The 57,671-nt window shown below is 35.5% G+C and carries 62 protein-coding genes (2 of these 62 cut by a window edge); 18 read left to right on the top strand and 44 right to left on the bottom strand.

Annotated elements, in window-relative coordinates; translation table 11 throughout:
* Both FFM65_RS10680 and FFM65_RS10675 read right to left on the bottom strand, forming a co-directional pair.
* Positions 1–106 carry the 5' portion of a DUF2922 domain-containing protein gene (locus FFM65_RS10680; RefSeq protein ID WP_119318728.1) on the bottom strand. 107 nt of this gene lie to the left of the window's left edge, so 106 of the gene's 213 nt are visible here — the first part of the coding sequence; its start codon is at positions 104–106; the stop codon falls past the left edge of the window.
* Positions 107–137: 31 nt separating this feature from the next.
* A complete protein-coding gene (locus tag FFM65_RS10675) occupies positions 138–344 on the bottom strand; it encodes a hypothetical protein (protein WP_010020987.1) in 207 nt (68 codons plus the stop codon).
* A gap of 159 nt (positions 345–503) precedes the next feature.
* On the opposite strand from FFM65_RS10675, the gene FFM65_RS10670 reads away from it, so the two are divergent.
* The 5 genes from FFM65_RS10670 (at position 504) to FFM65_RS12205 (ending at position 3,744) form a co-directional block, all read left to right on the top strand.
* Positions 504–1,391, top strand: a complete 888-nt coding sequence (locus FFM65_RS10670; RefSeq protein ID WP_119318727.1) for a hypothetical protein — start codon at positions 504–506, stop codon at positions 1,389–1,391.
* 185 nt (positions 1,392–1,576) lie between these two features.
* A complete protein-coding gene (locus FFM65_RS10665) occupies positions 1,577–2,029 on the top strand; it encodes a hypothetical protein (RefSeq protein WP_059074367.1) in 453 nt (150 codons plus the stop codon).
* A 112-nt stretch (positions 2,030–2,141) separates the two neighbouring features.
* Positions 2,142–2,951, top strand: a complete 810-nt coding sequence (locus FFM65_RS10660; protein WP_119318726.1) for an SLAP domain-containing protein — start codon at positions 2,142–2,144, stop codon at positions 2,949–2,951.
* 251 nt (positions 2,952–3,202) lie between these two features.
* On the top strand, positions 3,203–3,574 hold the full coding sequence (locus FFM65_RS10655; protein ID WP_119318725.1) for a hypothetical protein: 372 nt from the start codon (positions 3,203–3,205) through the stop codon (positions 3,572–3,574).
* Positions 3,574–3,744 carry a hypothetical protein gene (locus FFM65_RS12205; RefSeq protein ID WP_162897992.1) on the top strand — a complete coding sequence of 57 codons (171 nt, stop codon included), beginning with the start codon at positions 3,574–3,576 and terminating at the stop codon, positions 3,742–3,744. The genes FFM65_RS10655 and FFM65_RS12205 overlap by 1 nt, the downstream gene beginning before the upstream one ends.
* 125 nt (positions 3,745–3,869) lie before the next feature.
* Here the strand turns inward: FFM65_RS12205 and FFM65_RS10650 are convergent, their stop codons facing one another.
* The 3 genes from FFM65_RS10650 to FFM65_RS10640 all read right to left on the bottom strand — a co-directional run bounded on the left by FFM65_RS10650 (position 3,870) and on the right by FFM65_RS10640 (position 7,368).
* Positions 3,870–4,118 carry a P8 family protein gene (locus FFM65_RS10650; protein WP_119318724.1) on the bottom strand — a complete coding sequence of 83 codons (249 nt, stop codon included), beginning with the start codon at positions 4,116–4,118 and terminating at the stop codon, positions 3,870–3,872.
* A gap of 413 nt (positions 4,119–4,531) precedes the next feature.
* Complete coding sequence (locus FFM65_RS10645) at positions 4,532–5,983, bottom strand: APC family permease (protein WP_119318723.1); 1,452 nt, start codon at positions 5,981–5,983, stop codon at positions 4,532–4,534.
* Positions 5,984–6,003: 20 nt separating this feature from the next.
* Complete coding sequence (locus FFM65_RS10640; protein ID WP_119318722.1) at positions 6,004–7,368, bottom strand: aspartate aminotransferase family protein; 1,365 nt, start codon at positions 7,366–7,368, stop codon at positions 6,004–6,006.
* A gap of 226 nt (positions 7,369–7,594) precedes the next feature.
* On the opposite strand from FFM65_RS10640, the gene FFM65_RS10635 reads away from it, so the two are divergent.
* Positions 7,595–7,801 (top strand): hypothetical protein, encoded by a 207-nt coding sequence (locus FFM65_RS10635; protein ID WP_137610119.1) that lies wholly within the window; start codon positions 7,595–7,597, stop codon positions 7,799–7,801.
* 48 nt (positions 7,802–7,849) lie between these two features.
* On the opposite strand, the gene FFM65_RS10630 is transcribed toward FFM65_RS10635, so the two are convergent.
* The 3 genes from FFM65_RS10630 to FFM65_RS10620 all read right to left on the bottom strand — a co-directional run bounded on the left by FFM65_RS10630 (position 7,850) and on the right by FFM65_RS10620 (position 10,301).
* Positions 7,850–8,479, bottom strand: a complete 630-nt coding sequence (locus FFM65_RS10630; RefSeq protein WP_119318721.1) for an RloB family protein — start codon at positions 8,477–8,479, stop codon at positions 7,850–7,852.
* Positions 8,448–9,806, bottom strand: a complete 1,359-nt coding sequence (locus FFM65_RS10625) for an AAA family ATPase (RefSeq protein WP_245954263.1) — start codon at positions 9,804–9,806, stop codon at positions 8,448–8,450. Before FFM65_RS10625 ends, FFM65_RS10630 begins: the two co-directional genes overlap by 32 nt.
* Before the next feature lie 150 nt (positions 9,807–9,956).
* Positions 9,957–10,301: a type II toxin-antitoxin system PemK/MazF family toxin gene (locus FFM65_RS10620; RefSeq protein ID WP_119318720.1), complete on the bottom strand. Its 345-nt coding sequence runs from the start codon at positions 10,299–10,301 to the stop codon at positions 9,957–9,959.
* A 466-nt stretch (positions 10,302–10,767) separates the two neighbouring features.
* On the opposite strand from FFM65_RS10620, the gene FFM65_RS10610 reads away from it, so the two are divergent.
* Positions 10,768–11,007: a hypothetical protein gene (locus FFM65_RS10610; RefSeq protein ID WP_119318719.1), complete on the top strand. Its 240-nt coding sequence runs from the start codon at positions 10,768–10,770 to the stop codon at positions 11,005–11,007.
* A complete protein-coding gene (locus tag FFM65_RS10605) occupies positions 10,973–12,265 on the top strand; it encodes a hypothetical protein (RefSeq protein WP_119318718.1) in 1,293 nt (430 codons plus the stop codon). Before FFM65_RS10610 ends, FFM65_RS10605 begins: the two co-directional genes overlap by 35 nt.
* Before the next feature lie 55 nt (positions 12,266–12,320).
* Here the strand turns inward: FFM65_RS10605 and FFM65_RS10600 are convergent, their stop codons facing one another.
* The 3 genes from FFM65_RS10600 to FFM65_RS10590 form a co-directional block, all read right to left on the bottom strand.
* Positions 12,321–12,638 (bottom strand): type II toxin-antitoxin system RelE/ParE family toxin, encoded by a 318-nt coding sequence (locus tag FFM65_RS10600; protein WP_119318717.1) that lies wholly within the window; start codon positions 12,636–12,638, stop codon positions 12,321–12,323.
* The gene (locus FFM65_RS10595) at positions 12,631–12,873 is read right to left on the bottom strand and encodes a type II toxin-antitoxin system prevent-host-death family antitoxin (RefSeq protein WP_119318716.1); all 243 of its coding nucleotides are present in this window, start codon (positions 12,871–12,873) and stop codon (positions 12,631–12,633) included. The genes FFM65_RS10600 and FFM65_RS10595 overlap by 8 nt, the downstream gene beginning before the upstream one ends.
* Positions 12,874–13,107: 234 nt before the next feature.
* Complete coding sequence (locus tag FFM65_RS10590) at positions 13,108–14,832, bottom strand: pyruvate oxidase (protein ID WP_119318715.1); 1,725 nt, start codon at positions 14,830–14,832, stop codon at positions 13,108–13,110.
* Positions 14,833–15,028: 196 nt separating this feature from the next.
* On the opposite strand from FFM65_RS10590, the gene FFM65_RS10585 reads away from it, so the two are divergent.
* Positions 15,029–15,550: a DUF308 domain-containing protein gene (locus FFM65_RS10585; RefSeq protein ID WP_119318714.1), complete on the top strand. Its 522-nt coding sequence runs from the start codon at positions 15,029–15,031 to the stop codon at positions 15,548–15,550.
* Here the strand turns inward: FFM65_RS10585 and FFM65_RS10580 are convergent.
* On the bottom strand, positions 15,547–15,915 hold the full coding sequence (locus FFM65_RS10580) for a PaaI family thioesterase (RefSeq protein ID WP_119318713.1): 369 nt from the start codon (positions 15,913–15,915) through the stop codon (positions 15,547–15,549). The genes FFM65_RS10585 and FFM65_RS10580 overlap by 4 nt on opposite strands.
* 108 nt (positions 15,916–16,023) lie before the next feature.
* Here FFM65_RS10580 and FFM65_RS10575 point away from each other — a divergent pair, with 108 nt between their 5' ends.
* Positions 16,024–17,481, top strand: a complete 1,458-nt coding sequence (locus tag FFM65_RS10575) for an AMP-binding protein (protein ID WP_119318712.1) — start codon at positions 16,024–16,026, stop codon at positions 17,479–17,481.
* Positions 17,482–17,812: 331 nt separating this feature from the next.
* On the opposite strand, the gene FFM65_RS10570 is transcribed toward FFM65_RS10575, so the two are convergent.
* Positions 17,813–19,159, bottom strand: a complete 1,347-nt coding sequence (locus tag FFM65_RS10570) for a M20/M25/M40 family metallo-hydrolase (protein WP_119318710.1) — start codon at positions 19,157–19,159, stop codon at positions 17,813–17,815.
* Between the two features lie 130 nt (positions 19,160–19,289).
* On the opposite strand from FFM65_RS10570, the gene FFM65_RS10565 reads away from it, so the two are divergent.
* Both FFM65_RS10565 and FFM65_RS10560 read left to right on the top strand, forming a co-directional pair.
* Entirely contained in the window at positions 19,290–19,709 is a 420-nt protein-coding gene (locus FFM65_RS10565; protein WP_119318709.1) for a MarR family winged helix-turn-helix transcriptional regulator, read from the top strand.
* Positions 19,710–19,715: 6 nt separating this feature from the next.
* A complete protein-coding gene (locus tag FFM65_RS10560) occupies positions 19,716–21,101 on the top strand; it encodes a DHA2 family efflux MFS transporter permease subunit (RefSeq protein WP_119318708.1) in 1,386 nt (461 codons plus the stop codon).
* Here FFM65_RS10560 and FFM65_RS10555 read toward each other — a convergent pair.
* The 3 genes from FFM65_RS10555 to FFM65_RS10545 form a co-directional block, all read right to left on the bottom strand.
* On the bottom strand, positions 21,073–21,825 hold the full coding sequence (locus FFM65_RS10555; RefSeq protein ID WP_119318707.1) for an alpha/beta fold hydrolase: 753 nt from the start codon (positions 21,823–21,825) through the stop codon (positions 21,073–21,075). The genes FFM65_RS10560 and FFM65_RS10555 overlap by 29 nt on opposite strands.
* Positions 21,826–21,902: 77 nt before the next feature.
* Positions 21,903–22,178, bottom strand: coding sequence for a hypothetical protein (locus FFM65_RS10550; protein WP_119318706.1), 276 nt, complete (start codon positions 22,176–22,178; stop codon positions 21,903–21,905).
* A 1,100-nt stretch (positions 22,179–23,278) separates the two neighbouring features.
* Positions 23,279–23,560: a hypothetical protein gene (locus FFM65_RS10545; protein ID WP_010021031.1), complete on the bottom strand. Its 282-nt coding sequence runs from the start codon at positions 23,558–23,560 to the stop codon at positions 23,279–23,281.
* Between the two features lie 96 nt (positions 23,561–23,656).
* On the opposite strand from FFM65_RS10545, the gene proB reads away from it, so the two are divergent.
* From proB to FFM65_RS10530, 3 genes are all read left to right on the top strand, one after another.
* Positions 23,657–24,469: a glutamate 5-kinase gene (gene proB, locus FFM65_RS10540; RefSeq protein ID WP_119318705.1), complete on the top strand. Its 813-nt coding sequence runs from the start codon at positions 23,657–23,659 to the stop codon at positions 24,467–24,469.
* A 12-nt stretch (positions 24,470–24,481) separates the two neighbouring features.
* Positions 24,482–24,907: a MarR family winged helix-turn-helix transcriptional regulator gene (locus tag FFM65_RS10535; protein ID WP_119318704.1), complete on the top strand. Its 426-nt coding sequence runs from the start codon at positions 24,482–24,484 to the stop codon at positions 24,905–24,907.
* 172 nt (positions 24,908–25,079) lie between these two features.
* Positions 25,080–26,327, top strand: coding sequence for a glutamate-5-semialdehyde dehydrogenase (locus FFM65_RS10530; protein WP_119318703.1), 1,248 nt, complete (start codon positions 25,080–25,082; stop codon positions 26,325–26,327).
* Positions 26,328–26,386: 59 nt separating this feature from the next.
* Here FFM65_RS10530 and FFM65_RS10525 read toward each other — a convergent pair whose 3' ends face one another.
* Both FFM65_RS10525 and FFM65_RS10520 read right to left on the bottom strand, forming a co-directional pair.
* A complete protein-coding gene (locus FFM65_RS10525) occupies positions 26,387–26,713 on the bottom strand; it encodes a hypothetical protein (protein ID WP_137610118.1) in 327 nt (108 codons plus the stop codon).
* A 167-nt stretch (positions 26,714–26,880) separates the two neighbouring features.
* Entirely contained in the window at positions 26,881–27,825 is a 945-nt protein-coding gene (locus FFM65_RS10520) for a D-2-hydroxyacid dehydrogenase (RefSeq protein WP_119318701.1), read from the bottom strand.
* Positions 27,826–28,155: 330 nt separating this feature from the next.
* Between FFM65_RS10520 and FFM65_RS10515 the strand changes: the two genes are divergently transcribed.
* Positions 28,156–28,875, top strand: a complete 720-nt coding sequence (locus FFM65_RS10515) for an MIP/aquaporin family protein (protein ID WP_059074343.1) — start codon at positions 28,156–28,158, stop codon at positions 28,873–28,875.
* A gap of 51 nt (positions 28,876–28,926) precedes the next feature.
* Here FFM65_RS10515 and FFM65_RS10510 read toward each other — a convergent pair whose 3' ends face one another.
* Both FFM65_RS10510 and FFM65_RS10505 read right to left on the bottom strand, forming a co-directional pair.
* Positions 28,927–30,150, bottom strand: coding sequence for an ABC transporter permease (locus FFM65_RS10510; RefSeq protein WP_119318700.1), 1,224 nt, complete (start codon positions 30,148–30,150; stop codon positions 28,927–28,929).
* On the bottom strand, positions 30,143–31,039 hold the full coding sequence (locus tag FFM65_RS10505) for an ABC transporter ATP-binding protein (RefSeq protein WP_119318699.1): 897 nt from the start codon (positions 31,037–31,039) through the stop codon (positions 30,143–30,145). Before FFM65_RS10505 ends, FFM65_RS10510 begins: the two co-directional genes overlap by 8 nt.
* A 122-nt stretch (positions 31,040–31,161) precedes the next feature.
* On the opposite strand from FFM65_RS10505, the gene FFM65_RS10500 reads away from it, so the two are divergent.
* Positions 31,162–32,073 carry a DMT family transporter gene (locus tag FFM65_RS10500; RefSeq protein WP_119318698.1) on the top strand — a complete coding sequence of 304 codons (912 nt, stop codon included), beginning with the start codon at positions 31,162–31,164 and terminating at the stop codon, positions 32,071–32,073.
* Positions 32,074–32,122: 49 nt separating this feature from the next.
* Here the strand turns inward: FFM65_RS10500 and FFM65_RS10495 are convergent, their stop codons facing one another.
* The 24 genes from FFM65_RS10495 to FFM65_RS10380 form a co-directional block, all read right to left on the bottom strand.
* On the bottom strand, positions 32,123–33,475 hold the full coding sequence (locus tag FFM65_RS10495; RefSeq protein ID WP_119318697.1) for an ABC transporter substrate-binding protein: 1,353 nt from the start codon (positions 33,473–33,475) through the stop codon (positions 32,123–32,125).
* The gene (locus FFM65_RS10490) at positions 33,475–34,305 is read right to left on the bottom strand and encodes a carbohydrate ABC transporter permease (protein WP_119318696.1); all 831 of its coding nucleotides are present in this window, start codon (positions 34,303–34,305) and stop codon (positions 33,475–33,477) included. Before FFM65_RS10490 ends, FFM65_RS10495 begins: the two co-directional genes overlap by 1 nt.
* A complete protein-coding gene (locus FFM65_RS10485) occupies positions 34,305–35,246 on the bottom strand; it encodes a carbohydrate ABC transporter permease (protein ID WP_119318695.1) in 942 nt (313 codons plus the stop codon). The genes FFM65_RS10490 and FFM65_RS10485 overlap by 1 nt, the downstream gene beginning before the upstream one ends.
* Complete coding sequence (locus FFM65_RS10480; RefSeq protein ID WP_119318694.1) at positions 35,239–36,324, bottom strand: ABC transporter ATP-binding protein; 1,086 nt, start codon at positions 36,322–36,324, stop codon at positions 35,239–35,241. The genes FFM65_RS10485 and FFM65_RS10480 overlap by 8 nt, the downstream gene beginning before the upstream one ends.
* 117 nt (positions 36,325–36,441) lie before the next feature.
* Positions 36,442–37,092, bottom strand: coding sequence for a carboxymuconolactone decarboxylase family protein (locus tag FFM65_RS10475; RefSeq protein WP_119318693.1), 651 nt, complete (start codon positions 37,090–37,092; stop codon positions 36,442–36,444).
* A gap of 72 nt (positions 37,093–37,164) precedes the next feature.
* Positions 37,165–37,575 carry a cupin domain-containing protein gene (locus tag FFM65_RS10470; RefSeq protein ID WP_059074334.1) on the bottom strand — a complete coding sequence of 137 codons (411 nt, stop codon included), beginning with the start codon at positions 37,573–37,575 and terminating at the stop codon, positions 37,165–37,167.
* A gap of 2 nt (positions 37,576–37,577) precedes the next feature.
* Positions 37,578–37,901: a carboxymuconolactone decarboxylase family protein gene (locus tag FFM65_RS10465; RefSeq protein WP_119318692.1), complete on the bottom strand. Its 324-nt coding sequence runs from the start codon at positions 37,899–37,901 to the stop codon at positions 37,578–37,580.
* Between the two features lie 274 nt (positions 37,902–38,175).
* The gene (locus FFM65_RS10460) at positions 38,176–38,622 is read right to left on the bottom strand and encodes a MerR family transcriptional regulator (protein ID WP_119318691.1); all 447 of its coding nucleotides are present in this window, start codon (positions 38,620–38,622) and stop codon (positions 38,176–38,178) included.
* A 45-nt stretch (positions 38,623–38,667) separates the two neighbouring features.
* Positions 38,668–39,372: an SDR family oxidoreductase gene (locus FFM65_RS10455; protein ID WP_119318690.1), complete on the bottom strand. Its 705-nt coding sequence runs from the start codon at positions 39,370–39,372 to the stop codon at positions 38,668–38,670.
* Between the two features lie 14 nt (positions 39,373–39,386).
* Entirely contained in the window at positions 39,387–41,912 is a 2,526-nt protein-coding gene (locus tag FFM65_RS10450) for an ABC transporter permease (protein WP_119318689.1), read from the bottom strand.
* An 11-nt stretch (positions 41,913–41,923) separates the two neighbouring features.
* Positions 41,924–42,625, bottom strand: coding sequence for an ABC transporter ATP-binding protein (locus FFM65_RS10445; protein WP_119318688.1), 702 nt, complete (start codon positions 42,623–42,625; stop codon positions 41,924–41,926).
* A gap of 125 nt (positions 42,626–42,750) precedes the next feature.
* Positions 42,751–44,688: a M13 family metallopeptidase gene (locus FFM65_RS10440; protein WP_119318733.1), complete on the bottom strand. Its 1,938-nt coding sequence runs from the start codon at positions 44,686–44,688 to the stop codon at positions 42,751–42,753.
* 437 nt (positions 44,689–45,125) lie between these two features.
* Positions 45,126–45,590 (bottom strand): universal stress protein, encoded by a 465-nt coding sequence (locus FFM65_RS10435; protein ID WP_119318687.1) that lies wholly within the window; start codon positions 45,588–45,590, stop codon positions 45,126–45,128.
* 15 nt (positions 45,591–45,605) lie between these two features.
* Positions 45,606–46,826: a carboxylate--amine ligase gene (locus tag FFM65_RS10430; protein ID WP_119318732.1), complete on the bottom strand. Its 1,221-nt coding sequence runs from the start codon at positions 46,824–46,826 to the stop codon at positions 45,606–45,608.
* A gap of 416 nt (positions 46,827–47,242) precedes the next feature.
* Positions 47,243–48,406, bottom strand: a complete 1,164-nt coding sequence (locus tag FFM65_RS10425; protein ID WP_255311503.1) for a BspA family leucine-rich repeat surface protein — start codon at positions 48,404–48,406, stop codon at positions 47,243–47,245.
* A 641-nt stretch (positions 48,407–49,047) separates the two neighbouring features.
* Positions 49,048–50,967: an asparagine synthase (glutamine-hydrolyzing) gene (asnB, locus tag FFM65_RS10420; RefSeq protein WP_119318685.1), complete on the bottom strand. Its 1,920-nt coding sequence runs from the start codon at positions 50,965–50,967 to the stop codon at positions 49,048–49,050.
* 14 nt (positions 50,968–50,981) lie between these two features.
* The gene (locus FFM65_RS10415) at positions 50,982–52,151 is read right to left on the bottom strand and encodes a metallophosphoesterase family protein (RefSeq protein ID WP_119318684.1); all 1,170 of its coding nucleotides are present in this window, start codon (positions 52,149–52,151) and stop codon (positions 50,982–50,984) included.
* 116 nt (positions 52,152–52,267) lie between these two features.
* Positions 52,268–52,792: a GNAT family N-acetyltransferase gene (locus FFM65_RS10410; RefSeq protein ID WP_119318683.1), complete on the bottom strand. Its 525-nt coding sequence runs from the start codon at positions 52,790–52,792 to the stop codon at positions 52,268–52,270.
* A 61-nt stretch (positions 52,793–52,853) separates the two neighbouring features.
* Positions 52,854–53,531, bottom strand: a complete 678-nt coding sequence (locus FFM65_RS10405) for a hypothetical protein (protein WP_119318682.1) — start codon at positions 53,529–53,531, stop codon at positions 52,854–52,856.
* Positions 53,528–54,343 carry an ATP-binding cassette domain-containing protein gene (locus FFM65_RS10400; RefSeq protein WP_162897990.1) on the bottom strand — a complete coding sequence of 272 codons (816 nt, stop codon included), beginning with the start codon at positions 54,341–54,343 and terminating at the stop codon, positions 53,528–53,530. The genes FFM65_RS10405 and FFM65_RS10400 overlap by 4 nt, the downstream gene beginning before the upstream one ends.
* On the bottom strand, positions 54,343–54,831 hold the full coding sequence (locus FFM65_RS10395; protein ID WP_119318680.1) for a hypothetical protein: 489 nt from the start codon (positions 54,829–54,831) through the stop codon (positions 54,343–54,345). The genes FFM65_RS10400 and FFM65_RS10395 overlap by 1 nt, the downstream gene beginning before the upstream one ends.
* A gap of 39 nt (positions 54,832–54,870) precedes the next feature.
* Positions 54,871–55,416, bottom strand: coding sequence for a DNA-3-methyladenine glycosylase I (locus FFM65_RS10390; RefSeq protein ID WP_119318679.1), 546 nt, complete (start codon positions 55,414–55,416; stop codon positions 54,871–54,873).
* Positions 55,417–55,471: 55 nt separating this feature from the next.
* Positions 55,472–55,942, bottom strand: a complete 471-nt coding sequence (locus FFM65_RS10385) for a universal stress protein (RefSeq protein WP_059074597.1) — start codon at positions 55,940–55,942, stop codon at positions 55,472–55,474.
* Positions 55,943–56,021: 79 nt separating this feature from the next.
* Positions 56,022–57,134 carry a glycerate kinase gene (locus FFM65_RS10380; RefSeq protein WP_119318678.1) on the bottom strand — a complete coding sequence of 371 codons (1,113 nt, stop codon included), beginning with the start codon at positions 57,132–57,134 and terminating at the stop codon, positions 56,022–56,024.
* 63 nt (positions 57,135–57,197) lie between these two features.
* Between FFM65_RS10380 and FFM65_RS10375 the strand changes: the two genes are divergently transcribed.
* Positions 57,198–57,671 carry the 5' portion of a tyrosine-protein phosphatase gene (locus FFM65_RS10375; protein WP_119318677.1) on the top strand. The gene runs 330 nt beyond the window's last position, so the window shows 474 of its 804 coding nt (coding positions 1–474); its start codon is at positions 57,198–57,200; its stop codon lies beyond the right edge, outside the window.

Genomic DNA, 57,671 nt, shown 5'->3' with positions numbered 1-57,671 from the left:
TTGCTTGGCGGACAGTGTTTTCATCAAGTCCAGCTTTGACATAATTTAATACCAAATTACGTTTCTTACCGTCAGATGTTTTGAATCTTAATTGTAGTTTCTTCATATTAGTTTCTTCCCTTCTTATTTAGATGCGTTTAGTCGGCGCTTAGTTCGTCATGCTTGATTACTTCTGATCCTAGATAGGCGTCCCCGTTTGACAATAGTTGCAAACCTTCGGCAAACATCTTGATTTGTTCTCTAGTGGGTTCTTCGATGATGTTGTTATAAGTGAAAAACTTGATTCCATTAGGATAGTCTTTGTTTGCCATGATGATTTTGATTGATGTTCTTTTCCAGCTCATTTTGAGTACCTTCTTCTTATTATTATTTGTAAGAACTTTTTGCCGGCTTAAGTAACTTACACATATAGTAACGATTGGAAGTATCCAAAACGGAAATTAATTTTGCATTTTTTTGGAACATGGTATAATTTGCCCAGTTACTTATATGGAGGAATTAAAATGAAAAAAGCATTATTACTACTTACGACTGGATTTGCACTAGTCCTAGCTGGTTGTGGTAATTCTTCATCATCGTCATCAAACAGTACTAATAACAATGACAGTAAATACAAGACGGAAATGACTAAGGGGAATTCTGCAGTTGACAATGGCAAGTATGCTAAGGCATCTGATCACTTTGAGGCTGCGACTAAATTAAAGAAGACTGACAAAGCTAAAGCTTCTGAAAAACAAGCTAATAATCTAGTTAAAGCTAAGAGCTTGATGAACCAACGCAAGTTTTCTGATGCTAAGAAGGTTTTGAACAAGGTCATCGACCAAGACAGTGGCAACAAGAAGATGACTTCTTATGCTAAGAAACTCAAGAAACAAGTTATTAAGATTCAAAAGAACCGTAATAACTACAAATTAGATATCAAGAATGCTAAGGCTATGATCAAGGCTGGTAACGGCGACCAAGCTAAATCATTACTAGAACAAGTTACTAAGGCTAAAGGTATCAAGGGTAAGTATTATTCAGACCTTTATACTCAAGCTAAGACTTTGTTAGACTCAGTTCCTGAAACAACAACTAAGACTGACGACACTACAACTGATACTAATAATAGTAGTGATGATTCAACTGCTAATACAGATACAACTACTTCATCATCTGATGACGACCAAAGCAACAATCCTGCTGCTAAGGGTGACTTCGATGTTGAAAAGCGTGAAGTTGGTGGTAAGGAAATCACTGATCAAGATATCGCTAATGCTAGACAACAATTGACTGACCAAGGTGTTAAGACTGTTGGTGCTTGGAGTGACAATGATATCATCCGTGCTATCAAGAATGCCCATGCTGATGGACGTACTACTATTCAACCTTCAGATGCTAAGGTTAGATAATTAGATATTTAAAAACCATGACTTCTATTTTGAGGTCATGGTTTTTTGGTGTCATTTAAAAATGGAAGTATACTTCCATTTTTACTGTTTTTTCCTGTATTCAAAATATGATTTACGAATTTTTTTAAGTCATTTTAGAAATCCACGTTATAATACTTAGGTTAGATTTTTTTAAGGAGGGACTAATGACAACAAAACTACAGAAATACAAGCATCGTGCGGTTTTGATTGGTTGTGTGATTATTTTGGCACTAGCCTTTCTCATCCCTCAAATGTATCGTAACGCCCACTCTGCTCCTTATTGTTACTCTTCAGGAACGCAGATCACTTTGCAAAATAAAGATACGCATAAATTAAATGATTATCAAAAACAACAATTTACGAAAATGGTCAAATTAGCGATTGATAAAAAGGACGGCCCGTTTGACTGGTCCACTTACCAAACAGTTTCTCTAGAAGTCTATAAGATGAAGAAACCGTCTGTTTATGGAATTATTTATAAGATCAAACCACGTTTCCATCAAGAAAACACCATCACTAATTCTGTCATCATCAAACTCTCCGACCGTGATTTAAAGACTTATCACAAATTTTCGATTCTCGGATATTCTTCTGATTTCTCAAATTATCTAAATTAATTTCTAAAGAATTAGTAACGTTTATCTTAACTGTTTTTAAAATAGGTTGTAAAAAATCGAATTGCATTATAGTTTTACTATGAACCGCAAAATAAATGTAGGAGGTTAAACGATGAAAAAGAACACAGCTTTAATTGGTTCGGCGTTAGCTTTGTTAATCGCTCCAAGTGTCCTGTCTAATTTGTCACCTCAAACCGTAAAGGCATCAGTCCCTGATCAAGTTGATCTTGTGGGAACTGTCAACGGTAGCGGTGTTTTAGTTGATGACCAAGGACAAGCTATTACTAGTACTTTCTTGCCTAACAATAGTTCCTGGAAATTGGGCAGCACTAAATATTTGAATGGCGTACTTTATTATCAAGTTGCCACTAATGAATGGATTGCTGCAAGTAGTCTAAACGTTTCTCAAACTCAAGCTCAAGCACCAACGCAGACAGCTGCCCCATTTACTACTAGTGGACAAATTGCGACTGCTAAATGGAACAGTGCTGTTATTAACAGTCAAGGCGTAAAAACTGGTGTAACTTTGCCAGCTGGTAGCACTTGGAATACTGGTACGACTATTATGATCAATGGAATTTCTTACGTCCAAATTGCGACTGACGAATACGTTGCTGTCAGTGATGTTTCGATTAGTTCTGCTACTCAAAATCAAAATACTGATAATCAACAAGTCATCGGAACTGTTGTTAATGGTCCGGCCGATGTTTATGATACTTCGATGGATTCTTTCTCTAGTCGTCAATTGCAAGATGGCTCTTCTTGGAAAGTCAACCAGATGGTACAAAACAAGTACGGTCATACTTTCTATCAAGTTTCTAACAACGAATGGACACAAAGTACTAATATGCAATTAAACGATGCTGGCCAACAAAAAGACGTAACTAGCGAACCAGAATTTGCAACATCAGTTACACAATAATCAGGATTTGTTATATTTATATTTTTATATTTCACAATTTCTTCACATTTAGTGTTTATTATAGTAATTGGTAAACAAGAATACTTACATTTACTATAATGAGAAATTTAATAAACAAACTAATATAACCACCCTCCCTGATATTTATGAAGTCTCCTATATATAGGAGACTTTTTTGTTTTGTCCACATAATTTTCCTTTGGACTTCCGGAAATAACATCTTATAATTAATTTGATAAGGGGTGTGGGATATGACTGTGGAAAAAGAATTACATCAAATAACTAAAAAAATCGATGATTTCAATGACGAAACGAAACTCAATTTGAAATTACACGTTGAACACGAAGCTAGCATGCATCGCAAGGTTTTATTAAATGGTTTATTTTACGGCGCTATTCATGAAGGAATTCAAGCAATTGTTGATGAAAGAATGAATGAATTCACGAAGAACACCGATCTCAAGCCACAAGAATTATACGTTTATTTGAAGGAGCAGATCACTGCACATCCCACTTTGTCCAAACGTCAATTGCACTATTTAGCATATGATCATCTAGAGCATATTACCGACAATCGATTTCTTAAAAAAATCTACAAAACGATGAAAAAGAGGATGAGATAATGGGGAAAATCAATAATAATCGCTTAACGAGAATTTTTACTAAATTTACTTCCAAACAAATAACTAATTTTGTTTCCAGCAAGGAATTTAAGAAGCGTGTGATGGATTTCATCTTCAATGCTGTTGATGATGTGGTGACGATTGTTTACGATGAAGCGCACAAAAAATAAGGAAGATTTTTAATAGAATCTCCCTTATTTTATATTCATGTTATATATCGAATTTCTCTAAAAAAATGCACAAAAAAATCCTCTAGATTTCTTATCTCAGAATCTAGAGGAAAATTAAAGACTTATTATTTTTTAAGGTTTTTCTCGACCCAGTCACGGACGTCAGCATCCTTCATATCAAGGAATGGTTTCTCCGCTTCTTCGGTCTTAACAGTGTCGTGATTGTTGTTCTCCATGAAATAATCCCAGATTGCGTCACGAACAACTGTCTTATCATCGCTCCAGTCGAAAGCCTCACTCATCTTTAGGTTCAATACTTCTGGTTCTTTTGCAATGGCTGCATCAGCCATCTTTGATGGATCTACTTCTGCCATATTTCAACAACCTCCTTAGTTACAAGTTCATTATAGTGCTAATTCGAAAAAGTGACACACTAATTGCCCATATTTTTTTACTATTTATTTAATTGGCATAATTTTTATACTAATAAGAGTTGATACAACTTACTTTTATAAATAAATTGTACCTTTTATACAAAATGTACAACAAATTCAATTGATTTTTGAGTTTTCATATGTCCATATCCATGCTACAATAGTTCTTGTATAAAATTATTCCGGGAGTTCTTACTCCTTAGTCGACAGTTTTCTCCTTACAAGACCTAACTGACGACGCGCTTAAAACCGCCTTGTGGAAATTGGCGGTTTTTTGTTTGCGCTTATTTATCTAAAAATAAAGATACAATAAATTTCTGAATTCAGAAATTTATTGTATCTTTTATTTTGTCTTATTTATTTTTTTCAGCATCATGCTTCTTGCCTAGAGTTGAATGGTGCATCCCATAAGCAAAGTAGATAACTAATCCGATAGCGAACCAGATTCCAGCGTAGAGTTTAGCTTGAATATCTAGTCCCCAGAAAATTACTAGTGAACCAATAAATCCTAGAGCTGGTAGCACTGGATAAAATGGCACTTTGAAGTCTGGCATGGCGATGTCTTTTCCTTCACGTTTTCTCAATGGATAAATTCCCAATGATACGAACATGAACGCAATCAACGTTCCGGCTGAGATCAATTGAGCCAAGAAAGCGAATGGACAAAAGGCACCGATTAAGATACCAACGACTGATAGAACTAATAGTGCGTGATTAGGAAGGTTTTTGTCGTTTAACTTACCTAACCAACTTGGTAACATTCCATCACGTCCGAATGAGTAAACTAGTCTTGAACCAGCTAACATCATTCCAATCAAAGCGGTAAACATCCCGATAACAGCAACGGCTTGGATAACACTGGCAACGATTGGATGACCGGCATGTCTTAAGGCCCAACCAACAGGTTCAGCGTTATTAGCGTAATCAGAGTACTTGAACATTCCAACTAGAACTAAAGCAACAGCAACGAACAAAACAACGGCAATCAATAATGATCCTAAGATTCCTCGTGGCATTGTCTTACCAGGATTTTTAGCTTCGGCAGAGTTTGCGGCGATTGAATCAAATCCGATATATGATAGGAAGATCATCGAAACACCGGCGTAGATTCCTTGCCAACCACCAAAGGCAGTTCCGTCAGCGTTCAAGCGATATTTGGGTATGAATGGGAAATAATTTTCCACATGAATGGCAGTTAAACCAACGATGATAAATGTTAAAACAGCTAAGACTTTTAAGACAACTAAAACATTTTCAACTTTAGCGGCACCACCAGCACCACGAGAAATCAACCATGCGACTGCGGCAATAACGACGACGGCAACGATATCAACAATTCCACCGTTATTACCAAAGGTATTGGCAATCGCATTCGGGAAGTGGATTCCTAATGGTTCCAACAGCCCCCGGAAGTTGGCGGACAACCCCGAACCAACGAAGGCTAAAGCGATAAAGTATTCAGCCAACAGGGCCCAACCAGCGACCCAACCGAAGAACTCACCGAACATAACATTGATCCACGAATACGCAGATCCGGCAAACGGCATTGCGGCAGCCATCTCCGCATAAGCAAAGGCGACCAATCCGGCAACGATAGCAGCGGCGATAAATGAAAAGACCACTGATGGTCCGGTATGTTGTGCGGCAACGACCCCTGGCAAAGTAAAGATTGATGTTGAAACGATTGTCCCGACACCCAAAGCCAAGAAATCCTTAACTGTTAAAACTCGAACTAAATGTGAATCTTTATCCTCATAAATACTCGGATCTTCTTTTAAGGTTAAACGTTTAAAAAAATCACTCATAAAAAATACACTCCTCTTGATTACCAACCAATTTTTTCGTTACTTGGAATAATTACTTGATTATTTTCTGCGGCCGCAAATGCATCATCCAACACATTCAACGCCTTATCCAACTCGTCGTGAGTGATGACCAAAGGTGGTTGAAATCTCAAAATATTACCTTTCAGCGTAATCATAACAACTCCGTGTTGAAATGCATAATAAATAACTTTGTTGGCAAAATCAGGATCAGGAGTCTTTGTCTGACGGTCCTTAACTAATTCGATTCCTCCATCTAAACCATACATTCGTACATCGCCAATTTCTGGATAGTGCTTTTGCATTTCCAAAAATCTCTCTTCGGCGTATGCCCCTTCGACGTTGGATCTGTCCATCAACTGTTCTTCTTCCAAGACGTCCAAGGTTGCCATTGAAGCGGCACAACAGATTGGGTTTCCAGCGGTAGTAAAGACATGTGCTGGTGAATCAAGACTCTGCATGATTTCCTTTTTCCCAATCGTGGCACTCAAAGGCATCCCTGAAGCTAGTGACTTACCTACGGACATCAAGTCGGGTTCGATATCCTTAAATTGTTGGTAGCTCCACATTTTACCCGTGCGACCCATTCCTTGATTAATCTCATCGACGGCAAACAAAATTCCGTTTTGGTGACAAAAATCATAAACTAGCTGCATGAATTCTTCGGGGGCTTTTCTAATCCCACCATCGCCTTGAATTGGTTCAATCAAGACACAGGCTACTTCATCAGCTGGTAGGAAGCTTTCAAAAGGCTGCTTGAATTCATCGAAATATCTCAAAGCTACGTCATGTTCCGTCTCATTCTCATATCGTCGATACAAGTCTGGATACGGTACGTGTACTACTCCGGGAAGTAATGGACCCATCTTGCGAGCCATATTCAAACTAACTCCAGAAAGTGTCATCGAGCCATAAGTTGATCCATGATATGAATCCATGAAGGAAACAATATAAGGACGACCCGTGTAAGCTCTGGCAAATTTGATGATAGCGTCATTGGCTTCGGAACCAGAATTGGAAAAAGCCACTTGTTTCTCAGCTCCAGGAACTAATTTAGCTAGACGTTCAGCTAATTGTTGTCCAGGACGGTGATGAAAATAGGCAGGTGTGTAATGAATCAGTTTCTCGGCCTGCTCTTGAATTGCTTGCACGACTTTTTCATTCGTATGACCAACGTTAATGGCTGAAGCACTTGCCAACAAGTCGATATACTCATTTCCATCTGCATCGACTAAAGTTGCATCGTGTGCGGATTCGATGACGAGGTCATAATAATTGATTCGTGAAGATTTGGCGTAGTACTTATTCTCTTGCACAATCAATCGATGGTCCACCTCGTGATCATGATCTACTTTTTGCGTTGTCATAATGACACCCCCTATTAATTTTTATTGGTTGAAATATTGCTATTTTAATTGTTTTTTAATATACTTGCAAGATTTTTATTAAAGTTTTCTCTTACAGAATCAAGGAAAGATGTGCGATTACTGTGGTTATAGGGATTATGAAACATTATTATTTATTAAAAAATTTTTAATTTATAAGAAGTTGCTAATAATTAATTTAGGCACTACTATGATGGCGGAGGCAGTAATGATGATTACAGAGGATAATGAATTGTTAGATTACTTGTCAAAATTTTACGGAATATCAATCGACGAATTAACTCAAAAGTACACGATGTCGCAATTGGAAGATGCTTATAACGAAATCGAGCACAAGACCAAATATCAAAAACATTTAGATAATAAAAAAGAATTCCCAACCAAGTATGTGATTAAGGAATTCAGTCCGCTTTAGAAAGTCATCAAAAAATCCAACCAAGATTAATTTCTCGGTTGGATTTTTTTAGTCTTCTCTACCAAATATGGGTTTTATAAATTCCTGAACATTAGTATACGGTTGGCTATTGACCATATCATTATTACTTCTATATAGATTTTTTCCATTTGCAACAGCAATTTTTACTTTATCCTCCAAAAATGGGCCGTATTCACTACCCTTGAAATGATCATATGTATTTCTTCCCAAATTAAAGTGCTTACTATCAGCAAGTTTTCTGTTTAATTCTTTTTTGGTAAAAATTCTACTTACTGGTTCAAAATGCATGAGAATCCATATCTCAAAATTTATATTTGAAAAAATAATTTGTATATTTTTCTTCCTTGCCATCGACATACTCTGCTGGATATCATTCTTAGTTAGATCATCACAATCAAATACTACGTATACATCATCTAAATCTGGAATAGAATATCTCTGTGCTGTTGCCGCCGTAATTATTGAAATGCCCTTTTTCCCTTTTAATTGTTTTATATTCAGTTTATGGGCACCAACATTGGATTTTCCATATTTTCTCTGAAGCATTTTAAAATACTGTAATTCTGATGCTCCTTCACAAAATATTCCAATTATTTTCTGCTCAGGTAAATTCTTGCTAGTTCTTCTAAAAAGCCTTGCCTTTCTTGACTTCGCCATCTTGAATTTCTCCACAATCGGATTGTATCTGGGTCAAAGCCTCCAACATCTCATCAGAGTCAATAATCGGAGTTGCCCCAAATCTTCCTTGAATGTAGCGTTTCATATAACTAATTCCACTGCGAGTAGTATTTTTAGTATCTTTGAAATCAAAAATTGAAATTAAATTACTCTTTCCTTGAAAGTCTTTTTGAACTAAGTATATTTGATCAACTCTGACATCCGAATCTAGAAGTTGTAATTCATGAGTAGTAATAATGAATTGATTTTGATTAGCCTGGGAATTAAAAATTTTGACCATTGCTTGAGACAACTCCAAATGAAGTGAATCATCAAATTCATCAAACAAGATAGTTTTTCCATTATTATTTAACTCGGCATTCAAAAAAGCCAAAGCTATCATAAAGATTTTTTGAGTTCCACGGGATTCCTCTTCTAATCGAAATTTCTTTGTTCCAATTACATCACCATTATTATCATAAATTTTATGTTTAGTATAAATACGATTAACCTGTTTAGTTCTAGTTTTTGGTTTTTCAATCGCATCAAGAAAGTAAAAATATGACAGTGGCTCTTCAATAACTTCCAAACCATTTATATTAAAGTCGGCAAAATGAAGAAACTTCAAAAATTGATTATTTAATTTAGGAGTCTTCAATATTTCTGCCATTTGGCTAATATGATCACTCTCTGTAAAATCCCCAACAAAAACCAAATCTTCAGAAAACCACTTAAAAACATCGATTGCATATTTATCATTATTGAGCTGAGCATCAAAGATAAATAATCTATTCTCATTGGTTCTATTTTCAACGTCAGAAAAATTAGCTATTTTAACATCAAATTTTTGATTTTCTCGTGAAAAATATATTTTCCAATTATTTTTATTAAGAACCGCCAACGTTTCTCGTGTGATTTTAGTTTTATTAAACGCAAAGGAGTATTTGTATATATTTACTCCCCTTTTAAAAATTACTTCAAAAAAGACATCTTTCTTCTGCGATTTATCATCTAATTTAAAATTATTTGCGATTAATTTTTCGTTAACTGTTTGCGGTGGTTGTGTAACCATAGTTTGCATCAATTTGAGACCATCTAAAAGATTTGATTTCCCAGATCCATTCGGCCCAAAGATAAGTAAATTCTTTAGTAAGGAAATTTTTCCTATGGAAATAGTATTACTTTCTCTGAACTTACTAAGTCGCTCACCGGTTTCTAATGATAGAGTTGTCTCATCTTTAAAAGATTTAAAATTCTTCATTGTAAAGTCTATCAGCATAGTTAAAATCCCTTTCTGATTTTTTCTAATTGTATCATCAGATAGCATTTTTTTGCTACCACAATGTTTTTTAACTTAGATAATCGCCTTTTATGTTTATAAATTACGTATTATTGTAAATAAAAAATCCAGCCAAGATTAATTTCTTAGCTGGATTTTTTTATTCTACAGTACAGAAGCCATTCTCTTTAATATAATCTATAGAAATTCTTTAATAATTTCACTAAGTCTATTAATTTCTGTTCCTGACAGGGAAGCTAATCTCTCTCCTTCTATTCGGTTTTTTGGATCAACAGATCTAATATGTTGCAACAAAATAGTTCCGTTAACTAGGTCCTTCTTTATATCGACGAATAATGGTGATTCGACATACCTTTTTTGAAAATATTTTTTAGATGAACTAATTGGTACAACAATAACAGTATTAAAGACATGATTATAATTATTATTACTAATAATAAGATATGGTCGCTTCTTCTGTATTTCAGTACCTTTGCTAGGATTTAAATTAAAATAAAAGATATCTCCTTGAAGATATTTCATTAATCAAAATCCTCCATTTCAATATCTTCTCCCCAATCAATTTCAGGGGTTGAAATGCTACCATACTTTTTCCTTACTTTTTTTGCTACATTATAAATTGATAGCCAAAATGAAGAAAAAAAACAAATCACCACCTATTTTTTAAAAATACGTATTGATTTGTATATTATTATTTAGTTTACTCTAGTTTTCTATTGACTAATGGTAGAAAAAATATATTAAATAATGGCTTGGAACAAGCCTTAGTAAAATAGTTCTAGACCCTACCGACTGGTTGAAATACTAGTTGGCAAGTGTGGAATGTTCCTAGAAGCTTGGTACTTTAGTGCTAATGTAGTTCACACCATTAGCTACATCATTCACAATCTAATAGAAAATCTTATAAAATCTGAATCAGAAAAAATATTGTAAGTGATAACATAAAATTATTGATTAAATATAAATTTTATGCTCAGGGGGTTTCATTTTGAAAAATATAGCAAAAGTTATATCAAAGATAAATCATAAATTATTAGTCACCGCCGTTTGTGTATCAACCTTAGGAGCTCAATTTGCTCAAATCACTAATGTTAAAGCTGATACTTCAATAGACCCCGCTCCACAAGAGCAATCTTCAAACGAAAATACAGAAGTTGAAACTGAAACGCCTAAAACTTCTACTGAGGACAATCTTGATTCAGATAAAGGTGACTTCTGGCGATGCTGAAGATAATGAATCAGAAACTCAAAATCCTGTTGATTCTGATAAAGATGCAGATGCTACAACTGAATTAGACAAAGGTGAATCATCATCAAAAGAAGGTGCACCTATTATCAATGACTATCCAGATTCAGGTGTCTCCTCATACAATAATGTAAATAATACTAGATTCTCTGTATACACTACTGCTAAAGTTCAAGTAACTAACGAAAATGGTACTGATTCAACACCAACAAATGCAAATATCGATGCTGGAGCTGATATCATTGACAATCCTAACAATCAATATGAAATTATTTTTACTGTTGAAAATAATGAGGGAACTAATGGAGAAGATACTAAACCTTCTCTTCTATTACCTAGATACTACGAAAATGATTCTTCAACAACTCACATCGTATTAGATCCTGATAAATATGATGAAGCAGTATTATTGAAAAATGCCGGGTTACCAGAAGATACCGTTGTACAATATGGTACAGGATTATCAAGTGATCTTAGTTATGATATGAGAACTTTATCTAGTTGGGCTAAATTTGGGGGAGGCCTGGACCTTTCACAAGTAACCCATATTTATATTGATAATTCAGTTGCTGCTGGTGGAATCCCCATTCCCGACGGATTACATACACTTATCTTTCCTTTAAAGGTCCTAGAAAATGATCCAATAAATGACAGCGGAATAGCAATAGTTGGTACAGGTGATAAGAGTAATGTCTGGGGAACTAGAAAAGTAACTTTCCATATCGTCAATGCCCCAGAACCCGAAGAACCAGAAGTTGATCCTAATAAGGATGACAATAAAACCCCTGATAAGGACGATAACAATACTCATCCAACGACTGAAGTTGAATCCGATAATACTGATGACAACAACGATGAGGAAAAGGACACTGATCCCGAAACAACACCAGAAGATAATGAAGAAAAACCAGTTGTTTCCCCAAATGAACCTATTGTAAACGAAAATCCTTCAGAATCTAAAGATACGGACAATCAAAGTAACAGCCTAACTAAACAAAATGATTCGCCAATTTATCAAATCAATCCAGTGCAATCAAATAGAAGCACCCTTCAAGGATACACAATGAATAAAATCTCTGAGCAAAGTACAAGTTCTCTTCAAAATACAAAATCAGAATTACTACCTCAAGCTGGTAATGAAAATAATAGTAAAATCCAGCTGATGGGAATAGCAATCCTTACTATGGTTGCAGGAATCTTTGGAATTGATTTGAAAAAGAAATATCAAAATTCCTTATAATATCAAAAAATCCAACCAAGACTAATTTCTCGGTTGGATTTTTTGATTCTATATTTTAAATTAATTCCAAATTTGCCAAATAATCTGTTCTTCCATTTACTATTCTGAGAACATGTACTTCTTCGTTATTTTCATAAACACTATAAAACTGTAGGTAATCCTCACATACAAGAAATCTAAAATTATTTTCAAACCATGTATACTTTTCCAGCTTTATTCCCATATTTGGATTTTCTTCTAATAAATCAATTTGATGATCCATTCTCTCTAATAAACTATTAATGTATTTTTCACTATATCCATTAACTCTTAAATTCTGTTCTAACATCATATAGTCAAATTCATATCCCTTGGATATCTTAACCTTATACATTACGATTGTGATTCTTTCTGAATTCTTTTAATGAGATGCCATCAAAGGAATTGTCTTCACGAGTTAATTCTTTTACCAATCTCATTTCAGATTGCAGCTTATTCCATTCTTTTGAATCAATCAAAGTTCCTACCTCATTTCCATTTTTTGTGAAAATAATGGGATGTCCTGGTTTTAACTCATTAAATATTTTTGTATAGTTTCTCAAAGATGAAAGTGGTTTTACTTCAGACATGTCATTAACCTCCTCTTAATCAATTTTAATATATAATAGCATTTACGCTGCAAATTTACAGCAGAAATACCGTAATAAATATATTTCAATTAAGTTAATTGCTGGAATATTCCCATCATTAAAATGCGAGCCAAAAAAACGAATCAATACTTACGTTCAAAAACTACGTATTGATTCGTATATTATTATTCATATTTAATTTTTTCTTTTAGATTGAAGTATACCAACATTATCCTACAAGAATGAGCGCAAAATTTCTTTCATTGGTGGCAATTCTGGCAAACTCTTCTTATCAATCACGTGTCCCAAGCCAAATTTAGCATAACCATGAGCTTCATCCATCATGATCTTACCAGGAAGTGGGGCTTCGTCTGTTACGGCTACATCCAATAAAACTGGCTTGTCAGGACGACGATACTTCTTAATTGCGTCTGCAAATTCTTCATCAGTTGTGATTCTTTCACCAATTCCGCCACAAGCTTCTGCGACTTTGGCAAAATCAATTTCTGGCAAACTGATTCCGTAATTTTGTTGACCGGCAGATTGTTGTTCGTATTCGATGAAGGCTAACAATTTGTTATTCAAAACGATATACAACATTGGCAAATTATATCTGACTGCAGTAGCGAAGTCTTGCATGACCATGGCTGTGGCACCATCGCCGGCTACTGCATAAACGGGACGGTCTGGGAAGTCATTTTTAGCAGCAATTGCACCTGGTAAAGCACATCCCATCGTACCTAACCATGCTGAAATTGTGTACTTTTGACTAGACTTGGCAGTTAGGAATCGAGCCCCAAAAGCAGTTGAAGTTCCGACATCAATTGACCAAATCGTATCGCTAGGAGCATTCTTACTGAGGTTGTGGAACATCAATGATGGCAAGACACCAGTGTGCTTCTTCGTATAAACATCGTGCATCCAACTGTTCCATTGACCGATTTTGGCAACAGCTTCATCCAAAAATGGACGTTCTTTGACTGGTTCGCCTAATTCATTCAAACGACTAATAGCTTCTTTAGCATCAGCTTGAATAGCGATATTGACGTGACGACGTTTGCCCAATCTGTCCGCATTAGTATCGATTTGGATGGCATCGACCTTCTTATTCAAATAAGGTGCGTAAGGATAATCAGTTCCCAACATGATAACGAGATCAGCTTTTTGCATCATTTCAAAGGCTGGCTTAGTTCCTAACTTACCTAATTGTCCCAAGTTATAAGGATAGTCATCATCCACTAATCCCTTGGCCGGCATGGTTAAAATAATTGGGATCTTATATTTTTCGATAAATTCTTTCGTTTCTTTCTTAGCATCTTTAATTCCGACACCAGCTAAAACGATAGGATTGGAGTGAATCTTAATCATTTCGAGAGCTTTTTTGATTTGAGTATCGTCGACTTTGTAATTTTCCATTTGGAAATTATCGACATTAGGTGTGAAATTGTCTTTAATCATGTGATCAGGGATGTCATCAGGAATCGTTAATACAGCGACACCTTTTTTGGCGATAGCGGTTCTGATAGCTTCATCCATAATTCTTGGTAATGATTGTGGATCCATGATGATTTTGTTGTAGACAGCCACATCATCGAACAAAACGTGCGTATCGACTTCTTGAAAGAAATCAGTATTGAGTAATTTAGATTGAACTTGACCCAAAATTGCTAAAACTGGAGCGTGATCCATTTTGGCATCGTAAAGTCCATTTAGTAGGTGAATTGCCCCAGGGCCACCGATAGAAAGACAGACTCCGAGTTTTCCAGTTAATTTAGCATGAGCGGCAGCGGACAAGGCAGCGACCTCTTCATGCAAAACATGTGTGAATTTAATTTTATCTTGGGCTCGATATAAAGCATCAATGGTTGTATCAACAGAATCCCCGGGTAAACCATAGATGTTATCGACACCCCACTTTGCTAAAACATCAACCATTTTATCAGATGCACGAACACTCATTATAAGTTCCTCCTAATATCTATTAACTCTAAATTACCACATTGGTTTCACAATTAAAGTAAAATGCTCATTGCCGTCAGATTAGTCTGTTTATAAATTTATCAATAAGCTTGTGAAACATATTTCTATGAACAACTCTATTTTAAAACTTTTCTGGTATCATGTATTTAGAGAGTTTTTTAGGGGGAGTATAAAAATGGTTAGACAGTTCCAACTTTATCGTTGGTTACGGTTTATTTTTTTGTTGGTGGCGGGAATTTTGATCGTCATTGCACCAATTAAAAGTTTCAATATTATTATTTACATCGTTTCTAGCTACATTGCTATTTATGGAATTCTTTCTATTATTGATGGTTTGAGTATCCGCAAAACTACGGGTGAAAATAATATTGCTATCGGTTTGGGCGTTGGAGCGTTGTTTTTAGCTTTAGGCGTCTTATTGTTTGCCCGCTATTTCGTACCATTGGTACCGCCGGTTTTAGGAATTATTCTATTAGTCAACGGCATCAACCAATTTCGGGATTCGCATGAAATGACAAAAAGAGTTCAGATAACACCCTACTTGGACTATTTTTATTCAGCCCTATTGATGATTGCAGGAATCGTGTTTATTCTGAACCCTTCGAAAACTATTATTTTTATATATCAATTATTTGGCGTCAGCTTAATTGTCTTAGCCTTTTTTGAAATTATTAACTCCAGAATCTATCACAATTAGATCTGGATTTTTTTTAATGTTATTGTACTCAAACTGTTACTGATGGCACTCTGATCGTAATGAGTCGTAGCTTGCCAAGTTTGAACATTTTCGCCTACTCGAACAGAAATCGCTTCCACAACGAGTTTTCCCAGTTTAAGTGTGTTTAAATTATGTAAGGACACACTCAAGACAGCAGCAGAACTGCCATCTTCAACATTCAAGTTTGCTCCAATGCTAGCAGCAGTTTCAGACAGCATGGCATTGATCACACCCGTCTTATTATTTTCCATTTGTAAGTGTTCTTCGGTCAAATCCAGCTGTAAAACCACTTTGTGTCTACCTTGTTCGACTACCTCTATACCTAAATCATTTAGCAAACTCATTTTATACCTCAATTTTTTTCAGAAATTAGTTAATTTTTATTGTTTTTATGTTTTACAATCAAATCATATATAAGCGTATCAAATTTTTAAAGGAAAAGAGGTCATATTTTGGAAAATTGGTTAGTTAAACGTGCCAAACTTGATCCTGATAAAATTGCTTTAATTTTAGAACACGCAGATTTCACTTTTGGCGAACTTAATTCAACTGTCCAAGCTTTTGCCGGCAAATTATATACTAGCGGTATTCGGAAAAATGACCCCGTAGCTTTATTTTCCGATAATTGCTTTAATGGCTACGTTGCCATTTTAGCACTTCAACAACTAGGGGCACGAACAATATTCCTTGATACCGAATTACCGTTAGAAACATTGCAATATCAAGTCAATGATTGCCAACCCAAAACCATCTTGATCAGCGATTCAGCACACACTGACGAAATCGTAAAAGTTGACTGGGATAAAATTTTTATGTCAGAGGTTTTGAGCATGAATGGCAATTTGGATTATCAACCTGTTTCAGAATACCCCACTGAAGAAATTGCTTCGGTATTCTATACACCAAGTGCTGATAGAAATGACACTGGTGTAATGTTGACCTATGGCAATTATTTTTACTCCGCTATGGGAACCAGTCTGAACCTAGGCATCAATAAACAGGATATTTGGGTCTTGTCGTTACCAACCTTCAATATTCCGGGTTTCTCAATTATCATGCGATCGTTGATTTACGGCATTAGTGTTTATTTAATCGACGGTTTCGATATTGATTTGATCAACAAAATCTTAATCAATGAACGTGCCACGATTATTTCTCTGACACCACCACTATTACGAGAATTACTCAACGGACTACCTCGAGGTGAAAGATACAACGACCATTTTCGTTGCGTATTTTTGGGAACTGGTCTGATTGACAGTTGGACAGTCCTTCGTTGCAACATGTTGGATATTCCTGTCTTACAAACATATGGTATGACAGAAACGACTGCAAATATTTCAGCTCTAAATTTCAATGATGCAGAAATCAAATCTGGTTCTTGCGGTCAACCCTTCTTCACAACGCAAATTCGCATTACCAATATTAATCAAGATAATGTCGGTTGTATTGAAGTTAAATCTCCGACAGTGGCGTTAGGTTATTTAAACAAAGATGAACTGTTTCAGTCCCGTTTTACTAAAGATGGCTTTTTCAAGACCGGTGATGTTGGATATTTAGACGAGGACAACTTCTTGTATCTCAAAGGACGTCAAGCTGATCTTATCTACATTGCAGACAAAATCGTCTACCCTGAAGAGGTGGAAAATGTCTTTCGCAGCGTTAATGGCATTAAGGATATTTGTGTCGTTGGCACTAAGTCACGTGCCGGGAAAAATGTCCCTATCGCCTACCTAACTTTGCGTGACAATGCGTTTTTAACTAGTGCCAATCTCGCTGACTTTGGCAAACATAATCTGTTAAATTATCAAGTTCCGATGGAATATCGCCAAATTGACGAGTTTCCACGTGCTACAAATGGGAAAATACTTCGTAATCGGTTGGCTGATTTGGAGTATAAAGTTATATAGATGTTTATTTCCGTCCTCCATAGCAAAGAAAATTTGGCTGGAACAATGTGGGCACGACTTGGAGCCTTTGCTAAGACCAAAACCGGGCAAAGTCTTCAAGCTCGGCCTTTCACTAGGCAATAAATTGCCAAGAGAAATTTCACATTTGAGCCAATTTTCTTTGCTATTCCGGACTAGATGGTGATTTCTATCTTTATATAAGTAACTTCAGAAAATTAATAGAAGATATTATTAGAATTGCAGTATATTGCTGTAGTTTTAGTAGTATCTTCTTTTTTTAAATAATGCTACAAAGGAATAGAGTAGTTATTCAAAAAGCATGTGTCTAATTCTATCCCAATCCTAATAATTCATAACTAATCCTAATTCCATCATAAAAGGCTTTTTCAGTTAAATTCTCATTGAAATCGTGATTGTGCTCATCGTAATTGGCATATGGAATTGTAAAAACTGGGACGTGTAAATTATCTTTCCAAACGTAATTAGGAACGCCACCGGGCATCACTGGTTCGATATAAGCTTTGCCGGTTGCTTTGACGATCGCTTGTTGAATTTTTTCGATTTCTTTTGGATCAGCTTCTGTATGTTCTGGTGGGATGTTTCCTAAATATTTGAGTTGTATATCACCAGTTTTAATTTCTTTAACAAAAACTTCTTCCAAATCTTGCTTAATAGCAGCAATCGATTGTTTTCCAACTAGTCGACAATCGACCTTTAAACTAGCTTGATGCGGAATGATAGTTTTGACTCCTTTTTCCATGTAGCCTGATTTGACGCTGAAGAAATTGAAGGTGGGCTCAAACATTAATTTTTCATAGTAAGTTTCTTTGTCGAAGTTTAGGTGCTTAATCCCAGATTGTTGCAAGATCAACTCTTTATCGTATGGCAATTGTTGAATCCAATTTTTCTCTTGTTCAGTTGGTTTCTCCACACCTTCGTAAAAATGCGGTAATTTAACGATTCCAGTTTTAATATCGTAAATCTTATCCAAATATTTCAACAACTGCACGAATGGATTATCCATAATATTACCCAAGTTTCCCGAGTGATTATCGTGACTGCCAGTTGTCGTTGATAACTCGAAAGCGAACACGCCACGATTACCCAATCTCAATACGTGAGTGCCATCAGCATTGAACGCTCCATCCATGACAAAGACTTGATCGACTTGTTTCAATTTAGTCGTAGCAATTTTTTTGACTGTTGGTTCTAGGTTGATGCTGCCTTGTTCCTCCTCGCCTTCGATAAACAGCGTGATATTGAAAGGAAATTCGTGATGGATTTGTAAATAAGTGTACATCCCTAAAATTTGAGCCAACAACTGTCCTTTATTGTCACCAACTCCACGAGCATAAAAATGACCATCTCGTTTGCTTAAATCAAAAGGATCTGAATCCCAATAAATCGAATCTCCTGGTGTCATGACGTCATAGTGACCGTAAAACAAGACATCCTTATTTTCTTTACCAGAAATATTAGCCAAAATAACTGGATTGCCAGCTGTGGGAACGATTTCGACCTCTGCACCTAATAGTTTCGTTAACAAATTACGCAAAAACTGAACTGTTTCGTCAATTCCTTCTCCAGTTGCACTGATACTTTTCAAAGCAATCAATTTCTTCAATATTTTTTCAAAATTATCCTTGTGTTCAGCAATAAATCTATCTCTTACATCCATCGAATCACTCCTTTTTATTAGTGTAATGATATTCCAACAGTTATTTTTTGTTAAATCAAATTGCACATTTTGAAGAATTGCAGTAGCATATATTCGTTAGTCATCTAACGAATTACAGAAAGGAAAGCACATGTCAAAAAAATATACCAATATGTTGCTGAAGATTGCTACCAATCATATCACTAAGAATTTTGATAATTTTGCCAAAAACTACGATATGACTTGGATGCAAATGTCAGTTATTGATTATTTGAGTCGCAACGGTGATAAAGAAATCTTTCAACGTGACATCGAGACTGAATTCTTTATTCAACGTTCGACCACAACTGTTTTATTACAGCGGATGGAAAAAAAGGATTTGATTTATCGTCAACCTTCTAAAAAAGATGCTCGTCAAAGATCAGTTTTCCTAACTGACAAAGCCCATGCGCTCGAAAAAGACATCAATAACTATATGGAAAAGCAACAAGAAACTCTTGAGGCAAATTTCTCTGCAGCAGAAATAAAGCAATTCGAAAAAATACTACACTATTATGCCTTGGAGGTTTAATTATTTATGAGAGAAGAAAAAATACCTTTTAAAGTAATTTTGGCAGTCATTGCCACTGGTTTAATGTCATTTTGTGGAGTTATCGTAGAAACTTCAATGAATATCTCCTTTCCTACTTTGATGAAAGAATTTGACGTCACAACTTCAACTGTTCAATGGATGACGACCATTTATTTATTAGTCGTTGCCATTATTGTCCCTTTATCATCATTTCTGAAGAAAAATTTCAAAACTAAATCATTATTTCTATGCGCCAATTTATTATTCATTCTTGGTTTAGTAATCGATGCAATAGCACCAACATTTTCTATTCTGTTACTTGGACGTACGATTCAAGGTTTGGGTACAGGAATTGCCTTGCCCTTAATGTTCAATATCATTTTGGAAAATGTCCCTACTTCTAAAATCGGCTTAATGATGGGAATCGGTACCTTAATTACTGCCGTGGCTCCAGCTGTTGGTCCTACTTTTGGCGGTTTAGTAATCAGTGGTCTCGGTTGGCGCTATATTTTCGTAATCTTAGTACCTATCTTAATAATTTCTTTTTTCTTAGGTATCAAAAATATCAAACAAAAAAGTCAGATACAAAAAACTGCATTCGACTTACTAAGTTTAATCTATTTAATTTTTACTTTTGCTGGTTTAATTTACGGTTTTAGTAATATGAGCAATTTCAATCTTCTAATCGCCCTATCATTTATCATTGGTATTTTGGGATTGATTGGTTTCGTCACTCGTTCTAGAAAAATCGATCATCCTCTAATCAACATTTCTATTTTGAAAAACCTCAAATTTTCTGGTCACGTTTTGAGCTTTTTCTTATTCCAAGTCTTATCATTAGGCTTTGCTTTTATTTTGCCTAACTATATTCAATTGGTAAATAGTCAAAGTGCTACGATTGCCGGAATAGCTGTTTTACCTGCCGGAGTAGTCGGTGCCATTTTTGCCCCATTAGGCGGTAAAATTCTAGATAAATTTGGAGCTCGTTTACCAATTTTGTTTGGTGTTACTTTTGCCGATATTTCACTATTAGTATTTACCCTGTTGAGTCGTAATTTAAGCACTACTGTAATTGTTTGGGTTTATATCCTTTATATGTGCGGTATGGGAATGTCTTCCGGAAATATCATGACCGACGGTCTAAATCTTCTTCCCGACAAAAATCAAGCTGATGGTAATGCCATTTTCAATACTCTTCAACAATTTGCTGGAGCTACTGGTACATCGATTGTTTCTGCCATTATTGCATTAAGTCAAAGCAACCACTCTCTATCAACCAAAGTTTCGACTGCCATTGGAACACAACATGCTTTTATTATTTTATTCATTATTGGTTTAATTAACTTATTTATTTTATATAAAGCTATTCCAAGTAATACTCAAAAAAATTAGCAATTTTATCCATCAAACGTGGTTCAACTAGATGACCGGCTTTGTAGCCTGTAATGAAAGCTGTCTGTTGGCCATAACTTTCTGGATGGATCTTTTCAAAGAACTTTCGTGATTGTTGATAAGGAATCCTTTTATCGTCGGTCCCATGCCAAAATAGCAAAGGTCGATTATTGATCTTTTCCGGCTGAAGATTCAAATCATAGTATCTGATCCAACTTGTCAATAAATCAAAGTCCTTTGGTACATAGATGTTTCTTGCTTTAGCATCCTCACGAACTAGTTTGGCATAAGCTGATAAATTCGGTGTTCCCATAATGATAGACGCGGCACTGATTTCAGGATGAGCTGTCATTAAAGCCCCAGTTGTCATACCACCCATTGAATATCCACCAACGCCAATTTTTTGATCTTTGATCAACTTCTTATTGTTATAAAAATCACGAATCAACGAAAATTCCGCAATATTACCTTGAATACTGTTCCAAAAGGTCATTGATGGAATTGAAGAAATATCCGTATGTCTTTGCCCATGATTAAGAGCATCAGGTAAGACGACACGGATATTTTTTTTTGCTAATTTACGAGCTTGGGTCAAAACTAACTCCTTACTAGACCGCCAACCATGATAAAAAATAACTAATGGCAACGGCTTGTGAAAGTTTTCTTTTAGTTCGACTTCTAAAATAGGAACATCTTGTATTAAAAATTGATTTATTTTTACCACGCTACCACCTCATTTATAATATTATCATCATGAATATAAAAAAAATGCAGGAATAAATTAAATTCCTACATTATATATTAGATATATGGTAAATTTCTATTTTTTATTTTAAATAATAACTCTTCAACGTCACGATTGTTGCGGTGACCTGTATTGATGTCATATTCGATTAACTCTCGGCGGAAGTTGATCAATTCGGTTTCCAAGTTATCGTTATATTCTAGCAACTTCAAATGCTTAAACACCAATTTGATTAGCGACCTCTCAGAGCCCAAATTGAAGGATCCAACTGATTCTTCAACGGAACGGATAAAGTTATCGCGTTCAACGTTGGAAACTTTGACTTGTTTCAATATGTTACCACCCTTCTATTGGAATATCTTAATATGCGATTATTTTTTTTATTCTCATTCATCGTCATTCATTATGCACCCAGGCACAGACGATTTGTTTTCAACTTTATATAAAATACTTATAGCAATTTGAATTTTCTATATACCGTCAGTATTTTTTCTCTAATTGTTGATAATTAAATTATGACATGATGACTAAACAGTGTCACGCGATTTCACAAATGCAACAATATATTATATGGAAATGGACTATACTTTTAAAATATTGCTATTTTGTTCAAAATATTTTTTCTTAGATGTAGAAAAGTTTTTATATTCGACTTATAATTAAATTGGTTATATAGGCGAGATGTATTAACCTAACAATATTTTCATTGTTATCCTTTTTGAAAAGTAGTACTCCTTCTCAACTGCTTAGAAATCAGGGTTTGTGGTAGGCTCTGATTTAAAAAATTCTCGCAAAAGTAAAGGCTAGTGGTAGGCCTTTATTTTTTTTGCTGTGAGAAAAAAAGGGACAAAACAACTAAAGGGGGGTTAATTGTTTTGTCCATCTCTATCTATCCTACCAACGTTCATGATATATGCTTTTGGGGGTAATTTGTCTTCAAATACATTAAATTAAATTTACCGATTTTGGGTTAGCGTTTTCACATGTTTAAACATTATTAGTGTATTACTAAATATGCCGTCGTCCGCGAAAATCCTGTGGCTGGCTGGAACATAGCCGACGCGATTTTGAGCTTTTGCATGGCCCCAAAGACGCAAAATCTCAAAACTCGGTCTTTCACTAGGCAATAAATTGCCAAGAGAAATTTGGCTATTGAGCCGCCACAGGATTTTCGCTACCGACTAGAGTCCATCTTCTATTTGGATAGAATTAGACACATACTTTTTGAATAACATCCATATTTTTTATAAAAAAAGAAGATATCACTAGAAATACAGCAATATACTGCAATTCTAATAATATCTTCTATTAATTTTTGAAGTAATTTATATAAAGATAGAAATCACTATCTAGTCAGCAGCGTTCCAGCATTTTCCAGTGCCGAACGGACGACGGCATCAAAACACCAATTAAACTATAAATTTCTCTATCCTTAATCCTTTTTATTATATTCAGGATCATCCAAATCTCTTGCAATATCGACACCGTACAATTTATTTACTTCGGCATCTTTATCAGCTGGATGTACTACTACAATGGCAATAGCACCCTTACTGCTGACATAACCAACGAAGGTCGTAACTTCTTCAACGTAGTATGGTAAACCGTCAGAATGGATGATATATTGGCCAGCAACGGGCATACTTTCTATGTAAACCTTGTTCATTCGAATATAATCGTCGCCATCATGAAGCATAATTAATATTTTGTACATGAAATACACCCTTTTCTTATTCTCGCTCTTGTTCTATCTTAATAGTATTGGAAAATAATTATTAGGTCAAAATCTTTTTTTATGAGGGAATTATAAATGCAAAATAAGCGTCACATCATTGCTGATCGAATCGTTGTTAAAATTGGTACTAGCACTTTGATTCGTCAAAACAGCAAAATCAATTTAAAAGTCATTAAAGAACTAGCTCACGTTTTGAGTACTTTGAAAAAAGATGGCAAAGATGTCGTCTTAGTTTCTTCCGGTGCTATTGGTGTGGGAATGGGAGTTTTAGACATCGACAAGCGTCCAGTTAAAATTTCTAAGCAACAAGCTGTAGCCGCTGTCGGTCAAGCTGAATTGATGCAAATTTACAACGAAGCTTTCCACGAATACGGCATGTCCGTAGCCCAAATGCTGATCACTCGCGATATTATCGACTATCCCGAAAGTCACACCAACGTGATGAATAGTTTCCAAGAATTATTGTCGATGGAAAATACTATCCCTATCGTCAATGAAAATGATACAGTAACAGTCTCAGAACTTGATCACCATACTAAATTTGGCGACAACGACCAACTTTCAGCTATCGTAGCTAATTTAGTTGATGCTGATCTGCTAATCATGCTATCCGATATCGATGGCTTTTACTCAGCTAATCCGCTCAAAGTTCCTGATGCTAAATTAGTTTCTAGCATCCAAACAATCAGTCCAGCAATTATCGCTGCAGCCGGTGGTCACGGAACAAAATTTGGAACTGGTGGCATGACGACGAAACTCAAAGCCGCTGAACTCATTTTGAAACACAACCAAGAAATGGTCCTCACAAATGGTAAAGATCCCAATATCATTTTTAATATTTTATCGGGCGACCCTGTTGGTACTTTGTTCTCAAAAATCAGTGACTAAAAGGAGAAATATATGGAAACAAACTTTCCAATTGAAAAAGCCATTATCAGCTTGATCAATTGCTACAAAAATTTAGTCACTAAAAAAATGCGTCCACTCGGTCTCTATCCGGGACAGGATTTAATTTTATTGGAATTATTAAAAGAAGACCGTATTGCTCAAAATCAACTAGTAGTTGCTCTTTGTGTGGATCATTCAACTATTGCCAAGTCCATCAGTCGAATGCTAAAAAGCGGCTTGGTTCGAACTGAAAAATCTACGAAAGATAAACGTATCACCCTAGTTAGTTTGACCCCTAAGGGAACTTCTTTAGCTAAACAAGTCGAAGAAGTTTGGCAAGAGGCTGAACAAAATGCCACTGCTGATATGAGTGATGAAGAACAACGTTTATTTATTGAAATGATTGAGCACATTATCAAAAATCTCAACCAAAAATAATTTATGTTGACAGCCACGTATTTTTGGAGTATTTTTATTACTACGTTGACGGCAACATAATCAACAAATTAAATTAATACTTAGACGTAAATAGTGGATGCAGCCGTCCACTATTTTTTTGTACAATGATATACTTAAAGATAAATCAAAAAAGCGTTTTAGGAGTGATTTTATGACGAACCTTGAACAAATGGGTCAAAATGCTCAGAGTGCTGCTTTTGAATTAGGACAATTAGGTACTAAGAAAAAGAATACTGCCCTTTTGAATATGGCCAACGCTCTAGTAGTTAATACAGAAAAAATTATCGAAGCTAATAAAGAAGACGTTGAAAATGCCAAGAAAAATGGTATCAAAAAAGCTATGATCGATCGTCTTTTATTAACTCCTGATCGAATCAATGATATGTCTGACGGTTTGCGCCAAGTAATGGACCTCGAAGATCCAATCGGTAAAATCGACCGTGGTTGGCAAACTGCAACCGGTTTGGACATTACTCAAGAACGAGTTCCTCTAGGTGTTATCGGAATGATTTATGAAGCTCGTCCTAACGTAACCGTCGATGCTGCCGGATTATGTTTTAAAGCTGGTAACGCGGTAATCTTGCGTGGTGGTAAAGAGGCTATCAATTCTAATATCATCTTGTCCGAAGTTTTGCGTCAAGCTTTGAAGGATTCTGATATTAATCCTAATGCCGTGCAATTAATAGATGACATTAGCCATGAGACAGCTCAAAAAATGATGGAATTGACTGACTACATTGACGTTTTGATTCCTCGCGGTAGTGGTAAATTTATCAAGATGGTTGTCAACAAGGCTAAAGTTCCTATCATTGAAACTGGTGCTGGTAACTGTCACATTTACGTCGATAAAGACGCTGACTTAGATAAAGCTCTCAAAATTATCATCAATGCCAAAGTTCAACGCCCTTCTGTCTGCAATGCGGCTGAAAAAGTTATTTTGCACAAAGATATCGCTAATGAATTTTTGCCAGACCTTTATGATGCCTTACGTGCCAATAACGTTGAAGTCCGTGGCGATGTCCTAGCTAAAGCCATTGAACCAGACATCATCCCTGCTACTGAAGAAGATTGGGGTACTGAATACGATGACTACATCATTGCTATTAAAGTAGTTGATTCTATTGACGATGCTATCAAGCATATCAACAAGTACAACACTAAGCACAGTGAATCAATCATCACGGAAAACTACACTGCTAGTCGCAAATTTATGAAACAAATCGATGCTGCAGTCGTTTATACCAACGCTTCAACTAGATTTACTGATGGCCAACAATTCGGTTTCGGAGCTGAAATTGGTATCAGTACTCAAAAGCTTCACGCTAGAGGTCCTATGGGCGCTAACGAATTAACAACTACTAAATATTTAGTCCAAGGTGATGGACAAATTAGACAATAAAACCACAAAAAACTGACCGATAATTCCATGAGATTAATCATGAATATCAGCCAGTTTTTTTAATTATTTTTTTTAGATAAAGCCATCGAACGCTTGATGAACTTATAAATATGTAAATCTTTGGCAATCAAAATCACATCGCCAACTATCACCGCCAAAACGATTACGGAAAACAACACAATCTGATTAAATGAAACAGCATCTAATTGAAATCCTTGAAACCTCAAGTCAGTCAAAATCGAATAGACGATATATCCGACTATCAAAAATTCCAATATTTCAAATGGTCCCTGAAACTTAATACCAAAACGTTGATTGAGTTTTTTATCTAAAGTATTCAATTTTTCATCAGAAAAGAAGGATAATTCTATTATCGTGTTTCTCATGTTTAAAATTATTTCCAAAAGTAATAGTAAAAGCCAAAACAAGAAAACCAACATGAATCCTATAAAATAGTCACTAGATAACATCATTTTTCCTTTCGTATATCTAGTAACATTTTAATACATCCACCGAGTTTCTCAAACCGCTTTTCTATTGTAAGCGGGTACAACTAATATCCAGTTGAATAGTTAACGACGTTTTCAACCACTTCACCATTTTCCACGTATGATTTCAAATTGCGTTTGAAAATCTTGAAGGCACGTTCGCCATAATGAACACTATCACCGGCATCATGAGGCGTAATAATGACATTTTCCATATCCCAAAGTGGACTAGTGCTTGGAAGAGGTTCAGGTGTCGTAACATCAAGACCGGCTCCGGCAATTTCTCCATTTTGAAGAGCAGCAACTAAATCATCCATATTAGTAGTCTTACCACGACCAACATTAATATAGTAAGCTTTCTTGGACATAAGTTGGAAAATTTCTTGATTGAATAGTCCTACGGTATCATTTGTTCCAGGCAAAGCATTGACTACGAAGTGAACTTCATTGATACGCTTTTTCATATCTTCCATTGAAATCATTTCGTCAATATTGGCAACTGGTTTATCGCTTCTTCTAACACCAATTGTCTTCATTCCTAAAGCCTTAGCGTATTGAGCGACCATTTTACCAATGTGACCCACGCCAACGATCATGACAGTCTTATTGTAAACTTCATCATAACCTTCTTCGTGCTTCCATTCTCTAGCGTCTTGGCGTCGTGCAGTGTAATTCATGCGACGAACGAACATCAACATGTAAGCCAAAGTTTGTTCAGCAATGTTAATGGCATTAGCACCAGAACCGTTAGTTAAAATAACACCCTTCTCATTCAATTCGCGCAAAGGTAAAGCGTCGACGCCAGCACGGACAACTTGAATCCAATTCAAGGTATCACTCTTTAAAACAGCGTCTTTCAAAGTATTGGACCAATCATAAAGTACTTCTACTCCATCAAGATCTTGCGCAGTAACTTTTTTAGGAGAAATAACTTTTAAGTCTACACCAGAAATTGATTGAATTTTTTCCGTTTGTTTCTTTGTTAAATTAACTAAACTGAGAACTTTCATATTCCTACCTCGCTTTTAGAATTATTTCTATTATAGAGCAAAAACTATTTGATTTTTCTGAAAATAACCAAAAATATTCGGAATGTATGATACAATGTTAAATGTTGCTTACCATTTGATTTATTTTGAAGTTTATGTTAGTAATTATTGCCCCGTGTTGTTGGAGCAATTTTTTTATGTGAAAATTGAACTAGATTCACTCATAAAAGACAAATTATTACGAATTTATATGATTTAACCCATTTTTGAGTGGATTTTAATATTCGTGTTTTACTAAATTTCAAAAATCTTGATAAGCCAAATCAATTAAATTTAGGGGTAGTATTAATTATGCATTATACGTTGTTAGTACGTTGTATCGCTGAATTTATCGGAACAGCTATCATGGTTGCCCTCGGTAATGGTTCAGTTGCCAACGTTGAATTAAAAGGAACGAAAGGATTCCACGGTGGGTGGATTTTAATCGGATTCGGTTACGGTATCGGTGTTATGGTACCAGCTATGATGTTCGGTCCCATCTCAGGTGGTCAAATCAATCCAGCCATGACTTTGGGCTTGGCTATCAATGGTCAATTCCCATGGGCAGAAGTTGGTCCTTACCTTATCGCTCAATTCTTAGGTGCAATCTTTGGTCAAATGTTAATCGTTGCAGCCTACAAACCTTACTATAACAAAACAGAAAACGTTGAAAGTATTCTTGGAACTTTCTCAACAATCGACGCTGAAAATAGTCGTTTGAACGGTTTTATCAACGAATTTATTGGAACATTCATTTTGGTCTTCGGTGCTGTAGCATTGACTTCAGACCACATTGATCCACGTGCCGACTTTATCGGTCTTGGATTCTTGGTTATGTGTTTGGTTGTTTCATTCGGTGGCCCAACAGGTCCTGCTTTGAATCCAGCTCGTGACTTAGGTCCTCGTATCTTGCATGCTCTATTACCTTTAAATCCTAAGGGTTCTTCCCAATGGAAGTACAGTTGGGTACCAGTCGTAGCTCCAATCTTAGGTGCTATCGTTGCGGTTAAAACTTACGCATTATTCTTTTAGATAATAAATAAAGGCAATCTACTATTTTAAATTAGTAGGTTGCCTTTTTGGTTATTTACTATAAGAAAGTCCACGTGTGAATCTCTTCCAGAAACTAGAATCATCAGTTTGTAACATCAAACCTTGATAAATTTTACCAATATACCAAGCTAACAAGATACAACTTGCTACTAGAACTACTAGTGAAATAATAATTTCTATACCGGCAGCATCGTTGTTGATGATTCGCAGTGGCATGAAGTATGAAGAGAAAAATGGTACGTAGGATAGGATTTTTACGACAATTGAGTCGAGATTGTTTTGGAATGGGAAAGTTACGAAAAATGCTAACAAATTCAACATGATTACTGGTTGAGCAGCCTTAGCCGCATCCTCAACTTTAGCAACTAAAGCACCTGAGAAGGCAGCTAAAATTGTAAAGATAACTACTCCTAAGAGTAAGTACACTAAATTGATACTCAAGAGGTTTTTCAAAACAGAAGTAATCAGTGATTGATTTTGAGCAACGATATCTTTAGTCAAATCCGAATTTTGGGCAAAGATATAAGCACCCCAACCTCCGAATAGATAAATTAAAATTTGTAGCAGAATGACTAACAAGACACCGAAAACTTTACCTAAGAAATACTTCACAGCGGTCGTACTGGAGAAAATAATCTCCATAATCTTCGTACCTTTTTCGGAAGCAATTTCTTGAGCTGTGATGCTTGTATAAGTATTCAAGATCATATAAACCATAACGATTGTGATCCAAAACGAGATAGTTTTTGCCATATTGGCCGTTCCAGTCTTCTTTTGGACGGTTTCTTTAAAACTTGGTTGTTGAGCCAAGGCCTTAATTTGTGCTGGTGAAAGTTGCGCATTAGATAAATTTAATTGTTGCTGAGTTTTGGCCAAATAACTATTCACTTTAGTTTTCAAAGATGAACTTAGTGAACTCGTCCCGACATATTTGGCACTGATTTTTTGATTATCAACATCTAAAAGCAAATATCCAGCTAAACTGTCACTGTTCATTTTTTTCTTGGCAGTTTTGACATCAGTGACTTTTTTCATGACGTCATCTTTGTTTTCTTTGATGAAATTTTGGCGAAGTTGTGGTTGATTACTGATAACAGCAATTTCTGAACTCGTGCCACCACTTTGGTAACCTAAATATCCAGCTCCGATAGTAATGGCGAACATAATAAATGGTCCCAAGATCAAAGTCAAAAAACTCCAAGACTTAACTTGTCTCCAAAAAGTTTCTAGAGTGACAATCCATAATTTATTCATCTTTAGCACCTGCTTTCAAACGGAATATTTCGTTCAAAGTTGGTGGTTGTTGACTGAATTCTTCGATATATTGACCGTGAGTTAATTCATTGAAGATTTCCTTACCAGCTGTTTCATCGTCTAATCTTAAAACAAAACGCTTTTCTTCTTGCGGTTCAACTTTGACAACGTGTGGCAATTGTTCGAGTTGTTCTTTAGTCCAATCAGTTGTGACAAAAATTCTCGTACGACCGAATTCCTGTCGAACTTGGCGAACGGTTCCCTTCAAGACTACTTGACCATTTCGAAGCATCACTAGACTGTCACAAAGTTCTTCAACGTTTTCCATATCGTGGCTGGAGAAGATTATTGCTGCTCCCTGGTCTTTGGCTTCAAAGATAGCTTTTTTTAAGAGGTCAGAGTTAACTGGATCGAGTCCGCTGAATGGTTCATCCAAAATAATCAACTTAGGATGGTGGATCAAAGTACAGATAAGTTGTACCTTCTGTTGATTACCTTTGGATAAGTCTTTGATCTTATCTTTTTTAGTTCCCTTGACTGCAAACTTTTGTAACCAAACATCTATTTGTGGACGAATTTCTTTAGCTGTTTTCCCCTTCAAACGAGCTAAATAAATAATCTGTTGTTCGACAGTTAATTTAGGCATCAAACTACGCTCTTCAGGCAAATAACCAATTTGATTGAAAACATCTTCAGTAATTGGTTGATCATTCCAAGTGATAGTCCCCTGATAATGCAAAAAGTTCAAAATACTGTGAAATGTGGTCGATTTACCGGCACCATTTTGTCCAATCAAGCCCAAAATATGACCGTCATCAACATCAAACGAAACATCGTCTAAGGCCTTTAAATCGCCGAAATTCTTTCGAATATCTTTAATTTTTAACATTCCAAATCCCCTTTCCCTACTTTAATAACTAAAATTATACAGGAACTAGTATTTTTTTACTGGACATCTTGGAATTAATTTTTAGTGTGTTAGCATGAAATCTATGTGAAAGGGGGATTATTATGACTGATAAGCAAAAAGGTTTCTTCTATGCGATTGCGGGACCAGTCCTATGGGGATTTTCTGGCAGTATCGCGCAATATTTATTCACTCAAGAAAGCATCCCCACACAGTGGATCGTCGGTATTCGCTTGCTCTTTGCTGGATTGATGTTAGTTATTTGGTGTTATTTCATTGATTCCAAAGAGCTATTTGCTATTTTGAAAAAACCACGCTACATTTTCCAACTACTAGCTTTCGGACTATTAGGAATGTTGCCAGCTCAATATACTTATTTCATGGCAATCAAATACGGCAACGCACCAACAGCCACAGTTTTACAATTCTTAGGGCCATTATTCATTATTATTTATATTTCACTGCGAAAGCTGCAAATGCCACGAAGAATCGATTTAATTTCAATCGTCTTGGCACTTTTGGGAACATTTTTGTTAGTAACACATGGACACATCAACCAACTGATGTTATCACCGGCTGCAGTTCTATGGGGTGTTGGAGCTGGTATCAGTCAAGCTTCATACACCTTATTACCACGTGAATTATTGAAACGTTTTGATGCACGGATCGTTACCGGTTGGTCGATGCTACTTGGAGGAATTGTCTTTGCACCATTTGCTGATTTAACCCACGTTCCCGAATTAAATTGGACCGCCATTATTTGTATCATCTTCATCGTCACTGGTGGTACGATGTTTTCTTATTTATTCTACTTGCAAAGTCTTAATTACTTAACTCCTGCCACTACCGGCATGTTGAGTGCTTTTGAACCTTTGACTGCAACTGTCTTGGCAGTAACTGTACTCAATACAAAAGTTAGTTTTGCAGAATTGATGGGAGCCTTATTGATTTTAGGAATTACTTTCTTACAGGCATTACCACCTAATTTATTTAATTTACATAGAAACTCTAAATAGCACAAAGAACCTTATCAGAATGTATGTAACTTTCTGACAAGGTTCTTTTTTATTCGTATCCGTTAGCTCGGTTCAACTGTGTTAAGTTATCGTTGATATTCTTATCAGCAGTATCCAAAGCCTTCTTGATGTCGCCACCATTGTAGACTGTTTCCATAGCTATTTCTTCGAGTTGACGTGTTAGTTGCATTCCTTCCATCAAAATACCAGAGTTTGAATAATTAGCTTTGGCAGTAGCTAATTGTTGACCTGGTACTTTTGATTCAGGATTTTTAGCGTAAAGATCTTCTAGGATAGATGTCTTTTGTGAGTCTTTATTCAAAGCTAAATATCCAGTAGATTTTTGCCATTGTGCTTGAACTTCTGGTTTCAAAGTATATTTGATGAATTCAAAAGCTCCACGTTGAACATCTTTTGGCTTATCGTTAGAAATCCAAAGTGCTGCCCCACCGATAGCTACACCATTAGCTTTTTTGTTATCGGGATGTGGGAAGTATGTGATTCCTAGTTCATTTTTATTATTCTTAGTTAATTGACCGATACTTGCAGATGATTGAATGAAGATTCCAACCTTGTCAGACAAGAAACCGGCAGTTTGATTAGCACCAGCACTGGCACCTGAACCGTAGTCGATGAAATCACCAGATTTGATGTTTTCTCTGATCCATTCCAAAAATTCTACAGTATCAGGATTATTGATAGAAACCTTAGTTGGATTACCAGTATGTCCATCATTATTGTTAGCTAACTGAGCGTTGGCATTAGCTAAAGCTTGTTCCAAGAACCAACCATAAACTTGAACGGTCATACCTTTAACTTTGTGATGAGACTTTTCATACAATTCTTTGGCAACTCTAGTGATATCACTGTATGAAGGTGAAACTGGTGGTGGTGTGATATTGTATTTCTTCAGCAAACTAGCATTGTAATACAAAACTGGCTGTGAAGTATTAAATGGCATAGCTTGTTGCTTACCTTTATTAGCATAAAAGGCACGAGCCACTGAAGAAATCTTGCTTACATCGTAATTATCTTCGTCAATAAAATTTTGTACTGGCGTTGTATAACCACTGTGAAGCATTTGAGCAGTCGAAATGTCAAAAGCTTGGAAGACTGCTGGTGAAGTGCTCGTATTATGTGTTTGTAAAATCTTTTGGATTGCTTCATCGTAAGTACCTTGATACTTAGGAATAACCTTGTACTTGGTTTGTGATTTATTAAACCCATCAACTACTTTTTCCAAAGCATCTTCTGAAGGTCCACCCATTTCATGCCAAAAAACAATTGGAATTCGATCATGATTATCAGCTGACTTAACAGAAAGACTGTGTCCAAAAACTGCAACTAATAAAATCCCTAAGACAGCAATCAATGGCATAACTAATTTCTTATACTTAGACATTATTTAACTGCCCCCTCATTCATCCCTGATTTGAAGTAATGTTGACCAATAAATAAGACGATAATAGTTGGAATAACAATAATTGCTGCACTAGCTTGAATCATACCCCAATCATTGAAAGTCTCCTCAGATTGCAGTTGTTTCAAACCATTTTGAATCATTCGAGAATTATTACTAAATGTTGTCAACATTGGCCAGAGGTATTGATTCCATGAGCCTAAGAAACTGTATGCCCCTAGAGTTATCATGCTGATCTTGTTATAAGGCAAAACGATGTTCCAATAAAATTGAAAATGGTTTAAACCTTCAATATCAGAAGCTTCCTTCAATTCAATTGGTGTTTGCATGAACGATTGACGAAGCATGAAAGTTCCAAATGCAGAAGTTAAAAATGGCACGATCAAAACTGCATAATTATCCAACAAGCCCATTTGCTTAACTGTCGCAAAATTAGGAATGATTTCAGCTTCAAATGGTAGCATCATCGTAATTAGAAACAATGTAAAGATAGTCTTACGATATTTGAATTTCAAAAAGACGAAAGCATAGGCACTCATGGAACAAAAGATCAATTGTGCAATCATCGTAATTGTTGAAATTACTAACGTATTCAATAAATAACGTAAGATTGGTGTCTTAGTAAAAGCTGCTACATAATTATCAAATGAAATATTCGTACTGAAGAGATTTCCTTTGGCAATATCCATTGTTGGCAAGAAACTAGTCCAAATTCCAATGAAAAATGGTGCCAAAATTATTACTGCTAAAACGATTAACAATAAATAGTTAAAAAACTTTTTCAAAGCTGCTCTTTCATCAATTTGTGTCATTAGTAGTTCACCTTTTTCTCTAAAAATTTGAATTGCAATAAGGTGAAGAAAGCAATGATAACTGTCAAAATAATTGCTTCCGCACTAGATTTAGCATAATTCCCACTGTAAAAGGCGTCTTTGTAAATTCGATAAACTAACATATTAGTGGCATTAGTAGGACCACCTTTAGTAATCAAATCAATCAAACCAAAACTCTTGAACGCATCAATGATCGTAATTGTGGAAACAAAGAACAATGTTGGTGAAATCATAGGAATAGTAATGTGGAAAAATTGATATCTGGGCGATGCTCCTTCAACATCAGCTGCTTCGTACAAAGTACTAGGAACTGATTCAATAGCTCCCAACAAAATCAAGAAAGTAAATCCTAAATGCATCCAAACTGTCGTGATAATAACTGCCCACATGGCATTAGTAGGACTAGTCAACCAATTGACCACTGGCAAATTCAACCAATTACTCAATAGAGCAAAGAATCCAGTTGAAGGATTAAAGATGAATAGCCAAAAAATAGCAGCTACGGCTACAGAAACACCCATTGTTACTGAATAAAGCGTTCTGAAAATACCGATACCAGGTAACTTTTGACTAGCTAAATTGGCTAACAATAATCCTAAAGCAATCGTCAAAACTGTTACTGCTAAAACATAGACAAAGGTGACCCACATACTAGAAACGAAATCTGGCGAAGTAATTAATTTAGCGTAATTTTGAAAACCGACGTACACTGTCGTTTTACCTAAAGTATTAGTTAAAAACATACTGATGTAGAGGGTTTTAAACATTGGGTAGAAAACGAATAGTCCTAAGATCAAAATTGATGGACCTAAAAAAATTGAAGCAAAATATTTATCTTTAGCATTTAAACGAAAACCGTGACGTTGCTTTGCTTGAACATTTTTTTCTGGAACAACGTCAGTCGTAGAAGTCTTAAGCATTGACTACGGCCTCCATTTGCGTAATGTTGACACCTTCGTGATTAAACAACAGTACTTTGGCTGTGGCTGAAACTAGAATCATATCATAAGCCTTGAACTCAGCATCACTAGCAACAACTGCCGCAATTTCAACGTTGTTATGTGCCATTTTTGCATAAACAATTTTTTCATCACCTAAGAATTCAACACTCTTAACTGTGGCATTAGCTGTCAATTCATCAACTTTTTCGAGCATCATTTCATTTGGTCTAATTCCAACTTGAAAATCACTTTCCGGAACTTGTTGATTGATAGACATTTCAAAGTCATCATTAACTTTGATATTTTGATTATTGATTTTAACTGCTGGCAATAAGTTGATTGGTGGTACCCCAAAGAAACTAGCTACAAATTCATTAGCTGGATGTTTGTAAATCTCAGTTGGTGTTCCAATTTGTTGAACTTGAGAATCGTGCAACACCATGATGTGATCAGCCATAGTCATCGCTTCTACTTGATCGTGAGTAACATAGATCAAAGTCAAACCAAGTTTTCTTTGAAGTGCATAAATTTCTTGGCGCATTTTAATTCTTAGTTGCGCATCCAAGTTAGAAAGAGGTTCATCCATTAGACAGATTTTGGCATCACTAGCAACAGCACGGGCCAAAGCAACACGTTGTCTTTGACCACCTGATAATTCACGCGGCTTGCGATCCTTTAATTCCTCTAAGTTAACCATCTTTAAGGCTTCATTAACTCGTTCTTCAATTTCTGATTGTGAGGTATTTTTACGAGCTTTCAATCCAAAAGCCACATTATCCCAAACACTTAAAAATGGGAAAAGCGCATAACTTTGGAAAACCATTGTTAAATTACGATCTTTTGGTGGTAAATCATTAACTAATTGACCATCGATATGAATTTCACCTTCACTGATAGAAGTTAATCCTGCTATCATTCGCAATAAAGTACTTTTACCGCAACCTGATGGACCAACGATTACGAAAAATTCCCCTGTTTGGATTTCAGCAGTTACATCATTTAAAACTGTTTTATCCGAATCATAAGACTTAGAAACATTTGTCAAAATTGTCGACATCGATATTCCCCTCCACATATGTCATTGACTATAGTATGCAGTGGGGATGTGTATATATAATCTATTTAATGTAAAAAAAGTGTAAAAAAATAGACTGCTTTCACAGTCTAATTTACATTATTCATTTGCTTGATGAATCTTTTGAACTGAATTAATTACTAATGGAAAACCGATATAAGGCAACAATGTTAAAGCTGTCCAAATTAATTCAGCTTCACTATTACCAGCTTTTAGACTACCTAAAGCATGTGCTTTGATCTGAAAATCGACGTTCATCGTAATCAGAGCTGCCAACAAATATCTTTCACGATCTTTGACTGGCAAAACACCTCTAGTATAGTAATCGCCAAAGAAATTTTTTGTGAGCCATTCTGGCAATAATTTACCGGCATTAGCAGGCAAATCAGCCATTAAATCTTTGATTTCATTACCATAAAGTGGCTTTTGGAACTCTAATCCAGCAGTATAAGTATCTTTTGGAATTGAAAAATGTTGTCCATCTTTTTTCGTAACAGTATTTAATATCTTCAGCGCATTTTTAACCTTACTTGAACCAATAGCTGGACTTAATTGATAAACTACTTCACGAATTAAATCAACGGATACTGTATTCAACGCAATTGAAAAATGCTCCTTCAAATCATCATTATCTTGCAGAACGGTTAAAGCACTGATAATCGTCAATTCTTGTTCTGCCTTCGAAAGTGGATTTTCACTCGTTACCTCATCTTTGAATCTTTTCAGGATTGTTTTATAATCTTGATCCATTCAAATCACCCCTACTTCAATGATATTACATTTGTTTCGTAGGTTAAATGATAAATTGATACCGATTTCATTTTATAGCTTGTCGTATTCTTCATCAGTAACTTTTTCAAGCCATTCAGAATTTCCTTTAGTAATAGCAACGTGACTGAACCAACTATCTTTAGTTGCGCCATGCCAATGTTTAACGCCTTCTTTGATAACGACAACGTCACCTTGTTTCAATAGTTGAGCATCTTTGCCCCATTCTTGATACCAGCCTTCGCCACCTGTAACCAAAAGGATTTGGAAACCATTGTGGTGAATGTGCCAGTCATTGCGACAACCTGGTTCAAAAGTAACATTGCTGATTCCAAAATCAATGTTATCTTCAGGTTTTACTAAACTATCTAAATAACTTTGTCCAATAAAATATTTAGCATAATCGACGTTCTTATCTCCGATGGGGAAAACTCCACCATTTTTTAATTCTTCATTTTTAGCCATAATTAATCTTCCTTCCAAATTTCTTTTGCACGGTTGAAAGCACTCCAAGCCTTAGGCCAACCTGCATAAAATGATAGATGTGTGATTTCTGCTACAATTTCATCTTTAGTAATACCGTTCTTCTTACCAATCTTTAGATGAGCATCTAATTGTTCAATATTTCCTGCTGAAATGATGCTGGCGATAGTAATCATTGAACGATCATGAGCAGAAAGTTCATTTTCTTTACTCCAAACTTCACCAAATAGTACATCATCGTTTAAAGCCGCAAATTGAGGAGCAAATTCTCCCAAATTGTCACGACCGGCTGTTTGTTTTTTTGCCATTTTTATTCCTCCGTTTATTAAGTTGATAGTTTTATTAAACAACTTAAAGTCAACTTTAAGTCAAGGGATAGATTCAAATTATTTTATTCCGACAAAATAAAAGAGGATGTCACTAAGATCACGGCAATATACCACAATTCTAATAACATCCTCTATTAATTTTTTAAGTAATTTATTGATTCTTACTAAAAGTTGGTTAGTGTTAATTGACGTCTTTCACACAAGCCCTGTGATTGGCTGGAATGCTGTCAAACGGACGACGGTAACTTAAAAACTATCTATCTTCCAAATACCCGTGATTCAAATTCTTCAAATACTCAGAAAAGCTTTCACTATCTTCAATATGACCGCCCTCTTTGCCCTTGTACCAATCCAACTTATCATTCAAAATCGTCCAACCATCCAGAAGTTTTTGATATTCAACCTCAAAATTACGGCGAACTTCTTCTAATAATTCAATTCGTTGATTGATTGTTGAATCACCTTGAGCACGCAATCGAACATAACGCTTTAATTGATCAATCGACATCCCAGTACTTTTGAGATGCAATAAAAAATTGACCCAATGAACGTCTTGTTCCGTGTAATAACGTATGCCACTTTCATTTCGATGTGGTCTAATCAGTCCTTCTTTTTCGTAATAGCGTAACGTGGGGCTGTTTAAGCCGACTATCTCAGAAAAATCACCAATACGGTATTTTTTATCAATTTTTACTGGCATTTTATCATCCTCCACTTAAAGTTGGCTTTAAGTATAACACATTAACTATAAATCAACGCCGCCATCGACTTTTAGAACTTGACCAGTGATAAAGTCATTTTCCATCAAGTAAATAAAAGCAGATGCGACCTCATCAATTTTGGCTACTCTACCCAATGGAACATTTTCTGCTACATTATCTTCTTGCTTAGCTAATTGTTTAGAATTCATATCACGCCACAAACCAGTTGGAGTCCAAGTTGGCGATACAGCGTTGATACGATTGTTAGGTGCCAATTCGACCGCTACACCTTCTACCATCGTATTGATAGCTTGATTTCCGATGATAGCGCCGGAAGCATCGTAAGGGTGACCACCAGATCCAGAAGTTAAAATAATGGAACCATTCTTACGCAGATTTTTACTAGCAATTTGAACTAATTGTAAGTTAGCAAAGAATTTATCTTCAATTGCCTTACGAATTTCATCCATTGAACTGTCCAAGAAGCCACCACCCATAGCTCCACCTAACATGGAAACTATGTGATCAAAGGAACCGTACTTTTCAAAAAAACGAGTAAGTTGTTTAGGATCTTGTGCATCTAATGAACTACCTTGGATATCATCATCATATCTAACTTCATTAACTCGAGCTTGATCACGTCCAATAACATACACTTCAGCTTTTTTATGTTGAGCTTTGATGGCAACTTCTTTACCAAAACCAGAAGTACCACCGATAACTAAGACTTTATCATTTTCTAAACTCATTCTAATACCCTCAATCATTCATTAGATTTCAATGCACCAATCATATCGATGTGTTGTAGTTTCTTATGCGTTACCAACATGACAATTGCTGTAAAGACAATCATCAATAACGTTGCAACCAAATAGCCAAACCAACTGATGGTCAATGGGAAGATAACTTGTTCTGTAGCTGCTTGATTCAAAATATAAGCTGTCAGTAAGTTACCAACGCCATAGCCAACAATGATTCCGACAATAGTTAAAATGATATTTTCACGCACGATGTACATTGTCACTTCATTATTATAAAAGCCTAAGACCTTGATTGTCGACAACTCTCTAATTCTTTCGGAAACATTTATGTTAGTCAAATTGTACAAGACAACAAATGAAAGAATTCCTGACAAGAGAACGAAAATCAAAATAATTGGCTTCAACGATGATGACATTTTTGAAACAGTACTCAAGACATCATGCGTATAGCTTGTTCCCATGACTTCACCTGAATTTAACAATTTATTAGCCAAATTTTTACGCTGGCTCTTAGTCTGAGATTTCAAGTGCAACAGCAAAGTATTATCGGATGCTTGTTTGCCAAAGGTCGTTTGATACATATCGGGACTGAGATAAATAAAATGCCCAATAAAGTTTTGCGTGATAGCTTTTACTTTGACCGTAACCTTCTTGCCATTCGTTACATTGAGATGGATTGTATCTCCCTTTTTAACATCTAATAATTGAGCTGTTTTTTTCGAAAGTACCACTTGATGTTTCTGCAAATTAGTTCCTAGATGAACGTACTTATCAAAATCACTGACTGATTTAGGTGTATAAACGTTAACATCATTGACTTGTTGATTGTTAGCCTTCAGTTTGGCCGTCGTTGAATTAATAATGGTACTACTTATATACTGATCATTTTGATTCAAAATTTTTCTTACTTTACTTAAATTACTATTGTCATTCAATTTTACGACCGCTTGATAATCAAATATCTCCGAATATTGCCGATTGCCGCTGGCTGAAATAGAATTCTGAATCCCAAATCCAGTCAAAATCAAAGCTGTCCCACCAGCAATTCCAATAATCGTCATAAACATTCTCGACTTAAATCTAAATAAATTACGATAACTGACTTTACTATTAAAACTCAAATGATTCCAAAGTGGCTTAATTCTCTCCAACAAAATCTTCTTAGCTGACTTAGGACTCTTAGGACGCATCAACGCAGCCGGGCCTGCAACAAGCTCTTTTTTAATAACAATGATTGCAGCACCTAAAGTCGCCAACAATGAAAAGATTGTCGCAATTAAAATGACCCACCACTGTAAATCAACGACCCAATCTAAGGCAATGTATTGCTTATATAAGGCTAAAACGATTCGTGGCAGAGTCTCATTACCAATGATTGATCCTAAAATAGCCCCAATTAAACCAGCCGAAATCGCATAGTAATAATAATTACGTGAAATTTCCCATTTAGTATAACCAAGTGCTTTAAAAGTACCAATTTCACTACGAGCTTCTTCGACCATTCTAGTAATCGTGGTAAAAGTTATTAACGCCGCAATTAGGAAGAAGAAAACTGGGAAAACATTAGCGATAGCAGCGATTCGATCAGAACTTTCTCCATAAGCAGAAAATCCGGATAAATCTTCACGTGTTTGCCAAGTATATGAAGTCTTAGATTGCTTCAATACCTTGGCTCGAGCAGAATTTAACTTAGCCAATTGTTCACTGTAAGTTTGAGGATCAGCAGCCTTTAAAGGTTCTATTTGTTGTTTTTGACTATTGATTTGCTTCAAATAATCGTTTGCAACCTCATTTGTTCTTTGACTGGCACGACCATTAAACTCATGTTTTAATACCTTTAATTTTTTATTAACGGCTTTTTTATAGGATTTACTAAAAGTATTTTTATCCTTCAATGAATTAAAATGCAAGTTCAAGACTGTTCCAACAGCCATATTTAATTGATTCTTGGGTACATAAGCGAATAACTGCACTTGCCCATCTGCAATATTCGTTGAACCACGTGATTGATTATCAATGTATTGTGGCGAATCAGCGAAACCAACGATTTTATACGACCGTTTCTTTAAACCAGCACTACTAGCAAATTTAAATGTTTGTCCTAGTTTATAGTCATATTTGTTTTTAGCATTTTTATCTAGAACAATTTCGTCATTATTTCTAGGCAGACGACCACTACGCATAATCAATTGGTTTTGTTTAGCATTTTCGTCATAGCCATACAAAGCCACAGCCACCTTGCTTTTTCCACCAATGACATATTTAAATTTAGTTGCTTCAACCTGAGCTCCGGGAACCTTTTTAGCCAAATCAACATCCGTCTGGTTAAAACCGGTAGTCGATAAAACTTGGATATCCGATAAATTCTTATCCGCAACCGTCTTATTCAGAGAATCATTCAAACTAGGACCAGCAGCTTTAACACCGACAAAAATCAAAACTCCCAGCATAATAATTAAAATGATGGCAATAAAACGTCCCTTTGAATGTTTAATGTCTTGAATCATATTTTTAGATAATGGTTTCATTTAATCATCACCTACCATTCAATGTCTTTGACAGGCATAGGATTAGGATTATCTTCAATTGATTGAACTTTAGCATCGTGAATTCGAATGACTCGGTCAGCCATCTTTGCCAAAGCCGAATTGTGCGTGATGACGATGACAGTTTTATTATCCAAATAACTGGCATTTTGTAATAATGTTAAAACTTGTTTACCTGTTTGATAATCTAGGGCTCCGGTTGGCTCGTCACAGAGCAATAATTTAGGATTTTTAGCCAAAGCTCTAGCAATAGCCACACGTTGCTGTTCCCCACCAGATAATTGTGATGGGAAATTATCGATTCGATCTCCCAAACCAACTGCTTTTAAGGTATCTGTGGCATCCAAAGCATCTTTGACGATAGCCGAAGCTAGTTCTACGTTTTCTTTAGTAGTTAAATTAGGTATTAAATTATAAAACTGGAAAATAAAACCAACATCATTACGACGATAAGTTGTCAGCTCTCGTTCGGAGAATTGGGCAATATCTGTTCCATCAATAACGACTTGACCTTCACTTGGTGTATCCATTCCACCTAAAATATTTAAAACAGTTGATTTACCAGCACCACTAGGTCCCAGAATAACTGTCAGTTTTCCTTGTTCAACATCAAAAGAGAGCTTATTATTCGCATAAATAGTTGTCTCTCCCATTTGATATCGCTTTGATTCGTTCCTGACTTCAATATATGCCATTATCCTCACCTTTCCTCGATAGTAATATTATAAAGGAAAACGAATACATCATTAAGGTAAAAACATATAAATTAATTCATAAAAAAAGCAAACTCCCTTTTCAGAAGTTTGCTTTTAAATTATTTCTACCAAATATTTACACGTTTATCAGGATCTAACCACATACCATCTTGATCAGTTACATCGAAGGCATCGTAGAATTCATCCATATTTTGTGCCATTACGTTAGCACGAAGTGGTGCTGGTGAATGAACGTCAATTGATAAGAACATTTCTGTTAGTTGCTTAGTTGACTTGTTTCTCCAGACACGAGCCCAGTTAATGAAGAATTTCTTCACGTCAAAGTCGCTTTCTTTTTTAGCAGCTTCAAGGGCACAACGAAGTCCTCCAACATCGGCTACGTTTTCACTAACAACTAGAGTTCCGTTAACTTTACTACCAGCGTAAGGAATGCCATCGAATTCTTCAATCATCTTCTTAGTCAATTCCTTAAACTTAGCGTAATCGTCTTCAGTCCACCAGTTGTTCATATTACCGTATTCATCGAATTGAGCACCATTGTTATCAAAGGCATGAGAAATTTCATGGGCGATAACGGCACCGATTCCACCGAAGTTTTCACTACTTGTTTGGTCCAAACTGTAAAATGGTGCTTGTAAAATTGCAGCTGGGAAAGTGATGTCATTTCTTGATGGATCGTAACAAGCGTTAACCATGTGTCCTGGCATCAACCATTTAGTACGGTCGACTGGTTTGTGATATTGATCCAAAGCATCTTGAGCGACAATTTTTCTAATTCGAGAAACGTTATCGTACAATGAATCATTTTCATTGATTTCAAATTTACTGTAAAGGTCATCAATCTTGTCAGGGAAACCAACCTTGATGACAATCTTATCTAATTTAACAATAGCTTTTTTCTTAGTATCTTCACTCAACCAAGTATTTTCTGAAAGACGTTGTTCGTAAATTGAAATCATCTTTTCAACCATACTACGAACATCTTCTTTGGCCTTTTCACCGAAGTATTTCTTACCATAGTAAGTACCAACAACTTGTGAGAAAATACCAGCAGCAAAGTTGTAAGCATACTTAGTTCTATTTTGAAGTTCCTTGGCACCACTCAAAGCCAAGTTGTATTCACCGATTGTTTGACGGAATTCCTCATCAAGAATTGAAGCATTCTTAGTTAAGAATTTAACCATCATCCAAGCCTTGATATTTTCAAAAGTATCGTCATTGACTAATTTGTTCAAATTGTCCAAATATCTAGGTTCTTCAATGATAACTTTCTTTGGTGTGTCATTGATTTGGTCAACTATTAAACTCTTCAAGTCCAATTTATCCGATTTCTTAACGAATTCATCGAAGTCCATTGGATTGTATACTTTAGTATAATCAGCCCATTCTTCAGAACTCTTTACGATTGGAACTAATGACTTATCAAAAGCTAACGCCTTTTCAACGATTTCTTTAGCATCTTCTAGCTTGTAGCCAATCATTGAAAGCAAACGTCCAGCGACTTCACCATACTTAGCCAACAAGGCTTTTCCGGATTCATTACCCTCATCGTAATAAGTCTTATCGGGCAAAATCAAACCAGCACCAGCCACATAAACAACATTCTTAGATGTGTCCTTCATATCAGCTTCAACACCGATATCGATTGGCAATGGAAAACCATCTTTAGAAAGTGAAGCGATATCTTTACTAATATCAGCCAAACTCTCTAAATCATTGATTCGTTGCATATCTTTTAGAATTGGTTGTTGGTGGAACTTACTCAAATGATCAACGTTGTTAGCCAAACGATACAATTTCACCGCTTGCAACATCAATTCATCAGGAATTTCATTTTCATTATTTGCAAATTCATGGAAGTCTTTCATTAATGACTTTTCAACACCCTCATCAAGGTCCATAAATCCACCTGTACGTGACTTATCGGCTGGAATCTTAGCATTTTCTTGCCAAGCACCATTGACAGCCAAGTACAAATTATCTTTATAATCGGCTGGTTTAGCATCAATCATATCCCCTGCGCCACCGATAACTTTACTCATTAACAATACAATTCACCGCCATTATTTTTGATTCTCTCTTAAGATTGACTAGTATTACACTGCCGTCGTAAGTGAAGTGTTTTATTTCAAGCAATTGAGAAACAAAAAATAAAACCACCATCTAGTCCGGAATAGCAAAGAAAATTGGCTCAGCTGTGAAATTTCTCTTGGCAATTTATTGCCTAGTGAAAGGTCGAGCTTGAAGACTTTGCCCGGTTTTGGTCTTAGCAAAGGCTCCAAGTCGTGCCCACAGCGTTCCAGCCAAATTTTCTTTGCTATGGAGGACGGAATATTACACAAGTCAAGGTTTAAAAAGAACTTTTAATTTTAGAAACTACTATATCACTCTTTAGATTCTATTAAAAAAATTATGTTTATCCAAAAATAGTGGACTATCTGATTGATATGTCCACTATTTGTTATTCATTTTTATAAAACTATCTGATTACACTAACCGAACACTTAGCGTTGCTGACGATTTTAGAAGCTTGAGAGCCAATAGTATTACGACCACGATTCTTTTCTTCAACACCGACAATTACTAAATCTGGTTTAAAACTTGGAATTACTTCATCAACGATAGTAGTTGCAGGATTTCCTTCAGTTACCATCAAGTGAATATCTTTAACTCCATACTCTTGAGCTTTTTTGCCATATACGGCTAATAACTTCTTGATTTGTTCACGACGATCTTTCAATACATCTGGATCGAGAGATTGAAAGATGTTTAGGTCGCCTGTTTCCAACACTGATACGATTCCTAATTCTGAACTGTGGTGTCTTGCCATAGTACATGCATAGTTAAAAGCATTCTTTGATGAAATAAAATCATCTGAATCCACGCAAATCATAATTTTGGAATAGTCTACTCTTTCAACTTTGTAATCTCTTAATTCATCCATCTATAATTCCTCCAGTTATTTAAAGTCTCGTCCTTTATTTTCTTGGAAGTACTTGTCGAATCTCTTTACATAGTTGTGGAACATGTAAGTCAATAGTAACCAACGTTTGAATGACTTATCTTTGTCATAGAAAACAGTTGTTCCGATACGATCTTGTTTGATCAATTCATCGGCATACTTAGTAGCGTCGTTTTTGGCAGCATACTTATTGAAGACTTTAACTGGAACACCCAACCATAATTTGTGTTGAGCTTTATTTTTGTTGGCATAAACTGTTGGTTCATTTTCCAAAGTTCCTTCAACATAATCTTCAACAACGTACTTAGCCAAATTGTAACCATTCAAAGTAACGAAGAAACTACTTCTACCTTGACGTAAATTAATTTCAAAGAACTTGAAAGTCTTATCACGAGAGTCATACTTCATATCGAAGTTAGCATAACCTGTGAATTCGATATCTTCAAGGAACTTCTGTACACGATCATAAACATCTTGATTAAATTCGGGAATGATAGCCACATAGTTACCGATTGATTGTGGTGTAGGATCTTCCAAAATTGGATGTCCTAAACACATCATCTTCACATGGTGGTCTTGGTCAACATAGGCATTCAAAACACGCATGTTGGAATCATCACCGGGAATAAAGTCTTGAAGGATCAAGTCAGATTTATAACCATTATCATAAATCTTACCTACGATACTCATATATTCATCTTGAGAGTGAATTGTGAAAGCCTTTTTACGACCTTCAAAATGGATATCTAACCATTCAACACTGTTAGCTGGTTTCAAAGCCACTGGGAAATCAAAAGGTACGTCTAAGTCCTTTTTGTTTTCGTACATATCTTTAGTGATGATTTTTGTAAGTGGATGTGGCAAACCATGCTCATCCGCAACATGATAAAAACTTTCTTTATTATTTAATGATTTCAATAAATCATAATCGACATATGGGCAGACAAAAGTCTTAGATAATTCTTCTTTATGCTTGCTAATAAGTTCTGCATAACCATCCCCGCAACCAATCAAAATAACTGGTTCTTCATGGTCTTGGTATTCTTTAGCAATCTCACGCATTTTTTCGATAAAAACAGGGTCTTCAGAAAATCCTGGGTGAAGAGTTAAGCTTAAGATTTTTGTATATCTTGTAGGTGCCAATTGGATATCGGCATAGGCCTTAACAGTGCCCCCATATAGTTCATGGAAAGCACGAGCCATTCCGTAAACATTCATATCACTACCTAATAAGATAGGCGTGAACTTTTTTCCTGATTCAGTTTCGATAGGGATCAACCTCTTACTATATTAATTCTATTTTTAATTTTTCACACATTTCAAACAAAATTATACCATAATCAATTTATCACAACGAGACAAGCTTATACATTTAATTATTCAGGCTTATTCTTTTCTTAAATAATTGAGAACAAATAGCTCAACCACAGCCTTAAATTGATTTTGTGATATCTTAAACTAATATCGATATTTGGCATAAAAATTTATTTTATAGTAACGTCATAACGCCAATATCAGCTTATTTTGTCTCCGTCATATATGCGTTATCTTAACATGATTTACAGAAAAATGGCACCTACTCAGAAAATAGTTTTCGGACTATATCTAAACAAGTGCCATTCAATTTTGAATTATTATTGGCTAACAACATCAACTTTTTCGGCATCGACAAATTCATTCTCATTAATTTGATAATACTTGTGATGATTCAAATAAGCAATATTTTGTGCTTTCCAAGTACTCAATGCACCTAATCCACGATTAGTCAGCATATCCATACGGCAATCAACTAAATTAGTAATAACGACGTCTTTAGTCTTTAGAGTGGCGTCAACTTTTTCACATTCAAAAACTTCCGTAGCCTTAATCCATTCGTGATCAGCGGCTTGATAATATTTTTGACCGTCAATCACCCAAAGTTTTTTACTCAACCAAGTTTTCCCGCCAATAAAACTCTTATCAGTCGTCAATTCTTCATTGTCATCAAAGATTTGAGCATGTTCAAGATCTGGATAAACCGTTATTTCTTCGTTAAAATCTTCGACCATTCCCTGAGTTTGAACTTTAGTTTTTACCGGAGTATACGTAACAACATCTTTACTAGAAAGCTTATCTTTTAAGGCCATTACTTGTACTGTCTTTTTAGCAGTCTTATAACCGGTCTTTTGTGGAACTGGTAATTCAAAAGTACTGCCAACAAATTCTGGTTGGATATCAACTGGAACTTCAACGACCACATCACTGCCAAGATTATTGTTGATTTTCACAGTCATTGGACCATGATATTCCTCATCTGGTTTAACGATCCATCTACCTTTATCTGCTTTACTCAAAAGTTCACTGGAATTAATGCCGTCAACAGTAGGTTTAGGATTATCTCTAGTTCCCGTCCCTATGTCGATCCAAGTTTTTTCGGGCATTTTCAAATCTCGTGGTTGATTAGGAACTACGAATTTATCACCAAACTTAATTGATTTTAATTCATCCGAAGATTTGAACATGTCTGTCATATCTTTGACTTTAGTCGTATCGAAATTTGACAAATCTAATTCTTCCAAAGTTTCACAACCACTGAACATACCCTGCATATCAGTGACTTGACTAGTATCAAAGCTGGAAATATTTAATTCTTTCAAGTCGCGACAGCCACTGAACATCTGGGACATATCTTTGACTTGTTTAGTTTTAAAACTGGATAAATCTAACTTCTTTAACGAATGACAATTCAAAAACATTTGACTCATATTTTTAACTTGACTAGTATCCATATTTCCTCCCCCATTTTCTAATTTTGGAATCCCCTGAAACCACTTCCAAATTAAAATTAACGATTACACTATAACAAATTGTTAAAACTTTATATTATTTTTAGTAATATTTTTATTATTTCTTAATATTGAATGGACGTTGATAGAACTGCCGTCGTCCGCAAAAGCCCTGTGATTGGCTGGAACGCTGCCGGCACTATTTCGAGCTTTTGCATGGACCCAAAGACGCAAAATCTCAAAACTAGGCCTTCTTGTAAGTGCTAAAGCACTAACAAGAATCTGGCGGCTGAGCCATCACAGGACTCTTGCTCCCGACTAGATTTCAATTTCTATTCAAATAGAATTAGACGCATACTTCTTTAATAACAGTTCTATTTTGTAGTACCAATTCAAAAAAAGAAGATATTACTAAACTTGCAGCAATATACCGCAATTTCAATAATATCTTCTATTAATTTTCTAAAGTAACTTAGTATAAAGATAGAAATCACCATCTAGTCCGGAATAGCAAAGAAAATTGGCTCAGATGTGAAATTTCTCTTGGCAATTTATTGCCTAGTGAAAGGTCGAGCTTGAAGACTTTGCCCGCACTTGGGCTTAGCAAAGGCTCCAAGTCGTGCCCACATCGTTCCAGCCAAATTTTCTTTGCTATGGAGGACGGCAATTTACGTCTAAGCGTTTTGTTCGACTTTTTCTTCAGGTACAACAACTTGTGGATCAACATCTGGCTTCTTACCATTGTCGATAAAGTAAACCTTGTACCAAATCAAGAATGTATAAATTGTCCAAACCTTACGACGATCATCGTTTTCACCACGATAACAACCATCAAGCATCTTCAAAATAGCATCTTGATCGAAGAATTCGCCAGCAAAATCAGCACTGAACAACTTGCGGAAATCTTCATAAACTTCTTTAGTCTTGATCCAGTCACGAATTGGAACTGGGAATCCTAGTTTTTCACGTTTTGCCCATTCATCTGGTAAAGCACGTTCAGCGGCAACACGCAAAGCATACTTACTATCTTTACTGTTCAAAAGATACTTAGTAGGAATGCCTGAAGCTACTTTGGCCATTTCCTTATCTAGGAATGGTACACGCAATTCCATTGAATTAGCCATACTCATACGATCAGCTTTCAACAAGATATCGTTTGACATAAATTGGTGAAGATCAAGATATTGCATCTTCTTAACTTCATCATCGTAGCCACTAACTTTGTTGTAGCTTCTCATAACGATGTCTTTAACAGAGCGTGATTTTTCAAATTCTGGTTTAACTAAATCAGCAGCTTCTTTTTCAGTGAAGATCTTAGCTTGACCAATAAAGAATTCTTCAGCTTTAGCTGTTGATTCATACAAGTGCAAACGTCCTGGGAAGTTTGGCATCTTCTTTAATCCATGAGCCAACTTGTATTTCACACCCTTAGGCAACTTCTTCAAGTCTTCAGCAACGACTCTAATGACCTTAGAATGTGAATGGAATCCATAATTGGCATAGCCGGCAAATAGTTCATCGGCTCCTTCACCAGATAGGATTACCGTGACATCTCGACTTGCTAATTTAGTTAAGAAGTAAAGTGGCACACATGAAGGATTAGCATCTGGCTCATCCATGTAGTATTGGATCAAAGGAATAGATTTGATAGCTTCTTCCTTAGTTACGATACCACGAGTATTTTCAAGGCCTAATTTGTCAGCCAAAAGTTTAGCAGCACTACCTTCTTCATAAGTACTTGTATCAAAATCAATTGAATAAGTGTGTTGTGGTTTCAAAATTGCTGTAACATAACTTGAATCCACACCACTGGAAAGTAATGAACCAACTGGCACATCACTGATTGAATGTTCTTCAACTGATTCGTGCATAGCTTTATCAATTCTCTTAACTGTTTCTTCAAATGACAAATGATTCTCTTTGAATGTCATATCCCAGTATTTCTTGATACTCAACTTACCGTTCTTGTAAGTAAAGTAATGACCTTCAGGAATTCTGAAAACGTTCTTAAAGAATGTTTCGTGTAGAGCTGAGTATTGGAAAGTTAAATATGGTTTCAAAGCAGCTTTATTTAATTCTTTTTTAAAGTTAGGTTCTTTCAAGAAAGACTTGATTTCTGAACCAAAAATAAATGTACCTTCACGATTGTAATAGTACAGTGGTTTGATACCAAAGAAATCTCTAGCACCAGTAATATCACCAGTCTTCAAATCGTAAATAGCGAAAGCAAACATACCACGAATTTTCTTCAAGAGGCCTTCAATGCCCCATTCTTCGAAACCGTGTAGCAAAACTTCAGTATCAGTTTCAGTACTGAAAATATGTCCGGCTTTCTTTAATTCTTTTCTTACATCTTTATAGTTATAAATTTCACCATTAAAAATAATGGCTTTAGATCTATCTTCGTTATAGATAGGTTGCATACCACTGTTGATGTCGATGATACTCAAGCGGCGAAAACCAAATGCTGTATCACCTTCAACCAATTCACCCGAACTATTTGGACCACGATGCTTGATCGTTTCCATCATAGCTTCGATGACAGGCTTCTTGTCTGCAATATTCTTATCAACGAATCCGACAATTCCACACATAAAATAATTCTCCCTTATATTTCAAAGCTTACATACCTTGTTGCGGCTCCGTAACCAAAAATCTGTAAGCGCAGTTTGTTCGGGTCGATATTAATGAAATACCCTGATAATTCAGAAATCTCATTATATCGTCTGTCCCATTTCTTGTTATAGTCAGTTGTTAGTCCGTGTTTCTTTCCCATAAGGGCCGAACAATTTAATATTATATGATTAATTTCAGAAACTTTGTAGTTTTTTTCATAATGCATATGGCCACAAATATATGTTGTTATCTTAGAAATGCCGGTAGCAGAGAAATCATAGCGAATATTTACTCCAAAATCTCCTGTTAATTCATTTTTTAATTGTCCAGTCTCTTTATTATTAAAAGCGACTAATAACTGTTGAACTAGGTCACCGTTAAAATTCAAAGCACTGCGTCCAGAAGGACTAACTATATTGGCATGTCCCATCACAACTACATGTTTGTCGACAGTTCTTTGCAAAACGGTGGTCAAATCCTCTAATTGTTGCTCTCTGACCCCTCGAACCTTCTTAAAGTCATATTTCTTAGAACCATTACTAAGAATATAAGGAATATCACTAGTATCGATGAAGATGATTCGTACATCACCTTTATCGAACCAACCCACTCTAGAAACGGGATTCAAACGTAGAATCTCAGATTGTTCAAAATCGTACTTTGTTACTAATGAATCATAATCATCTCGGTGAAATGACGCTGACTTGAAAAAGCGATGTTCATCATATTTGTCATTTTCATCATGATTACCCTCAACGATAAAAAATGGTGGCTTACTAGCTTGATAATTTTCAACCGCAAACTTCAACAGTCCACGACTGATTTCGGGCTTGTCACTACCATCCATCAAGTCACCTAAATGGACATTAAGATCTACTCCAACGTCATTGCTGACCTGATTTGCTTCAATTATATGCCTCATGCCATTGATTCCATAATAAGAAGCACTGACTACGGCCTTGGCATGAGTATCAGTTAGAACAGAAATTGTCACTGTATCGTCGTTAACGTTTGGTAAGACATTGGTTTTATAAACGCCCTCAATATAATCAACGACGAACGGTCTTGGTTTTAATCTTCTCAAAAAGTTCTCAGTTTGAGTCGAAATAAATTCTGAAGGTCTAGGTGATAGCACCCTTCTAGCAACATTATTAAATTTCAATTTCGCATTCTCCTAATATCCAATACCTTGGAAAAATATATTAAAAAAACCATCTTAACGATGGTTAATTATGGCTTAATTATATATCAAATATATGAAAAATAATCTTTCTACGCTTATTTCAAAAGAATTTGATATGCCAATCTGACACCTTTATCTTCGTCCATCGTAATCGTGCCTTTTTCTTCAAAACCATTACTAGTAATGATATGTTGCATTACTAAATTGTCAGGATGAGTATCGATTCTCACATCACGATAACCTAAGTAATAAGACATTGTCATTAATTGTTGGATCAAAGCTGCACTAAGATGTTCTCCTTGGTGATCTGCTTCAATAGCTATACGGTGAATAATTGAATACGTTACATCGGAATCATCATCCCATGAACCAGAATTCATATCTTGATAATTTTTATCATAGCCTTGTTGTAAAGCTGCACTCCCTACGACACGACCATTTAATATCAAAACAAAACTGATGCCTTCTTGAATGTCTTGTTCAAGGATTTCTTTATTTGGATAACCTTGTTGCCATTGATCAACGCCTCGGTCTTTTAAGGTCTTCTTAGCACTGTCAATAATATCAATGATTCTTGGTAGATCATCAAGCTTCGCCTGGCGCAAAAAAACGTTACTCATAAAAATCCTCCTTGTTTATCCAAAGTATTAAAACAGAATTTACTATAACATTGCAATACTTTTATATGCTTTTTCTAGTTTTTTTATAAATTAATCCACTTATAAAAAATAGAATTACTGCATATAATAATGTCTGCCCAGCCACTGGCAAAAGTCTCGTTATTGAAGAAGTATTTTGCAAAGTTATTATTATTTTTGATAAAGGAGGTAATAGCCACTCCACTGCAGTCAAAATACCAACGACACTGCCGGAAAACGCTAGATAAGTAAAAATCAACACGCCAATTTGGCCAACTGTGGAATGACTATACCATTGAGTTTGAAATAAAGTAGCAATTCCACTGCCTAAAAATCCAACGCTGAAAAGACTTAAGATTCCAACAAAGTCTAAGAAAATATTACCATCTAAAATTAAACTAAAGATAAAAATCAAAATACTCGAAAACAAATTTGTTATGACTGCAACTAACAATTGACTCAACCAATCAGCCCAATGACTGTTGATTTTTTGTTTCAAGTATTTGTTCTGTTGACTGTCATTGTAGTAAAGATTCATAGTCGAAAAAAGTGACAGGAGAAACATTGCTATTAACAATAAACTAAATTTTTTTAAATTACCAATTTCTAACAGATGATCGACCAACAATCCAAAGACAATGATTGAAAATAACATCGTTAAATACAAAAAGTTTTGAAAATATAACTGTAAATAACTTTTTAAAAGAATTCTTACTTTCAATTTTCCTTCATCCCTTCAAATTGATAATTTAATTGAATCATCTTGTCTAAAATTGCTTGCCGTAATTTTAATGGAACCTCTAGTTCAATTTGATTGTCTTGATTAGATACTAAAAAGTTCTCAATATCATGCGTGATTGCCTTTGAATTAGGATTAACTCGAAAAATCAACAAACTAAGCGCGGTATCTTCTCTGGAATTTTGAACCTTCAAATCACCATCTAATAAGTAAAGTTGATCAAAATTTGTGGCGATTTTTTTATCAAACTGTGTAGCTGACAAAATCACGCCCGAATTATTACTCTTTAAATCCATTATCAAATCTAGCATCTTTTGAATAGTTTTTTCACTTTGAAATGCGAAGGGTTCATCTAAAACTAAAACATTGGGGTGTCCAGCTGCGGCAGCTAAAAAGTCTACCTGTCTTTTTAAACCGAGTGACAATTGATTAACGGGCGTACTTAAATAAGGACTCAGCCCCATGAAAGTAATCATACCTTGAAGTTGATCTTTACGAACAGCCAAATTTTTGGACAAACGTCTCATATCTTCCAAATATTTTCCGGTACTTTGTTCAATTATCTGAGGATTTTCCTGGGGCAAATAACCGATCCTAACACCCGGTGTATAGTCGATCGTTCCACTATCCGGTGTTTTGTTGTTCACAATTGCTTCTAAAAGTTGCGTTTTACCACTACCATTATCGCCGTTGATACCAATTACTTCATTTTGAGATAAAGAAAAAGCTACATGCTTAAATGCAAAGTAGCCCTCAATTTGCAATGACAAGTCATTGACTGATATTAATTTCATTATTGCCATTCCTCAATAGCGTGAGCTGCTAATCCAATTGATAGGATTGCATCTTTAGAAATAGAATTTCTTACATCGGCGACGATAGTATTATCATAAACAGCACCAATAACAGTAAAAGAATAGTTGACCAAATTGATGTCAGTTTTAACTTGATATTCTTTTTCTGCATATGGGTCTTCATGATTGTACGTAAAATTAATGTCGTGTCCCTCAAGTGAACCGTCAACGTGGTTTACTTGTACACGATCATGTAATTCACTTAACTTTTGATCAGGGTTTTGCAATGTTAAACGATGGTCAGACTCGTTTTGATAGTAGTCATCTTCAGTCATATCAAAATATTCTTTGATAGGCTTTCTTAAAACTTCTAGTGAGTCCAAAATATCGTAAACTTTTTGAGCATCAAATTTTTCTGATTTGTCTTCAATTTTTTTTCTGTTTGTATAAAGCCAGTCGGCCAAAGTGCTAATAGTTTCAGAATTCATAAAAATTATCCTCCGTCTTCAATACCATTATACTAATTTTTACTTAAAATCACAGGAATCTAAGTGGTCGTTAATAACCCCAACTGCTTGCAAAAAAGAATAAACAATCGTAGGTCCAACGAATCGAAAACCACGTTTCTTCAAATCCTTGCTAATTCTTTGCGACAAATCAGTCTGTGCTGGCATTTCATCCATATCACTATAATGATTAATTATCGGTTTATTATCAACAAAATTCCAGATATAATCCGAAAATTTTTCTCCATTTTGATGCATTTTTTCAATTATTTGAGCATTATTAATAGAAGAATCGACTTTAAGATGATTGCGAATAATCCCCTTATCTTGCAATAATTCTGATTTTTTAGTGTCTGTATAGTGAGCTACTTTATCGATATCAAAATTATCATAAGCTAGACGATATGTCGTTCTTCGCTTAATAATCGTCGCCCAAGATAATCCAGCTTGAGCACCTTCTAATGTTAACATCTCAAAAAAATAAGTTTCATCGTGATTAGGTTTTCCCCACTCAGTATCGTGGTATTGTTGCATTTCTTTAGAGCTATTAGCCCAGTTGCATCGCATATTTCTTCTCCATCAAAAAAGCCGGCTATTTGCCAGCTTAAATTTATAAATCTAATTAAATCTTATCGTTGTTAGTATCAGTTCTAACGATGATAACGTCAGTTCTAGCATTTCTTGTAACGTATTCAGAAACTGAACCAACTAGCAATCTAGTTACAGCATTCATACCTGTTGAACCAATCATAATCAAATCATTTTCATATTCTTCTACGAATTCTTGAGAAATAACTGTCTTTGGTTCCCCAAAACGAACGTGAATAGCAATGTCATCTTCGTTGAAACCATTCTTAACAGCACCATCTTTTAATTCGTTAAGATACTTTTGGGCATCTTCGGATAGTTGGTAAATCACATCTCCGTTAAGCATTCCACCATGTAATCCGATGAATTGTTTGGTGTCCAGAACAGTTAACACATCTAGGTGTCCACCATTCATTTGTGCAACTTTTACGGCCTTTTTAAAAGCCATTTCAGCTTCTTTTGATCCATCTACCGGAACCAAAATCTTCTTATAATCTTGTTCCATAATTTAATCCTCCAATGCACTTAATAGATTCCTTTGTTTTTAGATTAATGCATTCAATTATATTATTCAATAAATTGTGTCATTTTAATGCCAAAAGTGTTCTTGTTAATTGATTTGCGACTGATTCATAATTTTCAAAAATAGTAATTTCATCATCATACTCTGTCATTTGTGTAGAAAAAATACCTGTGAACATCTGCTCGTAATTTTGAAAATTATCAACAAAATTATTACACAAAACAAAAGTTGGAATTTTCTCATCTCCAGCTGTTCGACTTAAATGATATAAAATATCATCATTCATCGAATCACCAGATATTTTATCAGTAGCAGTAATTAAAATGTCTGCTGTCCGAATGATAGAATCCATCCCTGTAACCTTACTGACCCACTCAAATGATGATCGCAAAATACGTGCATTAATCATTGCAAACGCCCCTGCCAATGTCTTGATCGAATCAGAATGTGGCATCGGGTGTATATCTAAATTATACTTCTGATTTATCTTTTCGCTAATATAAACTAAATTATCTTCTAGAAATCCTTCTTGAGCTTCGTTGAGATATTCAACTTTATCGCATAATTTATAAGAACTGGAATAATTTAGCAATACGGTAATTTTAGTCCGATTACCTAATAATTCAAAAGCATCCTCTAAATCGATTCTCTGAGCGCTTATCAGTGGATTTTCACCTTCCGGAACTAAATCCCCAGCTTCATCATAAATTTTAGCACCTAAGGCTTGTAGAGCTCCTAAGCCACCATCAGCTATGGCTGTCTTACCCAAACAAATCACGATATTTTTTAATCCACTCGTAACGGCATCGACTACCAATTCACCCATACCATAACTTGTAGCATGGAACAACTGATCTCGGCTTTTATTTTTTGCTAAATCTACTCCTACGACTTGTTCAGAATCGATAATCGCGGTATCTTGACTATCAATATTAGTAACTAAATAGCGGCCAGTTTTTTCCTCCCAAAAGGCATCAAAAAGCGACAGTTTGACCCACTGGCCACCAATAGTATGCTTAACTAATGCTGGCATTCCATATTTACTGTCAGTTACTGGCATGGTCACAATTTCAGCACTTGGCAAAGCGCGAGAAATGCCACTATAAATGGCTTGGCCAATTTTTTTGGAACTAATATTATCATTGTATTTTCCGGGCGCAATAATGAACTTCATTATGAGGATAACTCTTCCTTTTTGTTATAATAGTACGTAGAAAAATATTGAGAGGTAATTAAGATGGCTAACGATAATGAACGTGTTTTAAACCTTGAAAAAGGCGTTAATTTCCGTGAACTTGGCGGCTATAAAACTAGTGATGGCAAAACTGTTAAATATCACAAGATATTAAGATCTGCTGGTTTAGCCGATTTGACTGATAATGATTTGAAATTTCTCAAGGATTACGGTCTAAAGATCGATGTTGACTTCCGATCTAAACAAGAAATTGACAAAAAACCTGACAAACGTCCTGATGGCGTTCGTTACGTTTGGGCTCCAGTATTTAAAGAAGATGAGACAAAATCTTCCGAAGTCCAAAGTGAAGGCTACATCCCTGAAATTGACGGTGATCCAACTGATGGCTATGCCCACATGATTGCCGTTTACCGTGATATTATCACAGGAGATTCAGCAAAGGCAGCTTATCGTAAATTCTTTAATCAATTATTACTAAATACTGGTAAAGATGAATCATTGATTTTCCATTGCAGT

The organism is Companilactobacillus formosensis (genome assembly GCF_005405305.1).
In the GTDB taxonomy this organism is placed as follows: Bacteria; Bacillota; Bacilli; order Lactobacillales; family Lactobacillaceae; genus Companilactobacillus; species Companilactobacillus formosensis.
Note: the sequence above shows the minus strand (reverse complement) of the source record. Positions and strands in the feature narration are given on the sequence as shown.

What these genes read in the sequence shown, in the direction of transcription:
- FFM65_RS10430 (WP_119318732.1), bottom strand. Translation starts at nt 46,826, where the DNA reads ATGAATGTTTACGGAATGGCTCGTGCTTTCCATGAACTATATGGGGGC.
- FFM65_RS10535 (WP_119318704.1), top strand. Translation starts at nt 24,482, where the DNA reads ATGGAAACAAACTTTCCAATTGAAAAAGCCATTATCAGCTTGATCAAT.
- proB (WP_119318705.1), top strand. Translation starts at nt 23,657, where the DNA reads ATGCAAAATAAGCGTCACATCATTGCTGATCGAATCGTTGTTAAAATT.
- FFM65_RS10400 (WP_162897990.1), bottom strand. Translation starts at nt 54,343, where the DNA reads ATGAAATTAATATCAGTCAATGACTTGTCATTGCAAATTGAGGGCTAC.
- FFM65_RS10490 (WP_119318696.1), bottom strand. Translation starts at nt 34,305, where the DNA reads ATGACACAAATTGATGAAAGAGCAGCTTTGAAAAAGTTTTTTAACTAT.
- asnB (WP_119318685.1), bottom strand. Translation starts at nt 50,967, where the DNA reads ATGTGTGGAATTGTCGGATTCGTTGATAAGAATATTGCAGACAAGAAG.
- FFM65_RS10505 (WP_119318699.1), bottom strand. Translation starts at nt 31,039, where the DNA reads ATGTTAAAAATTAAAGATATTCGAAAGAATTTCGGCGATTTAAAGGCC.
- FFM65_RS10450 (WP_119318689.1), bottom strand. Translation starts at nt 41,912, where the DNA reads ATGAAACCATTATCTAAAAATATGATTCAAGACATTAAACATTCAAAG.
- FFM65_RS10495 (WP_119318697.1), bottom strand. Translation starts at nt 33,475, where the DNA reads ATGTCTAAGTATAAGAAATTAGTTATGCCATTGATTGCTGTCTTAGGG.
- FFM65_RS10455 (WP_119318690.1), bottom strand. Translation starts at nt 39,372, where the DNA reads ATGAGTTTAGAAAATGATAAAGTCTTAGTTATCGGTGGTACTTCTGGT.
- FFM65_RS10525 (WP_137610118.1), bottom strand. Translation starts at nt 26,713, where the DNA reads ATGAGAAACACGATAATAGAATTATCCTTCTTTTCTGATGAAAAATTG.
- FFM65_RS10390 (WP_119318679.1), bottom strand. Translation starts at nt 55,416, where the DNA reads ATGCGATGCAACTGGGCTAATAGCTCTAAAGAAATGCAACAATACCAC.
- FFM65_RS10520 (WP_119318701.1), bottom strand. Translation starts at nt 27,825, where the DNA reads ATGAAAGTTCTCAGTTTAGTTAATTTAACAAAGAAACAAACGGAAAAA.
- FFM65_RS10460 (WP_119318691.1), bottom strand. Translation starts at nt 38,622, where the DNA reads ATGCCAGTAAAAATTGATAAAAAATACCGTATTGGTGATTTTTCTGAG.
- FFM65_RS10485 (WP_119318695.1), bottom strand. Translation starts at nt 35,246, where the DNA reads ATGCTTAAGACTTCTACGACTGACGTTGTTCCAGAAAAAAATGTTCAA.
- FFM65_RS10640 (WP_119318722.1), bottom strand. Translation starts at nt 7,368, where the DNA reads ATGACAACGCAAAAAGTAGATCATGATCACGAGGTGGACCATCGATTG.
- FFM65_RS10445 (WP_119318688.1), bottom strand. Translation starts at nt 42,625, where the DNA reads ATGGCATATATTGAAGTCAGGAACGAATCAAAGCGATATCAAATGGGA.
- FFM65_RS10435 (WP_119318687.1), bottom strand. Translation starts at nt 45,590, where the DNA reads ATGGATGAATTAAGAGATTACAAAGTTGAAAGAGTAGACTATTCCAAA.
- FFM65_RS10480 (WP_119318694.1), bottom strand. Translation starts at nt 36,324, where the DNA reads ATGTCGACAATTTTGACAAATGTTTCTAAGTCTTATGATTCGGATAAA.
- FFM65_RS12205 (WP_162897992.1), top strand. Translation starts at nt 3,574, where the DNA reads ATGGGGAAAATCAATAATAATCGCTTAACGAGAATTTTTACTAAATTT.
- FFM65_RS10590 (WP_119318715.1), bottom strand. Translation starts at nt 14,832, where the DNA reads ATGAGTGTTCGTGCATCTGATAAAATGGTTGATGTTTTAGCAAAGTGG.
- FFM65_RS10470 (WP_059074334.1), bottom strand. Translation starts at nt 37,575, where the DNA reads ATGGCTAAAAATGAAGAATTAAAAAATGGTGGAGTTTTCCCCATCGGA.
- FFM65_RS10560 (WP_119318708.1), top strand. Translation starts at nt 19,716, where the DNA reads ATGAGAGAAGAAAAAATACCTTTTAAAGTAATTTTGGCAGTCATTGCC.
- FFM65_RS10670 (WP_119318727.1), top strand. Translation starts at nt 504, where the DNA reads ATGAAAAAAGCATTATTACTACTTACGACTGGATTTGCACTAGTCCTA.
- FFM65_RS10660 (WP_119318726.1), top strand. Translation starts at nt 2,142, where the DNA reads ATGAAAAAGAACACAGCTTTAATTGGTTCGGCGTTAGCTTTGTTAATC.
- FFM65_RS10675 (WP_010020987.1), bottom strand. Translation starts at nt 344, where the DNA reads ATGAGCTGGAAAAGAACATCAATCAAAATCATCATGGCAAACAAAGAC.
- FFM65_RS10410 (WP_119318683.1), bottom strand. Translation starts at nt 52,792, where the DNA reads ATGAGTAACGTTTTTTTGCGCCAGGCGAAGCTTGATGATCTACCAAGA.
- FFM65_RS10500 (WP_119318698.1), top strand. Translation starts at nt 31,162, where the DNA reads ATGACTGATAAGCAAAAAGGTTTCTTCTATGCGATTGCGGGACCAGTC.
- FFM65_RS10380 (WP_119318678.1), bottom strand. Translation starts at nt 57,134, where the DNA reads ATGAAGTTCATTATTGCGCCCGGAAAATACAATGATAATATTAGTTCC.
- FFM65_RS10385 (WP_059074597.1), bottom strand. Translation starts at nt 55,942, where the DNA reads ATGGAACAAGATTATAAGAAGATTTTGGTTCCGGTAGATGGATCAAAA.
- FFM65_RS10650 (WP_119318724.1), bottom strand. Translation starts at nt 4,118, where the DNA reads ATGGCAGAAGTAGATCCATCAAAGATGGCTGATGCAGCCATTGCAAAA.
- FFM65_RS10545 (WP_010021031.1), bottom strand. Translation starts at nt 23,560, where the DNA reads ATGTACAAAATATTAATTATGCTTCATGATGGCGACGATTATATTCGA.
- FFM65_RS10515 (WP_059074343.1), top strand. Translation starts at nt 28,156, where the DNA reads ATGCATTATACGTTGTTAGTACGTTGTATCGCTGAATTTATCGGAACA.
- FFM65_RS10665 (WP_059074367.1), top strand. Translation starts at nt 1,577, where the DNA reads ATGACAACAAAACTACAGAAATACAAGCATCGTGCGGTTTTGATTGGT.
- FFM65_RS10635 (WP_137610119.1), top strand. Translation starts at nt 7,595, where the DNA reads ATGATGATTACAGAGGATAATGAATTGTTAGATTACTTGTCAAAATTT.
- FFM65_RS10570 (WP_119318710.1), bottom strand. Translation starts at nt 19,159, where the DNA reads ATGGATGTAAGAGATAGATTTATTGCTGAACACAAGGATAATTTTGAA.
- FFM65_RS10655 (WP_119318725.1), top strand. Translation starts at nt 3,203, where the DNA reads ATGACTGTGGAAAAAGAATTACATCAAATAACTAAAAAAATCGATGAT.
- FFM65_RS10565 (WP_119318709.1), top strand. Translation starts at nt 19,290, where the DNA reads ATGTCAAAAAAATATACCAATATGTTGCTGAAGATTGCTACCAATCAT.
- FFM65_RS10625 (WP_245954263.1), bottom strand. Translation starts at nt 9,806, where the DNA reads ATGCTATCTGATGATACAATTAGAAAAAATCAGAAAGGGATTTTAACT.
- FFM65_RS10440 (WP_119318733.1), bottom strand. Translation starts at nt 44,688, where the DNA reads ATGAGTAAAGTTATCGGTGGCGCAGGGGATATGATTGATGCTAAACCA.
- FFM65_RS10630 (WP_119318721.1), bottom strand. Translation starts at nt 8,479, where the DNA reads ATGGCGAAGTCAAGAAAGGCAAGGCTTTTTAGAAGAACTAGCAAGAAT.
- FFM65_RS10530 (WP_119318703.1), top strand. Translation starts at nt 25,080, where the DNA reads ATGACGAACCTTGAACAAATGGGTCAAAATGCTCAGAGTGCTGCTTTT.
- FFM65_RS10585 (WP_119318714.1), top strand. Translation starts at nt 15,029, where the DNA reads ATGGTTAGACAGTTCCAACTTTATCGTTGGTTACGGTTTATTTTTTTG.
- FFM65_RS10465 (WP_119318692.1), bottom strand. Translation starts at nt 37,901, where the DNA reads ATGGCAAAAAAACAAACAGCCGGTCGTGACAATTTGGGAGAATTTGCT.
- FFM65_RS10645 (WP_119318723.1), bottom strand. Translation starts at nt 5,983, where the DNA reads ATGAGTGATTTTTTTAAACGTTTAACCTTAAAAGAAGATCCGAGTATT.
- FFM65_RS10595 (WP_119318716.1), bottom strand. Translation starts at nt 12,873, where the DNA reads ATGTCTGAAGTAAAACCACTTTCATCTTTGAGAAACTATACAAAAATA.
- FFM65_RS10620 (WP_119318720.1), bottom strand. Translation starts at nt 10,301, where the DNA reads ATGAAATATCTTCAAGGAGATATCTTTTATTTTAATTTAAATCCTAGC.
- FFM65_RS10600 (WP_119318717.1), bottom strand. Translation starts at nt 12,638, where the DNA reads ATGTATAAGGTTAAGATATCCAAGGGATATGAATTTGACTATATGATG.
- FFM65_RS10510 (WP_119318700.1), bottom strand. Translation starts at nt 30,150, where the DNA reads ATGAATAAATTATGGATTGTCACTCTAGAAACTTTTTGGAGACAAGTT.
- FFM65_RS10580 (WP_119318713.1), bottom strand. Translation starts at nt 15,915, where the DNA reads ATGAGTTTGCTAAATGATTTAGGTATAGAGGTAGTCGAACAAGGTAGA.
- FFM65_RS10475 (WP_119318693.1), bottom strand. Translation starts at nt 37,092, where the DNA reads ATGGATCAAGATTATAAAACAATCCTGAAAAGATTCAAAGATGAGGTA.
- FFM65_RS10395 (WP_119318680.1), bottom strand. Translation starts at nt 54,831, where the DNA reads ATGAATTCTGAAACTATTAGCACTTTGGCCGACTGGCTTTATACAAAC.